This is a genomic window from Methylobacterium isbiliense (genome assembly GCF_022179325.1).
Taxonomy (GTDB): Bacteria; Pseudomonadota; Alphaproteobacteria; order Rhizobiales; family Beijerinckiaceae; genus Methylobacterium; species Methylobacterium isbiliense.
The window spans coordinates 1-52479 of the sequence record NZ_BPQQ01000065.1 but is presented as its reverse complement, the minus strand read 5'-3'; the positions used below and the strand labels follow the sequence as shown (position 1 = coordinate 52479).

Annotated in this window: 43 protein-coding genes; 14 read left to right on the top strand and 29 right to left on the bottom strand. The window is 71.4% G+C overall.

Annotated features, from left to right (window positions below; translation table 11 throughout):
• A partial coding sequence (locus MFF61_RS24755) for a hypothetical protein (RefSeq protein WP_238240271.1) occupies positions 1–251 on the top strand: 251 nt, incomplete at its 5' end.
• Between the two features lie 56 nt (positions 252–307).
• Here the strand turns inward: MFF61_RS24755 and MFF61_RS24750 are convergent.
• From MFF61_RS24750 to MFF61_RS24740, 3 genes are all read right to left on the bottom strand, one after another.
• Complete coding sequence (locus MFF61_RS24750) at positions 308–1942, bottom strand: ABC1 kinase family protein (RefSeq protein ID WP_238240270.1); 1635 nt, start codon at positions 1940–1942, stop codon at positions 308–310.
• A gap of 212 nt (positions 1943–2154) precedes the next feature.
• A complete protein-coding gene (locus MFF61_RS24745; protein WP_238240269.1) occupies positions 2155–2409 on the bottom strand; it encodes a hypothetical protein in 255 nt (84 codons plus the stop codon).
• Between the two features lie 244 nt (positions 2410–2653).
• Positions 2654–3862: a hypothetical protein gene (locus MFF61_RS24740; protein ID WP_238240268.1), complete on the bottom strand. Its 1209-nt coding sequence runs from the start codon at positions 3860–3862 to the stop codon at positions 2654–2656.
• Between the two features lie 419 nt (positions 3863–4281).
• Here MFF61_RS24740 and MFF61_RS24735 point away from each other — a divergent pair, with 419 nt between their 5' ends.
• Positions 4282–6333 (top strand): transglycosylase domain-containing protein, encoded by a 2052-nt coding sequence (locus tag MFF61_RS24735; protein WP_238240267.1) that lies wholly within the window; start codon positions 4282–4284, stop codon positions 6331–6333.
• 27 nt (positions 6334–6360) lie between these two features.
• Here MFF61_RS24735 and rnhA read toward each other — a convergent pair whose 3' ends face one another.
• The 4 genes from rnhA to MFF61_RS24715 form a co-directional block, all read right to left on the bottom strand.
• Positions 6361–7026: a ribonuclease HI gene (gene rnhA / locus MFF61_RS24730; protein WP_238240265.1), complete on the bottom strand. Its 666-nt coding sequence runs from the start codon at positions 7024–7026 to the stop codon at positions 6361–6363.
• Positions 7027–7243: 217 nt separating this feature from the next.
• Positions 7244–8023 carry an SDR family NAD(P)-dependent oxidoreductase gene (locus tag MFF61_RS24725; protein WP_238240264.1) on the bottom strand — a complete coding sequence of 260 codons (780 nt, stop codon included), beginning with the start codon at positions 8021–8023 and terminating at the stop codon, positions 7244–7246.
• Between the two features lie 32 nt (positions 8024–8055).
• A complete protein-coding gene (locus tag MFF61_RS24720; protein WP_238240263.1) occupies positions 8056–8493 on the bottom strand; it encodes a cupin domain-containing protein in 438 nt (145 codons plus the stop codon).
• Positions 8494–8575: 82 nt separating this feature from the next.
• The gene (locus MFF61_RS24715; protein WP_238240262.1) at positions 8576–9322 is read right to left on the bottom strand and encodes a GntR family transcriptional regulator; all 747 of its coding nucleotides are present in this window, start codon (positions 9320–9322) and stop codon (positions 8576–8578) included.
• A 99-nt stretch (positions 9323–9421) separates the two neighbouring features.
• On the opposite strand from MFF61_RS24715, the gene MFF61_RS24710 reads away from it, so the two are divergent.
• From MFF61_RS24710 to MFF61_RS24670, 9 genes are all read left to right on the top strand, one after another.
• Positions 9422–10501 (top strand): zinc-dependent alcohol dehydrogenase, encoded by a 1080-nt coding sequence (locus MFF61_RS24710; RefSeq protein ID WP_238240261.1) that lies wholly within the window; start codon positions 9422–9424, stop codon positions 10499–10501.
• On the top strand, positions 10498–12240 hold the full coding sequence (locus MFF61_RS24705; RefSeq protein ID WP_238240259.1) for an acetolactate synthase catalytic subunit: 1743 nt from the start codon (positions 10498–10500) through the stop codon (positions 12238–12240). Before MFF61_RS24710 ends, MFF61_RS24705 begins: the two co-directional genes overlap by 4 nt.
• 100 nt (positions 12241–12340) lie before the next feature.
• Complete coding sequence (locus tag MFF61_RS24700) at positions 12341–13546, top strand: ABC transporter substrate-binding protein (protein ID WP_238240257.1); 1206 nt, start codon at positions 12341–12343, stop codon at positions 13544–13546.
• A gap of 62 nt (positions 13547–13608) precedes the next feature.
• Positions 13609–14496 (top strand): branched-chain amino acid ABC transporter permease, encoded by an 888-nt coding sequence (locus MFF61_RS24695; protein WP_238240254.1) that lies wholly within the window; start codon positions 13609–13611, stop codon positions 14494–14496.
• 8 nt (positions 14497–14504) lie between these two features.
• Complete coding sequence (locus MFF61_RS24690; RefSeq protein WP_238240252.1) at positions 14505–16316, top strand: branched-chain amino acid ABC transporter ATP-binding protein/permease; 1812 nt, start codon at positions 14505–14507, stop codon at positions 16314–16316.
• Entirely contained in the window at positions 16303–17007 is a 705-nt protein-coding gene (locus MFF61_RS24685; protein WP_238240251.1) for an ABC transporter ATP-binding protein, read from the top strand. The genes MFF61_RS24690 and MFF61_RS24685 overlap by 14 nt, the downstream gene beginning before the upstream one ends.
• Before the next feature lie 2 nt (positions 17008–17009).
• Positions 17010–17816 carry a 3-oxoacyl-ACP reductase FabG gene (gene fabG / locus MFF61_RS24680; RefSeq protein ID WP_238240250.1) on the top strand — a complete coding sequence of 269 codons (807 nt, stop codon included), beginning with the start codon at positions 17010–17012 and terminating at the stop codon, positions 17814–17816.
• A 7-nt stretch (positions 17817–17823) separates the two neighbouring features.
• Positions 17824–18648 (top strand): shikimate dehydrogenase family protein, encoded by an 825-nt coding sequence (locus MFF61_RS24675; RefSeq protein ID WP_238240249.1) that lies wholly within the window; start codon positions 17824–17826, stop codon positions 18646–18648.
• Positions 18645–20237 carry a GMC family oxidoreductase gene (locus MFF61_RS24670; RefSeq protein ID WP_238240248.1) on the top strand — a complete coding sequence of 531 codons (1593 nt, stop codon included), beginning with the start codon at positions 18645–18647 and terminating at the stop codon, positions 20235–20237. Before MFF61_RS24675 ends, MFF61_RS24670 begins: the two co-directional genes overlap by 4 nt.
• 50 nt (positions 20238–20287) lie before the next feature.
• Here MFF61_RS24670 and MFF61_RS24665 read toward each other — a convergent pair whose 3' ends face one another.
• From MFF61_RS24665 to MFF61_RS24645, 5 genes are all read right to left on the bottom strand, one after another.
• Positions 20288–21787 carry an efflux transporter outer membrane subunit gene (locus tag MFF61_RS24665; protein WP_373324793.1) on the bottom strand — a complete coding sequence of 500 codons (1500 nt, stop codon included), beginning with the start codon at positions 21785–21787 and terminating at the stop codon, positions 20288–20290.
• Positions 21784–25065 (bottom strand): efflux RND transporter permease subunit, encoded by a 3282-nt coding sequence (locus MFF61_RS24660; RefSeq protein WP_238240245.1) that lies wholly within the window; start codon positions 25063–25065, stop codon positions 21784–21786. Before MFF61_RS24660 ends, MFF61_RS24665 begins: the two co-directional genes overlap by 4 nt.
• 49 nt (positions 25066–25114) lie before the next feature.
• Positions 25115–28234, bottom strand: a complete 3120-nt coding sequence (locus MFF61_RS24655; protein WP_238240244.1) for a multidrug efflux RND transporter permease subunit — start codon at positions 28232–28234, stop codon at positions 25115–25117.
• Positions 28235–28301: 67 nt separating this feature from the next.
• A complete protein-coding gene (locus tag MFF61_RS24650; protein WP_238240243.1) occupies positions 28302–29645 on the bottom strand; it encodes an MdtA/MuxA family multidrug efflux RND transporter periplasmic adaptor subunit in 1344 nt (447 codons plus the stop codon).
• Between the two features lie 272 nt (positions 29646–29917).
• Positions 29918–30073 (bottom strand): hypothetical protein, encoded by a 156-nt coding sequence (locus MFF61_RS24645; protein ID WP_238240242.1) that lies wholly within the window; start codon positions 30071–30073, stop codon positions 29918–29920.
• Positions 30074–30434: 361 nt separating this feature from the next.
• On the opposite strand from MFF61_RS24645, the gene MFF61_RS24640 reads away from it, so the two are divergent.
• The 3 genes from MFF61_RS24640 (at position 30435) to MFF61_RS24630 (ending at position 33336) form a co-directional block, all read left to right on the top strand.
• On the top strand, positions 30435–31589 hold the full coding sequence (locus MFF61_RS24640; protein WP_238240241.1) for an aminotransferase: 1155 nt from the start codon (positions 30435–30437) through the stop codon (positions 31587–31589).
• Between the two features lie 81 nt (positions 31590–31670).
• On the top strand, positions 31671–32129 hold the full coding sequence (locus MFF61_RS24635; protein ID WP_238240238.1) for a DUF4112 domain-containing protein: 459 nt from the start codon (positions 31671–31673) through the stop codon (positions 32127–32129).
• Between the two features lie 19 nt (positions 32130–32148).
• Complete coding sequence (locus MFF61_RS24630; RefSeq protein WP_238240236.1) at positions 32149–33336, top strand: ABC transporter permease; 1188 nt, start codon at positions 32149–32151, stop codon at positions 33334–33336.
• 52 nt (positions 33337–33388) lie between these two features.
• On the opposite strand, the gene MFF61_RS24625 is transcribed toward MFF61_RS24630, so the two are convergent.
• The 17 genes from MFF61_RS24625 to nuoF all read right to left on the bottom strand — a co-directional run.
• A complete protein-coding gene (locus MFF61_RS24625; protein WP_238240234.1) occupies positions 33389–34093 on the bottom strand; it encodes an ABC transporter ATP-binding protein in 705 nt (234 codons plus the stop codon).
• Positions 34094–34223: 130 nt separating this feature from the next.
• Positions 34224–35507 carry a lipoprotein-releasing ABC transporter permease subunit gene (locus MFF61_RS24620; protein WP_238240231.1) on the bottom strand — a complete coding sequence of 428 codons (1284 nt, stop codon included), beginning with the start codon at positions 35505–35507 and terminating at the stop codon, positions 34224–34226.
• A 34-nt stretch (positions 35508–35541) separates the two neighbouring features.
• Positions 35542–36876 (bottom strand): proline--tRNA ligase, encoded by a 1335-nt coding sequence (gene proS / locus MFF61_RS24615; RefSeq protein ID WP_238240228.1) that lies wholly within the window; start codon positions 36874–36876, stop codon positions 35542–35544.
• A gap of 533 nt (positions 36877–37409) precedes the next feature.
• On the bottom strand, positions 37410–37676 hold the full coding sequence (locus tag MFF61_RS24610; RefSeq protein ID WP_373324794.1) for a DUF1467 family protein: 267 nt from the start codon (positions 37674–37676) through the stop codon (positions 37410–37412).
• A 74-nt stretch (positions 37677–37750) separates the two neighbouring features.
• Entirely contained in the window at positions 37751–38155 is a 405-nt protein-coding gene (gene mce / locus MFF61_RS24605) for a methylmalonyl-CoA epimerase (RefSeq protein WP_238240226.1), read from the bottom strand.
• Positions 38156–38272: 117 nt separating this feature from the next.
• Positions 38273–39946 carry a ribonuclease J gene (locus MFF61_RS24600; RefSeq protein ID WP_238240225.1) on the bottom strand — a complete coding sequence of 558 codons (1674 nt, stop codon included), beginning with the start codon at positions 39944–39946 and terminating at the stop codon, positions 38273–38275.
• A gap of 171 nt (positions 39947–40117) precedes the next feature.
• Positions 40118–40912, bottom strand: a complete 795-nt coding sequence (locus tag MFF61_RS24595) for a biotin--[acetyl-CoA-carboxylase] ligase (protein ID WP_238240224.1) — start codon at positions 40910–40912, stop codon at positions 40118–40120.
• 8 nt (positions 40913–40920) lie between these two features.
• The gene (nuoN, locus tag MFF61_RS24590; RefSeq protein WP_238240223.1) at positions 40921–42369 is read right to left on the bottom strand and encodes an NADH-quinone oxidoreductase subunit NuoN; all 1449 of its coding nucleotides are present in this window, start codon (positions 42367–42369) and stop codon (positions 40921–40923) included.
• A 10-nt stretch (positions 42370–42379) separates the two neighbouring features.
• On the bottom strand, positions 42380–43900 hold the full coding sequence (locus tag MFF61_RS24585) for an NADH-quinone oxidoreductase subunit M (RefSeq protein ID WP_238240222.1): 1521 nt from the start codon (positions 43898–43900) through the stop codon (positions 42380–42382).
• A 40-nt stretch (positions 43901–43940) separates the two neighbouring features.
• Positions 43941–46064 (bottom strand): NADH-quinone oxidoreductase subunit L, encoded by a 2124-nt coding sequence (gene nuoL / locus MFF61_RS24580; RefSeq protein WP_238240220.1) that lies wholly within the window; start codon positions 46062–46064, stop codon positions 43941–43943.
• Positions 46065–46125: 61 nt separating this feature from the next.
• Entirely contained in the window at positions 46126–46431 is a 306-nt protein-coding gene (gene nuoK, locus MFF61_RS24575) for an NADH-quinone oxidoreductase subunit NuoK (RefSeq protein ID WP_238240218.1), read from the bottom strand.
• Positions 46432–46545: 114 nt separating this feature from the next.
• Positions 46546–47166: an NADH-quinone oxidoreductase subunit J gene (locus tag MFF61_RS24570; protein ID WP_238240217.1), complete on the bottom strand. Its 621-nt coding sequence runs from the start codon at positions 47164–47166 to the stop codon at positions 46546–46548.
• A 218-nt stretch (positions 47167–47384) separates the two neighbouring features.
• Positions 47385–47873: an NADH-quinone oxidoreductase subunit NuoI gene (gene nuoI / locus MFF61_RS24565; protein ID WP_238240216.1), complete on the bottom strand. Its 489-nt coding sequence runs from the start codon at positions 47871–47873 to the stop codon at positions 47385–47387.
• A 22-nt stretch (positions 47874–47895) separates the two neighbouring features.
• Positions 47896–48918: an NADH-quinone oxidoreductase subunit NuoH gene (gene nuoH / locus MFF61_RS24560; RefSeq protein WP_238240215.1), complete on the bottom strand. Its 1023-nt coding sequence runs from the start codon at positions 48916–48918 to the stop codon at positions 47896–47898.
• A 9-nt stretch (positions 48919–48927) separates the two neighbouring features.
• Positions 48928–51009: an NADH-quinone oxidoreductase subunit NuoG gene (gene nuoG, locus MFF61_RS24555; protein WP_238240214.1), complete on the bottom strand. Its 2082-nt coding sequence runs from the start codon at positions 51007–51009 to the stop codon at positions 48928–48930.
• Between the two features lie 10 nt (positions 51010–51019).
• Entirely contained in the window at positions 51020–51250 is a 231-nt protein-coding gene (locus tag MFF61_RS24550) for a tropomyosin (protein WP_238240213.1), read from the bottom strand.
• Positions 51251–51255: 5 nt separating this feature from the next.
• Positions 51256–52479, bottom strand: a 1224-nt coding sequence (nuoF, locus tag MFF61_RS24545) for an NADH-quinone oxidoreductase subunit NuoF (protein ID WP_238240210.1), incomplete at its 5' end; no start/stop codon positions are given.

Here is a 52479-nt window from a genome sequence, read left to right as displayed (position 1 = left end):
TGCCTGATCCTCTGGGCCGCCGTGCGGGGCAGGCGGCCCAGAGGATCAGGCACGCCATGCAGTCAGCCCGCATCGTCGAGGTCGACGAGACCTCCGCCGGCATCGTCGTCCCGGAGGACCGGGGCTACCGGTTCTTCGCCGCCCATCCGGACTTCTACCGCCTGGAGGGGCTCGTGTTCCGCAGCCCCCGCCACGCCACCCGCGCCGCCCGCGAACTGCGCGAGACGCGCAGCCGCCCCCGGCGGCACTGACGCCCACGTCGGACACGACACGCCGCGGCCCGGCTCCGGGCCGCGGCGGCCTTCGATCAGCGGTTGCGTGCCAGAAGCAGGATCCAGCCGATCCCGATGGTGAGAACCAGGATGCCGATCGTGGCGAAGGCCGGGGTGCCGTGCTCCATCAGCTTCGGGGCGAGCTGCGTCGCGAAGGCGGCCACCACCAGCCCCACCGCCACCCGCGCCGCTGCCCGCTCGATGCCGCGGGTCAGCTTGTCCATGCCCTTGAGTTCGATCTCGACCGTCACCCGCCCCTGCTTGAGGCGCACCAGCATCAGGTGGACCAGGGTCGGCAGCTCGGAGGCTGCTCCGTAGAGCCCGGCGGCCAGCCCCTCGAAGCGGGTCTTGACCTCCTTCATCGAGAAGCGGGTGCGCATCGTGCGGCGCACCGTGGGACCGGCCGCGGCGAAGAGGTCGAAGTTCGGATCGAGCTGGCGCATCACCCCGTCCGCCGTCACCAGCCCCTTGAACAGGATGGCGAGGTCGGTGGGCATGGCGAGGTCGTTCTCGCGCGCCATGGTCATGAAGTCGGTGAGCACGAGGCCGAGATTGAGCGTCGTGCCGTTGTGGCGCGTCACGAAGGCCTGCGAGGCGGCCTCCAGCCGCGTGAGGTCGGGATTGCTGCCGCCGGTCCAGTCGAGCAGCACGGCCATCAGCCCGTCCGCATCCTCCTTCAGCATCGCGCCGATCAGGATGAGGAGCTGCGCGCGCCGCCGCTGCGACAGCCGCCCGACGATGCCGAAATCCACGAAGGCGAGCCGGTTGCCCTGCATCGCCAGCAGGTTCCCGGGATGCGGGTCGGCGTGGAAGATGCCCTCGATCAGCGACATGTGCAGGAAGGCGTCGGTGCCGCGCTGGGCCAGCACCACGCGGTCGAGCCCCGCCTCCTCCAGCCGCTTGATGTCGGTGGGCGGCACGCCGTGGATGAATTCCTGCACGAGCACGCGCTCGGAGGTCCACTCCCAGTGGATCTTCGGGAAGACAATGTCGTCGCGGTCGGCAAACAGCCCCGCCAGCAGCTCGCAGTTGCGCGCCTCGTTGAGAAGGTCGAGTTCCTCCCGCAGGCCGTTGGCGATGAAGCGCATCTGCTCGTGCGGCCGGTAGCGCACCATCTCGGGCCACTCGCTCTCGACGATGCGGGCGGCGTGAGAGAGCAGGCGCAGGTCCGCCTCGATGATCTTTTGCACGCCCGGCCGGCGCACCTTGACGATCACCTCCTCCCCGCTCTCCAGTCGCGCCCGGTAGACCTGGGCGATCGACGCGGAGGCGAGCGGGTTGGTGTCGAACTCCGAGAAGATCTCGCTCGGCGGCGCCCCGAGATCGGCTTCGAGCTGCGGGCGGATCACATCCCACGGCACCGGAGCGACGCGGTCGTGCAGCTTGCCGAGTTCTTCCGTCCATTGCGGGGTCAGGAGGTCGGCGCGGCTCGCCATCACCTGCCCGATCTTGACGAAGGTCGGCCCCAGCGCCTCGATCGCCCGGCGCATGCGCTCGGGCTGCGACAGCCGGGTCACGTCCACGGCCGGCGTGCTGCGCCACGTCAGGCGCGGGATCGCCCGCAGGCCGAGGCGGTCGACGACCTGGTTCACGCCGAACCCGATCAGGATGCCGGCGATCTCCTGGAGGCGCTGGCGGTCGCGCGCGGCGACGAAGGCGGTTTTCAGCATGTGCTCGTCGGCTCAACCCGGCTGCCGTGACTGTCGAATCCCAGGGTCCGGCCGCGGATGCAAGGCCCCGAGCCGCGCAATACGGCGCAGCGCACCATCCGGCCGCGGCGCAGCCTGCTGGCCCCGTCGCCTACCGGCGCAACGCGGCTTTACTTGGGCGAGACAAGTCGCGCCAGGAAAATCGGGCCGCGGACGGGATGCGGACGCCGCGCTCAGAGCCTGCGCCGCATCGCCGGCAACGTCTCGTCCGGCGCCGCCGCGAGCCCGTACTCGACATCGAAGAAGCGGCGGACCGCCGGCACGTAGCGGGCGTTGAAGCGGGGATCGACATGGGGGAAGCCGGAGGCTTCGAGCGCGGGAAACAGCGCCTCCGCCTCGGCCGCCCGGGCCTTGCCGACGAGCGCCACCGCGATCTCGGCGTCGCTGGCGAATTCCGGCAGGGCCGCCAAGCCGCGCACTCCCTTCATGCCCCTCTCCCTCGCGGTTCCGTGCTGCGCCCATCCCGTCGCAAGCCGGGATGCCCCGGGGAGGCGGATCGCCGTGCCGCAGTTGAGGCTGCCCGACCGCGACAATCAAGACGCACGAAACCCCTCTCCCGAGGGGGAAAGGGGTGTCGAGGGTCCGTTCGCCACCGCCCTGCGAGCGGCGCGGACCGGGACCGTGAGCCTGCCGGCAAGGGGACCGTGGCCCCCCTGCCGGCCGAGGCGGGTCTTACTGGCGAGCGCCCGAGCCGCCCATGCCGCCCGAGGCGCCGCCCATGCCGCCCGACGAGCCACCCATGCCGCCGGCGCCGCCGCGGCCGGTGCTGCCGGTGGTCTCGGGCGAAGAGCCGCGGCCCTGGCCGGCGTTCTGGCCCATACCGCCCTGGCCCATGCCGCCCTGGTTGCCGCCGCGCTCGCGCAGGCCGCCCTGGGCCTGCTGACCGCGATCCTGGCCGCCCATGCGATCCTGCATGTTGCGGTCCTGGCTCATGCGGTCCTGGCCCATCCGCTGCTCGCCGCGGCCGCGCTCGGAGGTCCCGCGGGTCTCGTCCCGGCGGTCGCTGGTGCGGGTCTCGTCGCGGCGGTCGCGCACCGTGGCAGAGGTCCGCTCGCTGCTGCGGACGTCGACGCGGTCGCGCACGCGCTCGCCCCGCACGCCGACGCTGCCGGTGACGCTCGACCGCTCGGTCACGACGAGGCGGCGATATTCCGGCGAGCCGTAGAGGACGCGCTGGCCGCGCACCACGACGTAGCGGGCCGGACCGCTCTTCTCGCGGACGACCAGGCGGCGGTACTCGGGCGAGCCCACGCGCACGCGCCGGCCCTGGATCACCACGAACTCGGTGCCGCCGGCGCGCACGCCGCGCTTCTGGCGCTGCTCCACGACCACGAGGCGGCGGTACTCGGGCGAGCCGTACACGACGCGCTGGCCGGCGATGGTCACCATCCGGCGGCCACCCGTGCCGACGGAGATCCGGTCCTCGCGGCTGCTCGTGCGCACGCTGCGCTCGTCGCGCGTGCGGTCAAACCGCTCGGCCCGCTCGCCGCGTCCCTCGCGCATCTCGTCACGGCCCGCCCGCCGGGCGTCGCGATCCCGCTCGCCCATGCCGGCTTCGCGGCCGCCGCGGGCTTCATCGCGGCCCTCACGCGTCCCCATCTCCTGGCCGCGGCCGCGGCCCTCCCGGGCCTCCTGCTGCTCGCGGCCGCCCTGGCCTTCGCGCATGCCGCGCTCGCCGCGCGCGCTCTGCTCGCCCCGGGCTCCCATCTCGCCGCCGCGGCCCGCGGAGGCGCCGCCCATCTCGCCGCCGCGGCTCGCGGACGAACCGCCCGAGGCTCCCATCGACGCGCCGCCCGGCGATCCCGCCCCGCCGCCGCCGCTCTGCGCGAACACCGACGTGCTGATCAGCAACGCAGCCAGACCAACGCCCAAACGTCCCATGGATGTCCTCGTCATGATCGGGTCTCCAGTGTGAAGGTGGCATCGAAACGTCGAGGTTGAATAATCGTTCCAGGGTCTGCACGGCGCAGAGCGGCTTGTCTTTACAGTCAAGCTGGTCGTCTCGATTGTTGTGCATTGCACAGGCGGCCGCGTGCCCGAACCATGTGGAATCACCTCCGCGGGCGCCCGTGCCCCTTGGACACCCTCGCGGGCCATCCGGGGCGGAGACGGCGTTCGAACCGGAACCGTCGGGTCCGTGCGGCGTTTGTGCGGGCCGCAGAAGCGGGCGTCCGCGCGCGACCGCGGCCGGGGTCTTGAGACGGGGTGACGGGCGGATCATGGCGGCGGAGGGCAGGACGGCGGAAAAGCTCAGGACGAGGCCCGACGGTGCGATGCGCGCGGCTCACCCATCCGGACGGATGCCCCCCTCCGGGCGCGACTGGCTGAACCTCGGCTCGACGCCCGCGGCCGGTGGAGCGGCCGCCACGGGCCGGTTTGCCGCCAATCCCTGGGCCGACCGCCTGCGCCAGGGCGCGGGCCGGGCGCGATCCTCCCTCAGCACGCACTGGCAACCGGCCCTCGCGGCACGGATCGCGCCGCTCCGCTCGGCCGCCGAGCGAGTCGGCGGACGCATCGGGGCACATCCGGTGGCGCGGGAGGCCTCGGACCGATGGCAGCGCACCGCCGAGGCGGCGTCCCGCCTGCCCTGGGGCCGCCTCTCCCTCGCGGCGCTCCTGCTCACGACCGGCCTCGTCCTGGCGATCCTGGCGTGGTGCGCCGCGACGCTGCCCTCGCTCGCCGACAGGCCGCCCGCGGCCTCTCCGGTCACGATCCAGGCGCAGGACGGCGAGAGCCTGGCGCTGCGCGGCGATGTCCGGGGCCGCCCGCTCGCGCCGGGCGACATCGCCCCGGTGATGAAGCGGGCGGTGGTCGCCGCGCAGGACCCCTGGTTCGAGGATGTCCGGCCGCTCGACGCGGTCGGCATCGGCAGCGTGGCGCGGGGCGCGTTCCGGGAGACGGTCGGGGCGGGGCTGCGCGAGGGCAGCGCCCGCCTCACGCAGCTCCTCGTGCGCCAGAACCTGCTCTCGGGCGAGCGCGGCTTCGTGCCCGCCGTCCAGGAGGCGATGCTGGTGCTGTGGCTCGAAGCCCGCGCCTCCAAGGACGCGATCCTGACCCGCTTCCTCAACACCGCCTCGTTCGGGCCGGACCTCGTCGGGCTCGACGCCGCCGCACGCCGGCTTCTGGGCAAGGAGGCGCGCGATCTCTCGGCCGCCGAGGCCGCCCTGCTCGCCGGCCTCACCCTGCCGCCCCACGACCTGCGGGCCGACCGCGATCTCGACGCCGCCCGCGCCCGCGGCCGGCGGGTGCTCGACGGCATGGTGATGACCGGCGCCCTCACGCGCACGCAGGCCGACGAGGCGGGGCGGGCGCTGGCGAATCTCGCGCCGCCGGGTGCGACCCCGGTGACGCGCAGCGGCCTGCCCGACCTGACCGCGGCCGCCGCCCGCGACCGGCTCGGCGACGGATTCCGCGAGGCGACCCTGCGCACCTCCCTCGACCGCAGCCTCCAGGGCATGGCCGAGAAGGCGGTGGACCGCCGCCTCGACGCCAACGGCCGGCGCCGCAGCACCCGGGCCGCCCTGGTGGCGCTCGGCCCGGACGGCGCCGTCCTGGCGGCGGTGAGCACCGGGAGCCCGCTCGCCGCCGACGAGGCCGGCCGCGCGAGCGCCCAGGCCAGCCTGCGCCGCATCCTGCGCGACGGCCGGCCGGTCTTCGACCGCCTGCGCGCGCCGCCGCTCTCCCCGGCCGCCCTGCGGATGCGGGCCTACGGCCTGCTCGCCGCCTTGGCCCGCCCGCCCGAGGGCGACGGGCAGCCCGGCGCACGGGACGGCTTCTACGTCGCGGCGAGCGGCGACATGACGGTCGGGGTGTGGTTCACGGGCGAGGACGACCGCACGCCCGACGGCAGCGCGGGCGACGCCCCCGAGGCGATCTGGCAGGATTTCGCCGCCCAGGTCGCCAAGGCCCGCCCGGCGCCGCCGGAGCCGCCGGTCCGCGAGAACCCGCGCGAGGCCGCCCGCGACGCCGCCGCGCGCGAGGCGGCCGCCGGACCGCGCGGCCCGTGGCAGACGCCGGAGGGCAAGGCGGCGGCCCAGCCGCTCCTGCGCGGCACGGCCCGGGTGATCGACACCGGCCGCCTGCGCATCGACGGCCAGACCATCCGGCTGGTCGGGGTCGAGGGCCAGGGCGGCCGGGTGGCCCGCGAGTTCCGCCAGTACCTGCGCAAGCGCGAGGTCGAGTGCGATCCGACCGGCGAGACCGATGTCTACCGCTGCCGGGCGGGCGTGCAGGACCTCTCCGAGGTCGTGCTGTTCAACGGCGCCGCCAAGGCCGTGCCCAACGCCCCCCCGGACCTGCAGGCGGCGGAGGCGAGCGCCAAGGCGCGGCAGGCCGGGATCTGGCAGAACTGAGCGGCGGGCCTCCTCGGCCGGTGTCCCTCAGGCGGCCGGCGCCTTGCGCTGGCGGGCCTCGGCGCGGGCGCGGGCGAGGCCGTCCGGGCCGAGGTCGAGGGCGAGGCGCACCGCCTCCTCCACGTAGGCCTGCGGCGTGAGGCCGGCCAGCTTGGCGGCGCGGCTGAGCTGGAGCCCGAGGGCGCCGTCGATGGCGATGCCGGTGCGGGGCTTCTCGGGTGCCGGTGCGGACACCGGTGCAGGACGCGGGCTCGCGGGCGGCAGGCCCAGCGCCTGCCGTCGGCCCTCGGTGGCCAGCCGGTCGGCGCGCTCGTTGCCCTCCTCACCCGCATGGCCCCGCACCCAGACCCAGCGCACGTCGCGCGCCGCCGCCAGGGCGTCGAGCCGCTGCATCAGGTCGATGTTCTTCACCTCGCCGGTGGTGGTGCGCCAGCCCTTGGCCTTCCAGCCGCGCATCCACTCGGTGACGGACTTCACGACGTACTGGCTGTCGCAGCGCATCTCGATCGCCGCGCCCTCGGGAAAGTGCTCCAGCGCCCGGATCGCCGCCGTCAGCTCCATGCGGTTGTTGGTGCTGGCGCGCTCGCCGCCGCACAGCTCGATTGCTCCCTCGGGCGCCAGGATGACGACGCCCCAGCCCCCCGGGCCGGGATTGGGATCGCAGCCGCCGTCGGCGTAGACGATGGTTCGCATGGGGGAACTCCTCGTGAGGCGGATGGCGGCAGACCCTTGCCTGCCGCCATCCGGGCCGCTCCGCAACAGCGGGGCGCCACCCTCGCACCGAATCCTGAACGAAGCGCGGCGTCTCGGAGCCGCGCGGTCCCGAACAGGGGAGCTTCGCCCCGGCAGCGTCACCTCGTCCGTCCGCAGGCTGGAAGGAAGCGTACCAACACCGTTGCGGTGCCTGCGCTTACTCCGCCTCGCGGCGCAGGGTCGGCAGGCCGATGCCGGCGGCGTCGAAGCCGCCGTCCACCGCGAGGATCTGGCCCGAGATGTAGGACGCGCGCGGCCCGGCCAGGAAGACGATCGCCTGGGCGAGTTCCTCCTCCAGGCCGTAGCGGTTGAGCGGGATCGTGTCGTGGTAGTCAGCGCGGATCGCCGGGCTGTGCACCGCCTTGGCCATCGCCGTGTCGACGGGGCCGGGCGCCACCGCATTGACCCGGATGCCGAGGCCGGCGAGTTCCACCGCCTGCTGCTTGGTGAGGTGCGCGAGCGCCGCCTTGCTGGTGCCGTAGGCGACCCGCAGCGTCGAGGCGCGCAGGCCCGAGATCGACGTGATGTTGACGATGGCGCCCCCGCCGGTGCGCGCCATCACGGGGGCGGCGGCCCGGCTGCACAGGAACGGGCCGGTGAGGTTGACGGCGAGCACCCGCGCCCATTCGTCGGGCGTGGTGTCGAGGAGCGGCTTGAACACCGCGATGCCGGCATTGTTGACGAGGGCGTCGAGCCGCCCGAAGCGCTCGGCGGCCTCCGCCACCGCCGCCGAGACCCCGGCCTCGTCCGAGACGTCGCAGGGCAGCGCGAGCGTGCGGTCAGGCGCCTCCAGCGAGGCGACCGCGCGGTCGAGCCCCTCGCGGTCGATATCGAGGAGGGCGACGCGCCAGCCCTCCGCGAGCATCAGCGCGGCGGTGGCGAACCCGATGCCGCGGGCGGCTCCGGTCACGAGGGCGGTTCTGGCGTCCTGGGTCATTCGGCGTCCTCCGGGGTGTTGACCCGGAGCGCTTAGCGTCCCGGGGCGTTGCGCGCCATGAAGGTTTCGGGGGAGCCCTGGGCGGGGTCGACGAACACGATGTCGGTGGGCGCGCGGCGCGGCGTGTCGATGGCCAGGAAGACCAGCGGCTCGGCCAGGATGGTGGGCAGCGCGTGCACGGTGCCGCGTTCGAAGAACAGCAGGTGCCCCGGCCCGAACTCGGCCTCCGTGCCCGGGTCGCCGAGCCAGAAGGTGCCCCGGCCCGAGACCACGTACAGGTACTCGTCGCAGCCCCGGTGGAAATGCGGCGGCGTCGGCCGGTAGACCCGAAAGACCCGCGCGCTCGCGGCCTCCCGGTCGGTGAGGTAGGTGTCGACCAGGAGCGTGTCGGCGGTGGCCGGCAGCGCCAGCGCCTCCGCGATGATGTCGAACCGCCCGGTGGCGGGCGGGGCGGGATCGGTCTCGGCCATCGGTGTCTCCCGGCCGCGCGCGGCCAAGCCAAGGCGGCAAAGTGGATTGGACCGTGCCGGGATACAACGGTGCGGGCGGTGCTCAGGCCGTCTGCGCGGCGGACTGGACGTGGACGAGCAGGCCCTGGCCGCCCCGCTCGATGTCCTCGCGCACCGCGTCGCGCGCCTCCGCGGCATCGCGGCGGCGCAGGGCCTCGATCACCCGCACATGCGGGTGCGGCTCCCAGTCCGGCAGGCCGCCGTCGTAGAGGTGAGACAGGATCGGCCCGCAGCGCACCCACAGCATCTCCACGATGTCGTAGAGCACCGGCAGGCGGCCGAGCCGGCACAGGGCGAGGTGGAACTCGGTGTTGAGGTTCACCGCGCGCGCGAAGTCGCTGGTGCGGTGGCAGGCCGAGATGGCGTCGTGGATGCCCGCCAGCGCGTCGATCTCCTCCAGGGCCGCAATGGTGGCGGCCGTGGCGGCGGCGCGGCCTTCGAGGTCGATGCGGATCGCCCGGATCTCCAGCAGTTCGGCCAGCGTCAGCGACGGGACGACCACGCTGCCGCGGGCGTCGAGCGCCAGCGCCTTCTCGGAGACGAGGCGCAGCAGCGCCTCCCGCATCGGCGTGGCGCTGATCCCGAAGCGCGCCGACATCGGCCGCAACCGCAGCCGCTCCCTGGGCCGCAACTGCCCGCGCATCAGGGCGGCGCGCAGGTCCGCGTAGGCGCGCTCGCCCAGGTTCTCCCGCACGAGCGGCCGCACCCAGTCGGCCGGTCCGGCCTCCGGACGATCGGAGCCCCGGGCGGCGGGGTCTCGGCGGGTCGGTTGCGCGGAGCGGCTTGACATGCGGGCCGATCTCGGTGGATGAGTGTTATAACAAATTACAGCGGTCTGTCATAGCAGGCCCCGCCGCGACCGTCACCACCGTCGCACCCAGGGAGGACCATGATCGCGCTGCGCAAGACCGTTGCCGCGTTCGGGCTCGATCTCGCCGAGGTCGCGGCCCCCGGGGAGCCCGGACCGGGCCGCGTGACGATCGCCGTCGCGGCGGCCGGGATCTGCGGCAGCGACGTCCACGCCTACGAGTGGACCCCGGGCTATGCGTTCATGGCGCAGGCGCTGCCGGTGACGCTCGGGCACGAATTCGCCGGCACCGTGCGGGCGGTCGGCGCGGGCGTCGCCGATCTCGCGCCCGGGGACCGGGTGACGTGCTGGCCGACCATCACCTGCGGCGCCTGCGAGGACTGCCGGGCCGGCCGGCCGCAGGGGTGCGCGGCGCGCACCATCATCGGTCTGCACGCGGATGGCGGCTTCGCCGAAACCGTGACCGTCCCGGCCGCCAATTGCCGCCCGCTCCCCCCGGGCCTTCCCCTCGATGTCGCCGCGCTGACCGAACCCCTCGGGGTCGCCGTGAACGCGGTCGACGTGGCAGAGGTGCGGCCGGGCGACCGGGTGGTGGTGCTCGGGCCCGGCCCGATCGGGCTCGGCATCGCCTTCGTGGCGCAGGAGCGCGGCGCCCGGGTGCTGCTCGCCGGCCTCGACGACGAACTGCGCCTCGCGACGGCCCGCGCGATCGGGATCGCGCAAGCCGTCGATCTGCGCGGCGAGAGCCTGGAGGCGGCGGTGGCGCGGGTCTTCGGCGGCCCGGCCGACCGGGTGATCGAGGCCACGGGCGTGGCGCGCTCGGTCACGGACGGCCTCGCCGCCCTGCGCTCCGGCGGCATCCTGGTGGTGGCCGGCATCCATTCCGGCCCGCTCAGCCTCGACCTCACCGGGTTCGTGCGCAGCAAGAAGCAGATCCGCGCCGCGCACGACACCACCGCGCCCGCCCTCGACGAGGCGATCCGGCTCCTCGCCGCGCATGCGGAGACGCTCTCGCGCCTCATCACGCACCGGCGTCCGCTCTCGGACGGGGTCGCGGCCTTCGAACTCGCCCGCAGCCGCAGGGCCGTGAAGGTCCTGCTGGTGCCGGACCAACCCGACGCGGACGACCCTACCGTCTCCCGGACAAGGACACGCGCATGACCATCGCGGTGAGACCCGCCCCCGCCGCCGGGGGCAACATGACCGGCGCCGACGCGCTGGCGAGCGCCCTGCAGCGGCACGGCGTGCGGGAGGTGTTCGGCCAGAGCATCCCCTCGGCCCTGTTCCTCGCCGCCCCGTCCTACGGCATCCGGCAGGTCGGCTACCGCACGGAGAATGCCGGTGCCGCGATGGCCGACGCCTTCGCGCGCGTCTCGGGCCGGGTCGGGGTGGTGGCGGCGCAGAACGGCCCGGCCGCGACCCTGCTCGTCCCCGGCCTCGCCGAGGCGCTGAAGGCCTCGATCCCCGTGGTGGCGATCGTGCAGGACGTGAACCGCCGCTTCACGGACAAGAACGCCTTCCAGGAACTCGACCATCACGCGCTGTTCTCGGGCGTGGCGAAGTGGGTGCGCCGCATCGGTGATCCGGGCCGGATCGACGATTACGTCGACATGGCCTTCGCGGCGGCCTCCACCGGCCGGCCCGGCCCGGCGGTGCTGCTCGTGCCCCTCGACGTGCTCGATGAGCGGGCGGAGATCGACGCGGTGGCGCCGCGCCGCGCGGCGAGCCTCGGCACCTACCCGCTCGACCGCACGGTGGCCGATCCCGCCCGCATCGCCGAGGCCGCCGCGCTGATCGCGGGCGCCAAGCGCCCGGTGGTGATCGCCGGCGGCGGCGTGCACTCCTCGGGCGCCAGCGCCGAACTCGCCGCGCTCCAGGCCCTCGGGCTTCCGGTCGGCACCACCGTGATGGGCAAGGGCGCGGTGGACGAGACGCACCCGCTCTCCCTCGGCGTCGTCGGCTACTTCATGGCCCCGCGCAGCCGCTCGGCCCATGTGCGGGAGGTGGTCACGGGGGCCGATGTGGTGGTGCTCGTCGGCAACCGGGCGAACCAGAACGGCACGGACAGCTGGTCGCTCTACCCGCGCGACGCGGCTTACGTGCACATCGACGTGGACGGCGCCGAGATCGGGCGCAACTACGAGGCCCTGCGGCTTGCCGGCGACGCCAAGCTGACGCTCGCGGCCCTGACCGAGGCCCTGCGCGCCTCCGGTCTGCCGGGCTCCGCCGAGGGCCGCGGCGCCCTGGAGCGCCGGATCGCCGAGGCGCGCGCGCGCCACCGCGAGGACATGGCCCGCCTCGTGGACCTCGATGCGGTGCCGGTGCGCCCCGAGCGGATCCTGGCCGAGATCGACGCCGTGCTGACGCCCGAGACCATCGCGGTGGCGGATGCGAGCTACGCCTCGATCTGGATCGCCAACTTCCTCACCGCCCGCAAGGCCGGGCAGCGGTTCCTCACACCCCGCGGCATCGCGGGCCTCGGCTGGGGCCTGCCCTTCGCGCTCGGCGCGAAGGTGGCGCGCCCCGACGCGCCGGTGATCTGCCTCACCGGGGATGGCGGCTTCGGGCATGTCTGGTCGGAGCTGGAGACGGCCCGGCGCATGAAGCTGCCGGTGGTGGTGGTCGTCCTCAACAACCAGATCCTCGGCTACCAGAAGCACGCCGAACTCTCGCTGTTCGGCAACTTCACCGATGTCTGCGACTTCGAGGCCGTCGACCACGCCGCCATCGCCCGGGCCTGCGGCTGTGCGGGCGTGCGGGTCGAGCGGCCGGGGGATCTCGCCGAGGCGCTGCGCACGGCGCTCGCCGCGGACGGCACGACGGTGATCGACGTGATCACCGACCAGCGCGCCTACCCGCCGATCACCAGCTTCGAGGGCAAGGACGCGCTGCAATACTGAGGCACGGTATCCCCGCGCCTGCTGGCGGGCGGGTGCGCAAGACGGGACCGGATGTGTTCGTGACGGGCGGCCACAGCCCGCAGGATCGGAGGGAGCAACCATGAGGAAGTCTGTCGTCGCGGCGTCGGTCGCCGCCGTCGTGCTGGGGCTCGCCGCCGGCGCGGCGCGGGCCGACGTGAAGTTCGGCGCGCTCTACCCGTTCAGCGGGCAGCTCGCGCTGCTCGGCGAGGAGAGCGCCCGGGGCCTGGAACTCGCCGTCGAGGAGATCAACGCCGCGGGCGGGGTGCAGGGCGAGAAGGTCGTGCTGGTGCGCGGCGACGCCGTGGACAACAACCAGGCGATCGGCGAGGCGCGCCGGCTGATCTCGCTCGAGCGGGTGGTCGCGCTGTTCGGCACCTATTCCTCGGCCCGCTCGATCGCGGCGAGCCAGGTCGCCGAACTCGCGGGCGTGCCGTACTTCGAACTCGGCGCCGTGGCCGACGAGGTCACGGGCCGCGGCCTCAAGTTCCTCTACCGCACCAACCCGACCGCCGAGGACATGGCCAAGCTCGCGGTCGAGATGATCGTCAACAAGGTCGCGGGCGGCCTCGGCAAGAAGCCCGAGGAGCTGAAGATCGGGATCATCCACGAGGATTCGAACTACGGCACCTCGGTCGCCGGCCACCAGAAGAAGTACGCGGCCGCCGCCAAGCTGAACGTCGTGACCTCGCAGGCCTATCCGGCCTCGACGGTCGACATGTCCTCGCTCGTCCTCGACCTGAAGCGGCGCGGCGTCGACATCGTGATGCAGACCTCCTACCAGAACGATTCCGTCCTGTTCCTGCAGCAGGCGAACGAGGCCGGCTTCAAGCCCGGCGCGATCATCGGCGGGGGCGGCGGCTACTCGATGCAGCCCACCGCCGACGCCGTCGGTCACGGCGTCATCGAGGGCGTGCTCGACACCGACTTCACCCAATTCCTCGTCAACACCAAGTACACGCCGGGCATCGAGGGCTTCGTGGAGGCCTACAAGAAGAAGTACAATGGCAATCCCCGCTCCGGCCATTCGCTCAACAACTATGTCGGGGCCAAGCTCATCCTGCAGGAATTGAACAAGACCAAGGGCTTCACGCCGGATACGATCACCAAGGCGATGAAGAACCTCGACGTCAAGGCGGGCACGACGGCGGTCGGCTACGGCTTCAAGTTCGGCACGAACAACCAGAACGAGCGGGCCGCGATGATGGGCATGCAGTGGCAGAACGGCAAGCTCGTCACGGTCTACCCGGACGAGGCGGCGGTCTCGCCGATGCAGTTCCGCAAGTAGCACAGCCTCATCGGCGGCGGGCGCGTCCCGCCGCCCGATTGCCCCCTGTCGCGGAGGCGCGCATGGACATCCTGCTGCAGGTACTCGCCAACGGGCTGATGCTCGGCGGGCTGTTCGCCATCGTGAGCGTCGGCCTCACGCTGATCTTCGGCATCGTCAAGGTCGTGAACTTCGCCCATGGCGAGTTCCTGATGCTCGGGATGTACGGGACCTACCTCGTCACGAGCGCGCTCGGGCTGCACCCCTTCGTGGCGGTGATCGCGGTGGTGCCGGTGCTGTTCATCCTCGGCGCCCTGACGCAGCGGCTGCTGATCCAGCCGCTGATGGCGTCCGGCGACGACCACATCCAGATCTTCGCCACGGTCGGCCTCTCGACGGCGCTCATCAACCTCGCGCTGCTGGTCTTCGGCGCCGACATCGCCAACACGCCCCCGCACGGCCTGCGCGCGCCCGTCGAGATCGGCCCGGTGCGGGTCCTCACCGGGCAGATCGTGATCTTCCTCGCGGCGATCGCGCTGGTGGTCGGGCTGCAGGCCTTCCTCGCCCGCACCCAGACCGGCCGGGCGATCCGGGCGGTGGCGCAGAACCGCGCCGCGGCGGAGCTGATGGGCATCGACGTGAAGCGCATCTACGCGCTCACCTTCGGCATCGGCGCGGCCTGCGTCGGCGTCGCCGCCGTGCTGGTGGCGCCGCTCTACCCGACCTCGCCGAACAGCGGCACCTACTTCGTGCTCACCGCCTTCGTGGTGGTGGTGCTGGGCGGGCTCGGCTCCATCGGCGGCGCCTTCGCGGGCTCGCTCCTGATCGGCCTCATCGACAGCGTGGCGGGGTTCTACGTCGGCTCGGACATGCGCGAGATCGCGGTGTTCGGCGTCTTCCTGCTGATCCTGATCCTGCGGCCGTCCGGCCTGTTCGGCTCGCGGCTCAAGCTCGCGCACGTGTCGCCATGAGGGATGTCATGAGCACCGCCTCCCCGACGACGACCGTCCCGCGCGCCGCCCCGGCCGGGGCGCCCGCCCTGCCGCGCTGGCAGGCCGCCGGGCTCGCCCTGGTGCTGGCGGCGCTGGTCGCGGTGCCGATCGCGGTGGACAACGCCTTCGTCTACCACGTCTTCATCACGATCTGCGTCTTTGCCGCGCTCTCGACGGCCTGGAACATCGTCGGCGGCTTCACCGGCCAGCTCTCCCTCGGCCACGGCATCTTCTACGGCATCGGCGCCTATGCGGGGGTGATCCTGGCGGGCCTCGGCATCACGCCCTGGCTCGGGATGTTCGCCGGGGCGGCGCTCGCCGTGATCGTCGCGGTGGCGATCAGCTATCCGTGCTTCCGGCTGCGCGGCCCGTTCTTCTCGCTCGCCACCATCGCCTTCCTGGAGGTGTTCCGCGTCCTCGCCCTGCATTTCCGCGAGGTGACGGGCGGGGCGACCGGGCTGATGATCCCGCTCAAGCTCGGCTGGGAATGGATGGTCTTCCGCGAGCGCCCGCCGCAGCTCGCCATCGCGTTCGGCCTGCTGCTCGCGACGCTGGCGGTGGCGTGGTTCGTGCGCTGGCGCCGGCTCGGCTACTATCTCGTGGCGACGCGCGAGCGCGAATCCGCCGCGCAGGCGGCGGGCGTCGACACGGTGCGGGTGCGCCTCGTCGCGGTCTCGGTCTCGGGCGGACTGACCGCCATCGTCGGCACCTTCCACGCCATGTACCTCACCTACATCGAGCCGGCGGCGATGTTCTCGCTGACGCTCTCGATCCAGATCGCGATGTTCGCGCTCATCGGCGGGATCGGCACGGTGTTCGGTCCGCTGCTCGGCGCGGTGCTCCTCGTGCCGATCACCGAACTCGCCCGCGGCTGGCTCGGTGCCAAGGCGCTGGGGCTGCACGGCCTCGTCTACGGCCTCGTCCTGATGCTCGTCGTGCTGTTCATGCCCAACGGCCTGATGGGGCTCGTCGCCCGGCTCGGGCGCCGCCCGGCTTCCCGCGGGGCGCAGGCGGCGCCGGCCGTTCCGGCGGCCGCGGCGGCGCGCCCGGCGGTCGGCGCCGAGATCCTGCGCGTCGAGGGTCTGCAGAAGCATTTCGGCGGCCTGCACGTCACCAACGACGTCGGCTTCACGCTGCGCGAGGGCGAGATCCTGGGCCTGATCGGGCCGAACGGGGCCGGCAAGACCACCGTCTTCAACATGATCTCGGGCTTCCTGCGGGCCGATTCCGGCCGCGTGAGCGTGCGGGCGCCGGACGGAACGTGGCACCAGCCGGTCAGCCCGGCCGATTTCGCCGGGCTCGGCGTCGGCCGCACCTTCCAGATCGTGCAGCCCTTCGCGGCGATGACGGTCGAGGAGAACATCATGGTGGGGGCCTTCCACCGGCACGCGGATGTGCGGGAGGCCCGCGCGGTGGCGCGCGAGACCGCCCACCGCATGGGCCTCGGCCCCTGGCTCGACGTCGAGGCGCGGGGCTTGACCATCGGCGGCTTCAAGCGGCTGGAGGTGGCGCGCGTGATGGCGATGCAGCCGCGCGTGCTGCTCCTCGACGAGGTGATGGCCGGCATCAACCAGACCGACGTGCGCCGCGCCATCGACCTGATGCTGTCGATCCGCGACAGCGGCGTCAGCATCATCGCCATCGAGCACGTGATGCAGGCGGTGATGTCGCTCTCCGACCGGGTGATCGTGCTCAATTCCGGGCGGATCATCGCGGAAGGGCGGCCGCAGGAGGTGGTGCGCGATCCGGTCGTCGTCGAGGCCTATCTCGGCAAGGAGTTCGTCCATGCTCAGGCTTGAGGGCGTCCACGCGGGCTACGGCGCCACCACCATCCTGCACGACGTCTCGCTCGACGTCGCAGCCGGCGAGGTGGTGACGATCATCGGGGCGAACGGCGCCGGCAAGACCACGACGCTGCGCACCATCGCGGGCCTCCTCACGCCGACCGCCGGCCGCATCACCTTCGAGGGGCAGGACGTCACGCGCCTGTCCGGCCACGAGATGGTGGAGCGGGGCGTCACCCTGATCCCGGAGGGCCGCCAGCTCTTTCCCGAGATGAGCGTGCGCGAGAACCTGCTGATGGGCGCCTACCGGCGCGCCGCGCGGGCGCGGCAGGCCGAGACGCTGGAGGAGGTGCTGGAGCTGTTTCCCCGGGTGCGCGAGCGCCTCGACCAGAACGCCGGCTCGCTCTCGGGCGGCGAGCAGCAGATGGTCGCGATCGCGCGGGGCATGATGGCCCGGCCCAAGCTCCTGATGTTCGACGAGCCCTCCCTCGGGCTCGCGCCGATCATCGTCTCGCAGGTGTTTGCGGTGGTGGACCGGATCGTGCGCAGCGGCGTCACCGTGCTGATCGTGGAGCAGAACGTCTTCCACACGCTGCAGGTCGCCGACCGCGGCTACGTGCTGGAGAACGGCGAGATCGTGCTGCGCGACGAGGCCAAGGCGCTCCTCGCCAACGACCATGTCCGGCGGGCCTATCTGGGGATCTGACGATGAGCGAACGCGACACGAACCCGGCGGCGATCGCCCGGCGGCCGAGCCATGCGGGCCGGCGGGTGCTGGTGACGGGGGCCGGCCGCGGCATCGGGCGGGCCATCGCGGAAGGCTTCGCGGCGCGCGGCGCCGCGGTCGGCGTGGCGGACGTGAACCGCGAGGACGTCGCCGAGACCGTGCGGGCGATCGAGGTGGCGGGCGGGCGGGCGCTGGCGCTCCTCCTCGACGTCGCCGACTATGCCGAGGTCGAGACCCGGCTCGCGGAGGCCGCGCTCGCGCTGGAGGGCCCCTTCGACACGGTGATCAACAACGCCGGCATCTCGCCCAAGCACGACGGCGTGGCCCACAAGGTCTGGGAGATGGACCCGGCCGAGTGGAGCCGGGTGATCGCCGTCAACCTCTCGGGCTGCTTCCACACCGTGCGGGCGCTGAGCCCCGCCATGCGGGAGGCGGGGCGCGGCTGGATCGTCAACCTGTCGTCGGTGGCCGGCAAGACCTACTCGCCGATCGTGGCCTGCCACTACGCGGCCTCCAAGGCCGCCCTGATCGGCCTCACCAAGCACCTCGCGGCGGAACTCGGGCCCTTCGGTATCCGGGTCAACGCCATCGCGCCCGGCCGCATCGAGACGCCGATGGTGCGGGGCGTGGGCGAGGCGGTGAACGCCGAGCAGGCCCGCCTCACGCCCATGCAGCGCCTCGGCCAGCCGGAAGAAGTCGCCGACCTCGCCCTCTATCTCACCTCCGCCGAGGCGAGCTTCGTCACGGGCCAGACCGTCGACGTCGCCGGCGGCCTCTACATGACCTGAGTCCCGCATGCGCGCGATCACCGGCACCACCCGGGTCTACGGCATCCTGGCCGACCCGATCTACCACGTGAAGACGCCCGAGGTGATGAACGCCCTGTTCGCGCGGGCCGGCGTCGACGGCGTGCTGGTGCCCTTCCACGTGGCGCCGGACGGCCTCGCGGCGGCGGTCGAGGGCCTGCGCCGGATGCACAACTTCGGCGGCTTCATCGCCACCGTGCCGCACAAGACCGCGATGCTCGACCTCTGTGACGAGGTCTCGCCCGACGCGCGCGGCGTCGGTGCCGTCAACTGCGTGCGCCGCGACCCGGACGGGCGGATGATCGGCACCATGCTCGACGGCCTCGGCTTCGTGGCGGCCCTGCGCGCCTCGGGCGAGGACCCGGCGGGCAAGCGCGTCTGCCTCGCGGGCGCGGGAGGGGCTGCGAGCGCCATCGCCTTCGCGCTGGCGGGCGCCGGTATCGCGCATCTCACGGTGGTCAACCGCACGCCCGCCCGCACCGACGGGCTGCTCGCGCGCCTCGCCGTCGCCTACCCGGGCCTCTCGCTCGCCACCGACCCGGGCGGGGGCACGCATGACATTCTCGTGAACGGCACCTCGCTCGGCATGCGCGCCGACGACCCCCTCCCCCTCGACCCGGCGCTCCTCGCCGCGCGTCCCTTCGTGGCCGAGGCGATCATGGAGCCCGAGATCACGCCGCTCCTCGCCGCGGCGGAGGCGGCGGGCTGCCGGGTGCAGCGCGGGCGGCCGATGCTGGACTGCCAGATCGTCCTGATGGCGCAGCACATGGGGGCGCTGCAACCGCAGGTGCTGAACGAGGGCGCCGCGCGGTGACCGAGACCTTCGACTACGTCATCGTCGGCGGCGGCACGGCGGGCTGCGTGCTCGCCGACCGGCTCAGCGCGGCGGGCAACCGCTCGGTGCTGATGCTGGAGGCGGGCGGACGCGCGCGCCACCCCTGGATCACGATACCGGCCGGGTTCAGCAAGCTCCTCACCAACCCGGCCTACAACTGGCGCTTCCGGACCGAGCCCGAGGAGGCGACCGGGGGCCGGGTGATCGCGGTGCCGCGGGGCAAGGGGCTCGGCGGCTCCACGCTCATCAACGGCATGATCTACGTCCGCGGGCAGCCGCAGGATTACGACCAATGGGCGCAGGCCGGCTGCACCGGCTGGGGTTTCGAGGACGTCCTCCCGTATTTCCGCCGGATCGAGGATTTTGCCGGACCGGCCGATCCGCTGCGCGCCCGCGGCGGTCCCCTGCCGATCGTCGAGGTGGCCGAGCGGCCCGCCCTCGCCGAGGCCTTCATCGCGGCGGCCGAGGCCGCCGGCTACCCGCGCAACCCCGACTACAACGGGCCGAGCCAGGACGGCTTCGGCTACTACCAGGTGAACCAGCGCGGCGGCCGGCGCGTGAGCGCGGCGGACGCCTATCTGGCGCCGGCCCTGCGCCGCCCGAACCTCGCGGTGCGCACGGACGCGCACGTGCTGCGCCTGACCTTCGAGGGCGACCGTGCGACCGGCGTGGTGGCCCGCATCGGCGGCGAGGAGCGGTCCTTTTCGGCCCGCGCGGAGGTGATCCTGGCGGCGGGCGCCGCCCAGACGCCGCAGCTCCTCGAACTCTCCGGCATCGGCGACCCGGCGATCCTGTCCTCGCTCGGGATCCCGGTGCGGCACGCGGCGCCCGGCGTCGGGGCGAACTACATCGACCATTACTGCACCCGCATGAACTGGCGGGTGAAGCAGCCGGTGACGCTCAACGAGGCGACCCGGGGCTATCGCCTCGCGCTCGCCGTGGCGCAGTACGCGGCGACGCGCCGGGGCATCCTGACGCTCGGCACCGGTCTCGCCCACGGCTTCGTGCGCACGCGGCCGGGCTTGGCGGGGCCGGACGTGCAGTACTTCTTCATGCACGCGAGCTACGCCAACGCGGCCGAGCGCAAGCTCGACACCGAGCCCGGCATGACGGTCGGCGTGACGCAGCTGCGGCCGCAATCCCGCGGCAGCATCCACGCCGCCTCGCCCGATCCCCTGACGCCGCCGGTGATCCGCCCGAACTTCCTCGCCACCGAGGAGGACCGGCGCGCGATGGTCGAGGGCATGAAGATCGCCCGGCACATCGTCGCGCAGGCGCCGATGGACCCCTTCCGGGCGCACGAGCTCAACCCCGGCCCGGATTGCCGCACCGACGCCGACTGGCTCGCCTTCGCCCGCCGCGACGGCCAGACGATCTACCACATCTGCGGCACCTGCCGGATGGGGCGGGACGAGCGTGCGGTCACCGATCCGGAGCTGCGGGTGCGCGGCCTGCGCGGCCTGCGGGTGGCCGACGCCTCGATCATGCCGGACATCGTCTCGGGCAACACCCAGGCGGCGGTGTTCATGATCGCCGAGAAGGCGGCGGATCTGATCAAGGCGGCGTGAGCGGACGGTGACGGGACATCCGTCCCGACCGCGGCCGGTCGCGCAGGAGGCTACTCGTCCGTGCGCAGGGCCTGCCCGGTATCGATCGGCAGGGTACGGAACTGCTTCAGCTCCTCCCCGCCCGGCAGCGAGCGCACGTCCCAGCCGCCGCCGATGGCGCGGATCAGCGAGACCGCGTTGGTGAAGCGGTTGAGCAGGATCTGCAGCGCCGAGACCTCGTTGTTGAGCGCGATCGCCTGGGCGGTGACCACCGTGGTGTAGTTCTGGGTGCCGGCCCGGTACTCGTTCAGCGCGATCTCGACCGCGCGGCGGGAGGATTGCACGGCGAGGTCCTGCGCCCCGGCCTGCCGGGCGAGGATGCGCTGGCCGGAGAGCCCGTTCTCCACCTCCTGGAAGGCGGTCAGCACCGTCTGGCGGTAGGTGGCGACGTTGGCGTCGTAGCCCGCCCGCGCCGCCTGGAGCACCGCCGCGCGGGCGCCGCCGTCGAACAGCGCCTGGTTGCCGTTCGCCGCCACCGACCAGAAGGTGTTGGCGGCCGAGAAGAAGTTGCGCGCCGGATCCCCCGTGATGCCGCCGTTCGCCGAGAGCGTGACCGTGGGGTAGAAGGCCGCCACCGCGACGCCGATCTGCTCGCTCTGCGCCTGCACGGCCCGCTCGGCCTGGGCGATGTCGGGGCGCCGCTCCAGCAGGTCCGAGGGCAGGCTCACCGGCACGGCGGGCGGGCGCGGGCTGAGGCCGGCGCGCGGCAGCGAGACCTCGGCGGGCGGGCGCCCGATCAGGGTGGCGATGGCGTGCTCCAGGGCGGCGCGCTGGAGCCCCACCGCGATGGCCTGGGCCTGCGTGGTCTGCAGCTGGGTCTGCGCCGTGATCACGTCAGAGCGGGCGGCGACGCCCGCCGCGTACTGGTTCTCCGTGATGGCGAGGGAGCGCTGGTAGGCCTGCACCGTTTGGTCGAGGAGGCGCTGCAGCGAATCCTGGTAGCGGAGCTGGAAGTAGGCGCTGGCGAGTTCGGCCTGGTTGGCGAGGCGCACCGCCGCGATCTCGGCCGCGCTCGCCTGCGCGGCGGCGACGTCGCTCTCGATGGTGCGGCGGATGCGGCCGAACAGGTCGAGTTCCCAGGTCGCCGAGCCCTGGAGCGTGAGGGTCGTGCGCTCGATCCCGAGGTTGCGCGAGCGGCTGATGCTCGGCGCGCCGATCACCGTCGGGAAGAGCTGGGCGCGGGATTCCTGCACCAGGGCCCGGGCCTGCCGGTAGGCCGCCACCGCCGCGCGCAGGTTCTGGTTGTCGACGTCCACGAGGCGGATCAGCCGGTCGAGGCCGGGATCGCGGAAGACGCGCCACCAGTCGCCGCGGTCGGCCTCGTCGCGGGGCCGCGCCGGGCGCCAGTGGCGCCCCGGCATCGCGGTGGCGGGCGCACCGCCCTCCTTGTAGGCGAGCGGCGTCTCGACCGAGGGCCGCGAATAGTCGGGGCCGACGAGGCAGCCGGCGAGCCACACAGGCACCAGCCCGGCCGCGCCGAGGCGGACCCACCGCACGCGGGCCTCCCTCATTCGCCGGCCGGCAGCGGCACGGCCCCGCCGGACCGGCGGCGGCTCACCCGCAGGCGCAGGCGGTCCAGCACGAGGTAGACGACGGGAGTGGTGTAGAGGGTCAGCACTTGGCTCACGGTGAGGCCGCCCACGATGGCGATGCCGAGCGGACGGCGCAGCTCCGATCCCTCGCCGCCGTCGAGAATCAGCGGCAGAGCCCCGAGCAGCGCCGCGAGCGTTGTCATCAGGATCGGGCGGAAGCGCAAGAGGCAGGCCTCGGTGATCGCCTCGCGGGGGGCGACGCCCCGGCTGCGCTGCGCGTCGAGCGCGAAGTCGATCATCATGATGGCGTTCTTCTTCACGATGCCGATGAGGAGGAAGATGCCGATCATCGCGATGACGCCGAACTCCTCGCCCGCCAGCATCAGGGCGAGCACGGCGCCGATGCCCGCCGAGGGCAGCGTCGACAGGATCGTGATCGGGTGGACGTAGCTCTCGTACAGGATGCCGAGCACCGCGTAGACCGCGAGCAGCGCGGCGAGGATCAGCAGCGGCTGGCGCGAGGACGAGGCCTGGAAGGTCTTGGCGAGGCCGCCGAACTCGCCGTGGATGGTGGCCGGCATGCGCAGGTCGCGCATGTGCCGCTCGATCGCGGCGGTGGCGTCGCCGAGCGTCCTGCCCGGCGGCAGGTTGAACGAGACGGTGGTGGCGACGAACAGGCCCTGGTGGCTCACCTGCACCGGGGCGGTGCCGGTTTCGAAGCGCGAGAAGGCGGAGAGCGGCACCATCGTCTCCTTGGCGCTGCTCACCGCCGCCGCCGAGGAGGCGCCGGCCCGGCCCGCGATGGCGTTGGTGGCGGCGTTGCGGGCCGAATCGGTGGCGACCGCGGTCGCGGCGGCGGCCGGATCGGTCTGGGCCGCCTGCGCACCCGCCACCGTGCCGGCGACCGCGTTGGTGGAGGCCGAGCCGCGCGCCCGCGCGCCGGAGGTCGAGACGTAGATCTGCTTGAGGGTCTCGGGGTTGCCGAGGTAGCGCGGGGCGATCTCCATCACCACGCGGTACTGGTTGAGCGCGTTGTAGATGGTCGAGACGGCGCGCTGGCCGAAGGCGTCGTAGAGGGTGTTGTCGATCAGATCCGGGGTCAGCCCGTACCGGTAGGCGGTGGGCCGGTCGATCACGAGGCGGCTCTCCAGCCCGCCCTGCTGCTGGTCGGAATTGACGTCCGCGAAGGTCGGATCCTTCTGCATCGCCTCCACGAGCTTCGGCGCCCAGGTGTAGAGGTCCTCGGCGGTGTCGCCCTGCAGCGTGTACTGGTACTGCGCGAAGCTCTGGCGCCCGCCGACGTTGAAGTCCTGGCGCGCGAACAGGTAGAGCCGCGCCCCCGGGATGCCGGCGAGCTTCGGGCGCAGGCGCGCCATCACGGCGGAGATCGGGTCGCGCTGGCCGAGCGGCTTGAGGCCGACGAAGACGTTCGCGGAGTTGGTGCCGCGCCCGCCCGTGAAGCCCACCACGCTCTCCACCGCCGGGTCGGCCCGGACGATCTCGGTCGCCTCCTTCAGCTTGGCGCTCATCGCCTGGAAGGAGATGCGCTGGTCGGCCTGGACGCCGCCGATCATCTGGCCGGTGTCCTGCTGCGGGAAGAAGCCCTTGGGCACGATGACGTAGAGGTAGACGTTGAGCCCGATGGTGGCGAACAGCACCAGCATCACCACGCCGCCGTGGCGCAGCGCCCAGGCGAGGCTGTGGCGGTAGCCGGCCAGGATCCCCTCGAAGCCGGCCTCCAGGCCGCGCGCCAGCAGGCCGGGCCGCCGCCCGTGCGGTTCGGGCGTGAGCAGCCGCGCGCACATCATCGGCGTGGTGGTGAGCGACAGCACGAGCGAGATCAGGATCGCCAGCGACAGCACCACGGCGAATTCCTGGAAGAAGCGCCCGACGATGCCGCCCATGAGCAGGATCGGCATGAACACCGCGACGAGCGACAGGCTCATCGACAGCACCGTGAAGCCGACCTCCCGGGCGCCGAGCAGCGCCGCCTCCAGCCGCGGGCGGCCCGCCTCGATGTGGCGCTGGATGTTCTCCAGCACGACGATGGCGTCGTCGACCACGAAGCCCGCCGCGATGATCAGGGCCATCAGCGAGATGTTGTCGAGGCTGTAGTCGCAGAGATACATCGCCGCGAAGGTGCCCACGAGCGAGATCGGCACCGCCACGGCCGGGATCAGCGTCGCGCGGGCCGAGCGCAGGAACACGAACACCACCAGGATCACGAGGCCGACCGAGATCAGCAGCGTGCGCTCGGCCTCCGCCAGCGAGGCCCGGATGGTGAGGCTGCGGTCGCCCGTGACCACGATGTCGATGTCGCCCGGCAGCGCGGCCTTGATCTGGGGCAGCGCCGCCTTGAGGCGGTCGACGGTCTCGACCACGTTGCCGCCCGGCTGCTTGTAGACGATGAGCAGCACGCCCGGCTGGCCGTTGACGAGGCCGAGGTTGCGCCGGTCCTCGACCCCGTCGACCACCCGGCCGACGTCGCGCAGGCGCACGGCGGCGCCGTTGCGGTAGGCCACCACGATGTCGCGGTAATCGGCCGCCACCCGGCCCTGGTCGTTGGCGTAGAGCTGGTAGCGCCGCGCGTCGGTCTCGATCGCCCCCTTGGGCGAGTTCGCGTTGGCGCCCGCGATGGCGGCGCGGATGCCCTCGAGCCCGATGCCGTAGTGGAACAGGGCGCCGGGTTCGAGTTCGACCCGCACCGCCGGCAGCGACGAACCGCTCGCCTCGACGTTGCCGATGCCTTCGAGTTGCGAGAGCTTCTGCTGCAGCACGGTGGCGGCGCTGTCGTAGAGGGCGCCGGGGCTGAGCGTCTTCGAGGTCAGGCCGATGATCAGGATCGGCGCGTCGGCCGGGTTGAACTTGCGGTAGGTCGGGTTCTGGCGCAGCGCCGTCGGCAGGTCGGCGCGCGCCGCGTTGATGGCCGCCTGCACGTCGCGGGCCGCGCCGTTGATGTCCCGGTTGAGGCCGAAGACCAGCACGATCCGGGTCTGCCCGGTGGAGCTCGTGGAGGTCATCTGGTCGACATCGGCGATCTGGCCGAGGCGCCGCTCCAGCGGGGCGGCCACCGTCGCGGCCATCGTCTCGGGGCTCGCGCCCGCCATCTGCGCCTGGACCAGGATGGTCGGGAAATCCACCTGCGGCAGCGGCGCCACCGGCAGCTGCACGAAGGCGAACAGGCCGGCCAGGAGCACGCCCAGCGTGAGCAGCGTGGTGGCGACCGGGCGCAGGATGAAGGGGGCGGAGAGGTTCACCCCGCCCTCCCGGCGCGCATCCGCGCCGCGTCCGCTCGGCCGGCACGCCTCACGGCACCGCCTCGCCGCGGGCGAGCCCGCCGCGCCGCCGGCCGCTCAGGCGGCGGGCGAGGCGGTCGAAGGCGAGATAGATCACCGGGGTCGTGTAGAGGGTCAGCACCTGGCTGACGATCAGGCCGCCCGCGATCGACACGCCGAGCGGCTGGCGCAGCTCCGAGCCGGTGCCGGTCCCGAAGATCATTGGCACCGCCGCGAACAGGGCCGCGAAGGTCGTCATCATGATCGGGCGGAAGCGCAGCAGGCAGGCCTGGTAGATCGCCTCGCGCGGGGTCATGCCCTCCTCGCGCTCCGCCTGGAGCGCGAAGTCGATCATCATGATGGCGTTCTTCTTCACAATGCCGATCAAGAGCACGATGCCGATGATGCCGATGATGTCGAGGTCGTGCCCGAACAGCATCAAGCCGGCGAGCGCCCCGATGCCGGCGGAGGGCAGCGTCGAGAGGATCGTGACCGGGTGGATGAAGCTCTCGTAGAGCACGCCGAGCACGATGTAGACCGTGACGATCGCGGCGAGCACGAGGAACAGGGTGTTGCGCAGCGAGGCCTCGAAGGCGAGCGCCGAGCCCTGGAAGACGAGCTGGAAGCTCTCGGGCAGGCCGATCTCGGCCTTGGCCGCCTGGATCGCCGCCACGGCGGGCCCGAGCGAGGCGCCCGGCGCGAGGTTGAACGAGATCGTGGTGGCGGGGAACTGGCCGAGATGGCTGATGAGCAGCGGCGCGCGCCGCTCGCTCACCTGGGCGATGGCCGAGAGCGGCACCTGCCCGTTCTGCGCCGTCGCGGAGGGCAGGTAGATCCGGTCCAGCGAGCGCAGCGAGCGGTGCAGGTCGGGATCGGCCTCCAGGATCACCCGGTACTGGTTCGACTGGGTGAAGATGGTCGAGATGATGCGCTGCCCGAAGGCGTCGTAGAGGGCGTTGTCGACGGAGGCGGGCGTGATGCCGTAGCGGCCCGCCGTCGCCCGGTCGATGGTGATGTAGGCCGCCAGCCCGTCCGCCTGCCGGTCGCTCGCCACGTCCGCGAGGTCCGGGATCCGGCGCAGGCGGTCGACGAAGCGCGGCACCCAGGCGTCGAAGGCGGCGGGATCCGGGTTCTCCAGGATGAACTGGTACTGCGTCGGGCTCACCGCCGTGTCGATGCTGAGGTCCTGCACCGGCTGCATGTAGAGGGTGATGCCCGACACCGATGCGGTGCGGGCCGAGAGGCGCCGGATGATCTCGCTCGCCGACTGCGCGCGCTCCTCGCGCGGGCGCAGGTTGATGAGGAAGCGCCCCGAATTGAGCGTCACGTTCTGCCCGTCGACGCCGATGAAGGAGGACAGGCTCACCACGTCCGGGTCCTTCAGGATCTCCTCGGCGAGGCGCTGCTGGCGCTCGGCCATCGCCGCGTAGGAGACGGTCTGGTCGGCCTGCGACACGCCCTGGATCACGCCCGTGTCCTGCACGGGGAAGAAGCCCTTCGGGATCACCCCATAGAGGTAGCCGGTGAGCACGAGGGTGCCGATCGCCACCAGCAGCGTAAGGGTCTGGGCGCGCAGCACCCCGCGCAGCGTCCAGGCGTAGAAGGCGATGCCGCCCTCCGTCAGGCGCCGGCCCGCGCGGGCGAGGCGGCCCTCCCGCCGGGCGCGGGCCGGCTCGTGGCGCAGGAGCCGCGCGCAGAGCATCGGCACCAGGGTCAGCGACACGATGCCGGAGATCACGATCGTCGCCGCGAGCGTGATGGCGAATTCGTGAAAGAGCCGCCCGACCACCTCGCCCATGAACAGGAGCGGGATCAGCACCGCCAGCAGCGAGACGGTGAGCGAGATGATGGTGAAGCCGATCTCCTGGCTGCCCTTGAGGGCGGCCTCGAGCGGTGATTCACCCTCCTCCACGTGGCGGGCGATGTTCTCGATCACCACGATGGCGTCGTCGACCACGAAGCCGGTGGCGATGGTCAGCGCCATCAGCGAGAGGTTGTCGAGGGAGAAGTCCCACAGGTCCATGATCGCCAGCGCCCCGACGAGGGAGAGCGGCACCGACAGGCTCGGGATCAGGGTCGCGGGCAGCGAGCGCAGGAAGACGAAGATCACCCCGACCACGAGCGCGATGGCGAGCAGCAGCTCGACCTGCACGTCGTGCACCGAGGCGCGGATGGTCACCGTGCGATCGGTGAGCGGGGTGACCTCGATGGCGGCGGGCAGCGTCGCCTGGAGCTGCGGCAGCAGCGCCTTGATGCGGTCGACCACCGCGATGACGTTGGCGCCCGGCTGGCGCTGGATGTTGAGGATGACCGCGGGCGTCGTGTCCATCCAGGCGCCGAGCTTGGTGTTCTCAGGCCCGTCGATCACGTCCGCCACCGCCGAGAGGCGCACGGGCGCGCCGTTGCGGTAGGCGATGATCGCGTCCCGGTAGGCGGAGGGGTCGCGGATCTGGTCGTTGGCGTTGATGGCGAAGGATTGCGTCGGCCCGTCGATGGTGCCCTTCGGGGTGTTGACGTTCAGGTTGGCGATGGTGGTGCGCAGGTCGTCGATGTTGAGGCCGTAGCCCGCCAGCGCGCTGGCGTTGAAGCGCACCCGCACGGCCGGGCGCTGCCCGCCCGCCATCGTGACGAGGCCGACGCCCGACACCTGGCTGATCTTCTGCGCGAGGCGGGTCTCGGCGAGGTCGCGCACCTGGGTCAGTGCCAGCGTCTTCGAGGTGAGCGCGAGCGTCAGGATCGGCGCGTCGGCCGGATTGACCTTGGCGTAGACCGGCGGGGCCGGCAGGTCGCTCGGCAGCAGGTTGCCGGCCGCGTTGATCGCCGCCTGCACCTCCTGCGTGGCGACGTCGAGGGAGAGGTCGAGGTTGAACTGGAGCGTGATGACCGAGGCGCCTGCCGAGGATTGCGAGGTCATCTGGTTGAGGTTGGCGAGCTGCCCGAACTGCCGCTCCAGCGGCGCCGTCACCGCCGAGGTCATCACCTCGGGGCTGGCGCCGGGATAGAAGGTCTGGACCTGGATCGTCGGGTAGTCGACGGCCGGCAGCGCCGAGAGCGGCAGGTTGAAGTAGGACAGGATGCCGGTGAGCAGGATCGCCAGCATCGTGAGCGTGGTGGCGACCGGCCGCAGGATGAACAGGCGCGACGGATTCATGCCGGCGGTCCTCCCTCCGCCGCACGCGCTGCGGGTCCGGACGGCAGATCGCGCCGCACGGCCAGCCTCACGGGGCTTGCTGCGGCCGGCGTCGGCGCGGTCGCTCGCCCTCGGGCGCCGGCTCGGCCTCGGCACGCGGGGCTTGCGGCGCCGCAGCGGCCGGCTCGGCCGGGGGCTTGCGCGGCTCGCCCTCGCCGGTCACCCGCACCTCGGCCCCGTCGCGCAGGCGGTCGGTGCCGTCGACCACCACCCGGTCGCCGACCGCGAGGCCGGCGGTCACCACCGTGCGGCTGCCGTCGGTCTCGCCGGTGGTAATCGGGCGGACGCTGACCTTGCCGTCCTCGCCGAGCAGGTAGACGAAGGTGCCGGGGGTGCCGCGCAGGACGGCCGCCGCCGGGACGATCGGCGCGTTCGTCACCGTGTCCACGAGCAGCTTGGCGTTGACGAACTGGTTGGGAAACAGCCGCTCGTCCTTGTTCGGAAACAGGGCGCGCAGCCGCACCGTGCCGGTCGTCACGTCGATCTGGTTGTCCACCGTGTCGAGGGTGCCGATGGCGATCTCGGCGGTGTCGCTGCGGTCGAAGATGCGCACCGGCAGCTTCGCGCCCGCTCGCAGGCGGTCCATCACCCGCGCCAGCACGTCCTCCGGCAGGGTGAACAGCACCGAGATCGGCTGAAGCTGCGTCACCACCACGATCCCGGTCGAGGCCGCGGTGACGTAGTTGCCCTGGTCGATCTGGCGCAGGCCGACCCGTCCCTCCACCGGGGAGGTGATGCGGCCGTACTGGATGTTGAGCCGCTGCTGGTCGATCTGCGCCTGATCGGAGGCGACGATGCCCTCGTACTGCTTGACCGTGGCGGCCTGGGTGTCGACGTTCTGCTTGGAGATCGAGTCCTGGCGGTTCAGGGTCTGGTAGCGGGCGAGGTCGAGCCGGGCGTTCTGCAGCAGCGCCTGGTCGCGCTGAAGCTGGCCCTGGTACTGGGCGAGCAGCGCCTCGTAGGGGCGCACGTCGATCTGGGCCAGGAAGTCGCCCTTCTTGACGAGCTGCCCCTCGCGAAAGCCGATCTCGGTGAGATAGCCGCTGATCTGCGAGCGCACCGTCACGGTGGCGAGCGGCGTCACGGTGCCGAGCCCGCTGAGCACCACCGGCATGTCGCCCGCGGTCACGCTGGCCACGCCGACCGCCTGCGGCCCCTCGCCCCCGCCCCGCCGGGCACCGCGGCGTCCGCCCTCGGGCTTGGCCGCCTGCTTGGCCTCGAACCGGAAGCCCTCCGGCAGGTAGGTGCGGTAGCCCCAGACGCCGGCCGCCGCGAGCGCGAGCAGCAGGACCAGCCAGACGAAGCGGGAGCGGCGGCGGCGCGGCCCCGTCTCGACGGCCTCATCGGTCCTGATCGGCGACAGTTCGTTCATCTCGTCAATCCGGCGCCGAGGCCCCGTCGTCCCCGCGCTCCTCAACCCCGCCCGTTGTCGTTCCGTTCGGGCGGCAGTTCATCCCGTCCCATCCGCCACGGCAATGCGACGCCAGTACGGCCCACATGTTGCCTCTTGATTGCTGAACGCACACCGGCGGGTCGCGGAAAACCGCGGACGGGACGCGATGCCGCAGCGTTAAACGGTGCCGTCCTGTCGGGCGGCGCGCCGCCGGCCCGCGGGGACAAAAGACACCCGCCCGGGGAGCCCGGTCAGGGCCGCCCCTCCCAGCGCTCGCCGAGCGCCCGGTAGAAGGCCAGCACGTCGCGGTAGCTCGCATCGACCGGCGTCACCGGCAGGGCGAGGCGCAGGCCGACGCCCAGGAGGCCGGTGAGCAATCCGAGAAACAGGCAGGCGCGCAGGGACATCGAAGGAGGGCGGCGGCAAGAGCGGCGGCGAGGGCCGCGGGAGGCGGGAGGCGGGAGGCGGGAGGCGGACGTCCCGTCCTGGTGCCGGAATCGCGACCCGGCAGCAAGCGCCCGCGGCCCAGCACCCGGACGCGGTACGGCCGGGCTGGCCTTGGGCGACCGATCCGGAACGAGGGGGCGGAGTTCCAGGTCGGTGCCCGCGGCCAGCCCGGCCGCATGACCAGGAAGCTATCCGACGAGTGATGATTGTCAACAATCGTCAGTTCACACGCTGCAGCCCATGTGCGGTTTCGCACCTGCCGCCCGCGTGCTAGCGAGAAGCCCCTTGTCCCGGGGTCACAGACGAGCCAACCGCGATTCCATGAACCCGATCTTCGCCGATCTGCCCACCACGGTGTTCGAGGTGATGTCCGCTCTCGCCCGGGAGACCGGGGCGGTGAATCTCGGCCAGGGCTTCCCGGACGATCCCGGACCGGAGGACGTGCGGGCGAAGGCGGCCGAGGCGGTGATCCACGGCTGGAACCAGTACCCGCCGATGATGGGGCTGCCGGAGCTGCGCCGCGCCGTCGCTGCCCATTACGCCCATTGGCAGGGCCTCGGGGTCGATCCGGATGCCGAGGTGATGGTGACCTCGGGCGCCACCGAGGCCCTGGCGGGCGCCCTGATGGCCCTGATCGAGCCCGGCGACGAGGTGGTGCTGTTCGCGCCGCTCTACGACGCCTACCTGCCGCTGGTGCGCCGGGCGGGCGGCGTGCCGCGCTTCGTGACGCTGACCCCGCCGCATTTCCGGCTCACCGAGGCGGCGCTGGCTCAGGCCTTCTCGGACCGCACCCGGGTGGTGCTGTTCAACAACCCGCTCAACCCGGCCGCCACTGTCTTTCCCGAGGAGGATCTGGCGCTGCTCGCCGCCTTCTGCCGCCGCTTCGACGCGGTGGCGCTCTGCGACGAGGTCTGGGAGCACGTGGTCTTCGACGGGCGCCGCCACCGGCCGCTGATGGCGCTGCCGGGCATGCGCGAGCGCACGATCAAGGTCGGCTCGGCCGGGAAGATCTTCTCGCTCACGGGCTGGAAGGTCGGCTTCGTGCTGGCGGCCCCGCCCCTGATGCGGGTGCTGGCCAAGGCCCACCAGTTCCTCACCTTCACGACGCCGCCGAATCTCCAGTCGGCGGTGGCCTACGGGCTTGCCAAGGACGACGCCTATTTCGAGGGGATGCGGGCCGGGTTCGCCCGGGCCCGCGACCGCTTCGCGGCCGGCCTGTCGGAGCTGGGCTTCACCGTGCTGCCCGCGGCCGGCACCTACTTCCTCAACGTCGACATCGCGCCGCTGGGCTTTGCGGACGACGTCGCCTTCTGCGACCGGCTGGTGCGCCGCCATGGGGTCGCGGCGATCCCGGTGAGCGCCTTCTACGCGCAGGATCCGGTGCGGCACGTGGTGCGGTTCTGCTTCGCCAAGCGCGACGAGACCCTCGACGCGGCGCTCGACCGCCTGAGCGGCGTCGCCCGGGCGGCGGCGTGATGCGCCCCCGCCTTGCGGGCCGGGGATGCCGGGGCCACATGCTGACGCATGAGCACTTCGCATCCGCTTCGGAGCCCCACGATGGACTTCACCCAGACGGCCGGCGGCCGCTTCGGCGAGGCCCCGCCCTTCCGGACCGCGCGCCCGGAGGCGAGCGACGCCGAGCAGACGCTCGCGCGCCTGGAACTGATGGCGCACATCCTCGACACCGCCTTCGTGATCCCGGGCATCAACCGCCGGATCGGCCTCGATGCGGTGATGGGCCTGCTGCCGGTGGTGGGCGACGCGGTCTCGACGGCGATCTCCTCCTACATCATCTGGGAAGCGCGCCGGCTCGGTGCGCCGCGCTGGCTGATCGGCCGGATGATCGCCAACACGGCGATCGACGGCGTGGTGGGCGTGGTGCCGCTCGTCGGCGACCTGTTCGACGCCGCCTTCAAGGCCAACCGCCGCAACGTCGAGCTGCTGCGCCGCCATCTGGAGCGCAGCGGCAAGCTGAAGCCCTCGGTGATCGACGTCACGGCGACGCGGGTCGGCTGACCGTGCGGGGGGCGGCGGCATGAACGAGCGTCCGCCGCCACCCGAGTACGACGCCATCCCGCTCACCTCGCCGGCCGCCGCGCCCGTGGCGGTGCCGCTGCCCGGCATCGGCACGCGGCGGCTGTCGCCGCTCAACCGCCGCCGGCTCGCCAACTTCCGGGCGAACCGGCGCGGCTACTGGTCGTTCCTGCTCTTCCTGGCGCTGTTCGTCGTCAGCCTGTTCGCCGAGTTCATCGCCAACGACCGGCCGATCCTCGTCTCCTACAAGGGCGAGATCCTGATGCCGGTCTTCGTGGACTACCCGGAGGAGAAGTTCGGCGGCTTCCTCGCACGCACGGATTACCGCGACCCGGTGATCCGCAAGGAACTCGCGGAGAACGGCTGGGCGCTGTGGCCGCCGGTCCGCTTCTCCTACGACACCCACAACCTCGACCTGCCGGTGCCGGCGCCTGCGCCGCCGACCTGGCTGCTCACCGACGCCCAGTGCCGGGCGAGCGCCGAGAAGGTGGGCGGCTCCACCTGCCGCGACATCGAGTGGAACTGGCTCGGCACCGACGACCAGGGCCGTGACGTGGTGGCCCGGCTGATCTACGGCTTCCGCCTCTCGGTGCTGTTCGGGCTCACGCTCGCCATCATCTCGTCGGTGATCGGCGTGCTGGCCGGCGCGGTGCAGGGCTATTTCGGCGGCTGGATCGACCTCGCCTTCCAGCGGGTGATCGAGATCTGGACCGCGATCCCGTCGCTCTACCTCCTGATCATCATCTCGTCGATCATCACGCCGAGCTTCTTCGTGCTGCTCGGGATCCTGCTGCTGTTCTCCTGGGTCTCGCTCGTCGGGGTGGTGCGGGCGGAGTTCCTGCGGGCGCGCAACTTCGAGTACGTGCGGGCCGCCCGCGCGCTCGGCCTGTCGAACGCCCGCATCATGTTCAAGCACTTGCTACCCAACGCGATGGTGGCGACGCTGACCTTTCTGCCGTTCGTGCTGAACGGCTCGATCACCACGCTGACCTCCCTCGACTTCCTCGGCTTCGGGCTGCCGCCGGGCTCGCCCTCCCTCGGCGAGCTGCTGGCGCAGGGCAAGGCGAACCTGCAGGCGCCGTGGCTCGGGCTGACCGGCTTCGCGGTGATCGCCGTGATGCTGAGCCTGCTGATCTTCGCCGGCGAGGCGGTGCGCGACGCATTCGATCCGCGCAAGACCTTCGCCTGAGCACCTGCGCCTGAACACCTTCGCCTGAACACCTGCGCCCGAGGGCGCCCCCTCACGCCACCTGCACCACGAGCCCGTCGCGGATCGTCACCCGCCGGTCCATCCGGGCGGCGAGGTCGAAATTGTGGGTGGCGATCAGCGCCGCCACCCCTGAGGCCCGCACCAGCGAGACCAGGATGGCGAAGACGTGCGCGGCGGTCTGGGGGTCGAGGTTGCCGGTCGGCTCGTCGGCGAGCAGCAGGCGCGGCCCGTTGGCGACCGCGCGCGCGATGGCGACGCGCTGCTGCTCGCCGCCCGACAGCTCGGCCGGACGATGCGACAGGCGGTCCTTGAGACCCAGGAAGGTCAGGAGTTCGGCCGCCCGCGAGCGCGCCTCGGCGGCGGCGAGGCCGCGGATCAGCTGGGGCAGCACCACGTTCTCCAGGGCGGAGAATTCGGGCAGCAGATGGTGGGCCTGGTAGACGAAGCCCATCTCCTCCCGGCGCATCCGCGTACGGGCGGCATCGTCCATGCGGGCGCTGGGCTGGCCGCCGACATAGACCTCGCCGCCGTCCGGCCGCTCCAGCAGACCCGCCACGTGCAGGAGCGTCGACTTGCCGGTGCCGGAGGGCGCAACGAGCGCCACGATCTCGCCGGGCCAGATCGCGAGGTCGGCCCCGCGCAGGATGTCGAGGCTGCCCTCCGCCTGGCGGTAGCGGCGCTCGACGCGGGAGAGAAAGAGGGCCGGGACCGGCTGCTGGGGCTGGGAGGCGTCCATGCCGGTGCTCACCCGTGCGGCGCGCGAGCGCGCGGCGGGAGGAGGGCGGAGGCGAGGGCGCAAAACGGCATCGGACGCAACACACCAGCGCGGGCGGAGGCCGCCGCGCGTTCGAAGGACAGGGACGGCCTCAGCCGTAGCGCAGGGCCTGCACCGGGTCGAGCCGGGCCGCGCGCCAGGACGGGTAGAGGGTGGCGAGGAGCGACAGGACCAGGGACATCAGCACCACCGCCGCCACCTCGCCCGGATTGATCTCCGAGGGGATCTCCGAGAGGAAGCGCACGGTGGGGTCCCACACGCCCGGCAGCAGCGTGCGCTGGATCAGCGTGATGTTGGCCGCGAACACGATGCCGAGCAGGCAGCCCACCAGGGTGCCGACGAAGCCGATCGACGCCCCCGTGATGAGGAAGACCCGCATGATCGTGCCCCGGGTGGCCCCCATGGTGCGCAGGATCGCGATGTCGCTCGCCTTGTCCTTCACCAGCATGATCAAGCTCGACACGATGTTGAGCGCCGCCACCAGCACGATCAGCGTCAGGATGATGAACATGACGTTGCGCTCCACCTCCAGGGCGGAGAAGAAGGTGCGGTTGCGCTGGCGCCAGTCGGTGAGCACCACCGGCCGCTCGGCGGCGAGTTCGAGGGCGCCGCGCGCCTCGCCCACCGCGTCGGCATCGTCGATGAAGATCTCGATCACCGAGACGTCGCCGTCGCGGTTGAAGAATCCCTGCGCCTCGGCGAGCGGCATGTAGACGAAGCTCGCGTCGAACTCCGACATGCCGATCTCGAACACCGCCGCCACCGCGTAGCTCTTGATGCGCGGGGCGGTGCCGAAGGGCGTGGTGGCGCCCTTCGGGGTCGCGAGCGTGATCGTGTCGCCGGCCTGCAGACCGAGCGATTCGGCGAGGCGCCGGCCGATCGCGACGCCTGCGCCCGCATCGAAGGTGTCGAGCGACCCGCCCCGGATATTGCCCGCCACCGCCGGGATCCGCCGCAGATCCTCCGCCCGCACCCCGCGCACCAGCACGCCGGATCCGCCGTACGGGGAGGAGGCGAAGGCCTGCCCCTCCACGAGGGGCAGGGCCAGGGTCACCCCGGCCACCTTGGAGAGCCGGTCGGTCAGGTCGGCGAAGTCGGTGAGCGGCTTGTCGATCGGCGCCACGAAGATGTGGCCGTTGATGCCGACGATCTTGGAGAGGAGTTCCTTGCGGAACCCGCTCATCACCGACAGCACGATGATCAGCGTGGCGACGCCGAGCATGATGCCGAGGAAGGAGAACAGGGCGATCGCCGAGACGAAGCCCTCCTTGCGGCGGGTGCGCAGGTAGCGGCCCGCGATCGTCCACTCGAAGGGCGCGAAGGGCGCGGTGCCGGTCCGCGGGCCGGCGAGGCGGTCGCGGAGCGCCTGGATCATCGCGGGTCGCTCGGGAGGCCGGACCGGACGCCGCTCACCCCGCCCTCCCCTGCCGCAGGCGCTCGACCAGGGCCTGCGGCGCCACGCTCTCGCGCGCGCCGGTGGCGCGCCGCTTCAGCTCGATCATGCCGTCGGCCAGGCCCTTCGGGCCGACGATCACCTGCCAGGGCAGGCCGATCAGGTCGGCGCTGGCGAACTTGGCGCCCGGGCGCTCGTCGCGGTCGTCGTACAGCACCGTGAGACCGGCGGCCTCCAGCTCGCCCTGGATCGACGCGCAGGCCGCGTCGGTCGCCGCATCGCCGGTCTTGAGGTTGAGGAGCGCGACGTCGAAAGGCGCGACCGCGTCGGGCCAAACGATGCCCGCCTCGTCGTGGCTCGCCTCGATGATCGCGGCGACGAGCCGGCTCGGCCCAATGCCGTAGGAGCCCATATGCACCGGCCGCTCCTGGCCGTCCGGCCCGGTGACGCGCGCGCCCATCGGCTCGGAGTACTTGGTGCCGAAGTAGAAGATGTGGCCGACCTCGATGCCGCGCGCGGCCATCCGCTCGGCCTCCGGCACCGCCGCGAAGGCGTCGGCGTCGTGCATCTCGGAGGTGGCGGCGTAGCGCGAGGTCCAGTGGTCGACAATGCCCTGGAGCCCCGCGACGTCGTCGAAGTCGGTGCCGGCCGCGGGCACCGGGAAGTCCAGATAGGCGCGGTCGCAGAAGACCTCGCTCTCGCCGGTCTGGGCCAGGATGATGAACTCGTGGCTGAGGTCGCCGCCGATCGGCCCGGTCTCGGCCCGCATCGGGATCGCCTTGAGGCCGAGCCGCGCGAAGGTGCGCAGATAGGCCACGAACATCTTGTTGTAGGCGTGCCGGGCGCCGGCTTGGTCGAGGTCGAAGGAATAGGCGTCCTTCATCAGGAACTCGCGCGAGCGCATGGTGCCGAAGCGCGGGCGCACCTCGTCGCGGAACTTCCATTGGATCTGGTAGAGGTTCTTCGGCAGGTCCTTGTAGGAGCGGATGGCGGCGCGGAAGATCTCCGTCACCATCTCCTCGTTGGTGGGCCCGAACAGCATCTCGCGTTCGTGCCGGTCGCGGATGCGCAGCATCTCCTTGCCGTAGGCCTCGTAGCGCCCCGACTCGCGCCAGAGTTCGGCCGACTGGATCGTCGGCATCAGGATCTCGACCGCGCCGCTGCGGTCCTGCTCGGCGCGGATCACCGCGCAGACCCGGTTGAGGACGGCTAAGCCGAGCGGCAGCCACGCGTAGATGCCGGCGGATTCCTGCCGGATCATGCCGGCGCGCAGCATCAGCCGGTGCGAGACGATCTCGGCCTCCTTGGGCGTCTCGCGCAGGATGGGCAGGAAGTATCGGCTGAGACGCATGCGGGACCTTGACGCCGGGGTGGAGCGCGCGGAGCGAGGCGGGCGCGGCGACTCGCCCGGGCACACAACACATTGCCCCGGCAAAAGACAAGCGCCAGGGCGCGCAACCGGACCCGGATGGCGGGCGCCACGGCGGCGCGCACCGGCGGGCCGGGAGGGTGGAACCGGGGGTCTGAAGGGCGTTTTTCGCTCAGCCATGCAAAAAATCGCATCAACCTGCTTCCAGGCAGGTGACAATGCGAATTCTTATTCCTATAAGCGGCATCGCGATGATGCGCAGGCGGCCTTCATGAGCTGCCGCGCAAGGTCCGAGTCTCGGGAGGAAGGTTCAGCCCAATCGCCCTTTGTGGCGCAAGACCAATCTGAAGGCTGACACAACATCCAGAAGCATTTTGAGCAAGGCTTCCGAGCCTTGCTTTTTTATTGGCTGCTTGGGCCAATGCCGAAGAAGTCTGTGGCGGCGACCGCAGCGGAAGCGCGAGTGCTGCCGCAGGAGGCGGACGCCGCAGCGCGGGGCCGCGTTGATGAGCCGACTACAGGCCCGCGAGCGGGAACGCCGCCACCGCCGCGACGAACACCACGTCCGAGACGAGGGTGGTCCAGAGCGCCTTGCGGCGCATCTGGGGGAGCGGCGGCGCGCCCGGATCCTGTCCCGGCACGAAGGGCTGCGTCCCATCGTCCCTGGCGCGGAACGGGAGGACCGCGAAGAGCAGCGTCCACCAGACCACGAAGTAGAGGGCTGCCGCCCCGAACCACGTGAGGCCGAACCCGCGCGTGGCCACGAGCAGGGCCGGCAGCATCGCGAGGACGCAGACCGCGAGCGTGCGCGGGATCGAGGCGGTGGCCGTGGCGATGAGGCGGTCCGGCACGGGTCTCAGGCCTGCTCCAGCTCGACCAGGGTGCCCAGGAAGTCCTTGGGATGCAGGAAGAGCACCGGCTTGCCGTGCGCGCCGATGCGCGGCTCGCCCGAGCCGAGGATGCGCGCGCCCTCGCCCTTGAGGTGGTCGCGGGCCGCCAGGATGTCGTCGACCTCGTAGCAGACGTGATGGATGCCTCCGCCCGGGTTGCGCTCCAGGAAGGCGGCGATCGGCGAGTCGGCGCCGAGCGGCTCCAGGAGTTCGATCTTGCTGTTGGGCAGCTCGACGAAGATCACCGTCACGCCGTGCTCGGGCTGGGGCAGCGGGGGCGAGAGGGTGGCGCCGAGCGTGTCGCGGTAGATCCGGGCCGCGGCCTCCAGATCCTTCACCGCGATGGCGACGTGATTCAACCGGCCGATCATGGGTCCCAGGCTCCTCGCTGTGATGCGCGCATCCGTTCTACACGATCGGCGCGCCGGGCCATCCGGCCGATGGTCTGATCCCGGCCGGCCCCTCCGGGCGAGGGGCCGGCGGCGGCCTCAGACTTCGACCACCAGCACGTGGCAGGCGGGCTTCTTGCCCCAGACCTCGTTGACGGCGGCGCGGATGGCGCGGTCGATGGCGTTCTCGACCGCCTCCGAGTCGCGCCGCTTCTGGCGCGAAAGGCCGTCGAAGGTGCGTTCGATCGCCTCCTCGACCACGTCGATGATGGCCTCGCCCTTGCGGCCGTAGGTCGGCAGGCCCATCAGGTCGATCGCGGGCTCGCCCTTCATCCCGCCCTGCTGGTCCACGGCGATCGCCACCGAGACGATGCCCGTGAAGGCGAGCTTGCGCCGCTCCGGGATCGCCCGGTCCTTCTCGCCGATCAGCACGAAGCCGTCCTTGTAGAGGCGCCCGTGCTGCACATGGTCCACGATCTCGGGAGTGCCGGGGGCGAGGCGGATCAGGGTGCCGTTGCGCGCCTTCACCACCTGCTCCACGCCCTGCTTGCGCGCGAAGGTGGCGTGCTCGGCCAAGTGCAGCGGCTCGCCGTGCACCGGCACCGCGATCCGCGGCTTGGTCCAGCGATACATCGCGGCGAGTTCGTCGCGGCGGGGATGGCCGGAGACGTGAACGAGTTCGGTGCGGTCGGTGATGACCTCGATGCCGGCCTCGATCAGGTCGTTGATGATCGCCCCGACCTCCCGCTCGTTGCCCGGGATCGCGCGCGAGGAGAAGATCACCCGGTCGCCCGGCGAGAGGGCGATCTCCGGGTGGTCGTTGCGGGAGATGCGGGCGAGCGCCGCGCGCGGCTCGCCCTGCGAGCCGGTGAGGAGCGCCACCACCTTGTCGCGCGGCAGGTAGCCGTAGGCCTGCGGCTCGCGGAAATCCGGCAGGCCGTCGAGGTAGCCGCATTCGCGCGCGACGTCGATCACCCGGTCCATGGCGCGGCCGACCGCCACCATCTCGCGCCCGCAGGCCTGCGCGGCATCCGCCACCGCGCGGATGCGGGCGACGTTCGACGCGAAGGTCGTCACCGCCACCCGGTGGGGCGCCGAGCGGATCAGTTCGGCGAGGTGCGCCGCCACGTCCGTCTCGCTCGGCGAACGGCCCTCGCGGGTGACGTTGGTCGAGTCGCAGATCAGCGCGAGCACGCCCTCCTCGCCGAGCCGCGCGAAGACCTCCTCGGAGGTGACGTTGCCGACGACCGGGCCGTCGTCGAGCTTCCAGTCGCCGGTGTGGAGCACGAGGCCGTGGGCGGTGCGGATGGCGAGCGCGTGCGATTCCGGGATCGAGTGGGCGACCGGCAGGTACTCGACCTCGAAGGGGCCGAAGCTCAGGCGCTCGTGCGCCCGCACCTCGCGCAGGTCGATCTTCGGTGCACCCGGCTCGGAGAGGCGCCGCGTCTCGATCAGGTTCTTGGTGAACTTGGTGGCGTAGACCGGCACTTTGAGCCGGGGCCACAGCTCGGCCAGCGCCCCGATATGGTCCTCGTGCCCGTGCGTGATCAGGATGCCGAGCAGGTTCTTGCGCTCGTTCTCGATGAAGGCCGGGTCCGGGTACATCAGGTCGACGCCCGGCATGTGCTCCTCGCTGGCGAAGCCCATGCCGCAATCGACCATGATCCATTTGCGGGCGCCCGGCGGGCCGAAGCCGTAGAGCGCCGCGTTCATTCCGATCTCGCCGACGCCGCCGAGCGGCAGGAAGACGAGCTCCTCTCCTTTCGTGGTCATGGACGCACAACACCTCATGGGCCGCCGTCGCGGCCCTTCTGGGGAAAACGGCCTGTTGCCGTCACGGTCACGGCGCCGTCAGGTCTGGTCGTGCGGCCGGCCCTCGGGGCCGCCGCCTGTCTCGTATGTCGCGCCGCCGTCGCCCGTCCGGGCGCCGCTCCGGCGCACCGGTCAGATCGCCCCCGCGGCCCGACCGACATGCACCGCGCCGGCCGACACGGTCCGGTGCGTGCCGTCGCCGAGGCGCAGCACGAGGCGCCCGCCGGCATCGATCGTCTCGAAGGTGCCGGTCAGGCGGGTGTCGCCCGCCTCCACCGTCACGGGGCCGCCGAGGCCCGCCGCCGCCGCGAGCCACGCCGCGCGGATCGCCGGAAAGCCCCGCCCCTCGTCCCATAGCCCCGCGGCGGCCATCCAGGTTCCGGTGAGGAGCCGGAACAGACCCGGTGCGTCCGCCGGGCGGCCCAGGGCGGCAAGCGCCGTCGCCGGGTAGGGCAGCCCCTCAGGAGCCGCCGCCACGTTGACGCCGAAGCCGATCACCACGGCCGCCCCGGCCGGCCCGGCCTCGTATTCGAGCAGGATCCCGGCGAGCTTGGCACCGCCCGCCAGCACGTCGTTCGGCCATTTGAGGCGGAACTCCGCCGCCGGATCCGGCGAGGGACCGCAGGCGCGGCGCAGCGCCTGCTCCAGGCTCACGCCCGCCACGAAGCCGAGGGTGGCGACGCGCTCTGGCGTCAGGCCGGCCGGCACGGGCCATGCGAGGCTGGCGGCGAGGTTCCCCGCCGGCGAGGTCCAGCTGCTGCCGCGCCGGCCCCGTCCGGCGGTCTGGCGGCGCGTCACGACCCAGAGGGGCGCGGGCAACCCGGCGCGGGCGCGCTCCATCGCCAGCGTGCTCGTGGAGCCGAGACTGTCGTGAACCTCCAGGCTGTACCCCGCGGCCTCGGCCGCGGGGTCGAGGGCATAGGCCATGCAGCGCGTCAGAACAGCGAGCGCGCGGCCGTACCGGCGATGGAGACCAGCGGCGCCGGGACGATGCCGAGCAGGATCACCACCACGCTCGACACCGCCAGCACGATGCGCAGGCCCGGCGCCAGCGGCTCGTAGGCGGGCTGCGCCTCGTCGAAGTACATCACCTTGACGATGCGCAGGTAGTAGTAGGAGCCGATCACGCTCGTCACCACGCCGATCACCGCGAGCGCGACGAGGCCGGCCTGGATCGCCGCCGCGAAGACGTAGAACTTCGCGAAGAACCCGGCGAGCGGCGGGATGCCGGCGAGCGAGAACATCATCGCGGCAAGGCAGAAGGCCAGCCACGGATGGGTGCGCGAGAGCCCCGACAGGTCGTCGATGGTGTCGAACATCCGGTTGCCGCGGCGCAGCCCGAGGATGACCGCGAAGGCGCCGAGCGTCATGGCGAGGTAGACCGCCATGTAGACGACGACCCCGCGCACGCCCTCCTGGGTGCCGGCCGCGAGCCCGATCAACGCGTAGCCGACATTCGCGATCGACGAATAGGCCATCAGGCGCTTGATGTTGCGCTGGCCGATCGCCGCGAAGGAGCCGAGCGCCATCGAGGCGATGGCGACGAAGACGATGATCTGGCGCCACTCGTCGATCACGCCCGGGAAGGCGCCCACGAACACCCGCACCGCCATGGCCATCGCGGCCATCTTGGGGGCCGAGGCGAAGAAGGCGGTGACCGGGGTCGGCGCGCCCTCGTAGACGTCCGGCGTCCACATGTGGAACGGCACCGCGGCGAGCTTGAAGGCGACGCCCGCGGCCACGAAGACGATGCCGAGCACCACGCCGAGGCCGACCTGGGTCTCGCGCAGGGCCGTGACGATGCCCGGGAAGGAGACGTGCCCGGTGAAGCCGTAGACCAGCGAGGCGCCGTAGAGCAGCATGCCGGACGACAGCGCGCCGAGCACGAAGTACTTCAGGCCGGCCTCCGTCGAGCGCACGTCGTCGCGGTGGAACGAGGCGATGACGTAGGCCGCGAGCGATTGCAGTTCGAGGCCGAGATAGAGGCCGATCAGGTCGTTGGCCGAGACCATGATCAGCATCCCGATCGACGAGAGCACGATCAGGATCGGGTACTCGAACCGGGCGATGCGCTCGCGCTCGAACAGGTCGCGGGCGAGCAGCAAGGCGGCGATGGAGCCGAGCAGCACCAGCGCCTTCATCACCCGGGCGAAGCCGTCGACGATGAAGGAGCCGTTGAGGGTCGTGATCTTGGCGCTGAGCGGCTGGCTCGCCACCGCGAACAGGGCGACGATCAGCACGATCAGCGCTCCCACGGTGACGCCCTCGGCGGAGCGCTCGCCCTTGAAGGCGCCGTAGAGGATCAGCACCAGCACGCCGACCGTGAGGATCAGTTCCGGCAGGGCTGGCCCGAGGGCGGGCATGACGATCTGGGCGGCGTTCATCGCGGGATCTCTAGTGCGCGACCGGCAGGGCCGCAGCGGCGGTCTGGGTCGTGGAGAGGGCGGCGCGAACCCCCTGCATCAACGCCTCCGTGGAGGGGGCGAAGACGTCGAGGATCGGGCTCGGGTGGATGCCGTAGTAGATCGTCAGCACCACGAGCGGGGCGAGGATGGCGATTTCCCGGCGGTCGAGATCGGTGATCCCCTGCAGCTCCGGCTTGTCGAGCTTGCCGTAGATCACCCGGGCGAACAGCCACAGGGCGTAGGCCGCCGACAGGATGATGCCGAACACCGAGAAGAACGACACCATCGGGTTGGCCTTGAAGGCCCCGAGCATGGCCAGGAACTCGCCGACGAAGCCCGACGTGCCGGGCAGGCCGACATTCGCCATGGTGAACACCATCATGGCCACCGCGTAGAGCGGCATCCGGTTCACGAGGCCGCCATAGGCCGCGATCTCGCGGGTGTGCATCCGGTCGTAGACGACGCCGACGCAGAGGAACAGCGCCCCCGACACGATGCCGTGCGAGATCATCAGGAACAGCGCGCCCTGGATGCCCTGCTCGGTCATGGTGAAGAGGCCCAGCGTCACGAAGCCCATATGGGCGACCGACGAGTAGGCAATCAGCTTCTTGATGTCGGTCTGCACCAGCGCGACGAGCGAGGTGTAGATGATCGCCACCACCGACAGCGCGTAGACGAGCGGCGCGAAGTCGTGCGATGCGTCCGGCAGCATCGGCAGCGAGATCCGGATGAAGCCGTAGCCGCCCATCTTCAGCAGGATGCCGGCCAGGATCACCGAGCCCGCGGTCGGCGCCTCGACGTGGGCGTCGGGGAGCCAGGTGTGGACCGGCCACATCGGCATCTTCACCGCGAAGGAGGCGAAGAAGGCCAGCCACAGCCAAGTCTGCATGTGCGCCGGAAAGCGCTTGGTGAGCAGCGTCGGGATGTCGGTGGTGCCGGCGTACCAGTACATCGCCATGATGGCGAGCAGCATCAGCACCGAGCCGAGCAGTGTGTAGAGGAAGAACTTGAACGAGGCGTAGATCCGCCGCTTGCCGCCCCAGATGCCGATGATCAGGAACATCGGGATCAGGCCGGCCTCGAAGAACAGGTAGAACAGCACGAGGTCGAGCGCGCAGAACACGCCGATCATCGTGGTCTCGAGGACCAGGAAGGCGACGAAGTATTCCTTCACCCGGTGCTCGATCGAGTGCCAGGAGGCCGCGATGCAGAACGGCATCAGGAAGGTGGTGAGCAGCAGGAGCGGCATCGAGAAGCCGTCCACGCCGAGCTTGAACCGGATCGTCTCGGTGAGCCACGCGTGGCTCTCCAGGAGCTGGAAGGCCGCGGTCGAGGAATCGTAGCGGCCCCAGGCCACGAGCGAGAGCAGGAAGGTCGCGACCGTCGCGGCGAGCGCCGCCCAGCGGGCGTTGCGCCGGACGGATTCCTCGTCGCCCTGCAGGGTGAGGATGAAGGCGGCGCCGACGAGCGGCAGGATGAGAAGGCCGGAGAGGATTCCGAGGCCGAACATCAGACGCGTCTCCGGTCAGTCGCTGCGGGGAGGAACGGCATCAGTGGCCGCCTCCGACGCCGGTCAGCAGGTACCAGCTCACGAGGGCCGCGACGCCGATCAGCATCACGAAGGCGTAGTGGTAGACGTAGCCGGTCTGGAGCCGGACGACGCCGCGGGTGACGTCGACAACCCGGGCGGCGATCCCGTTCGGCCCCATGCCGTCGATCACCCGCCCGTCGCCCACGGTCCAGAGGAACTTGCCGAAGCCCTTGGCCGGACGCACGAAGATGGCGTCGTAGATCTCGTCGAAGTACCACTTGTTGAGCAGGAAGCGGTAGAGCAGCGGCTGGCTCCCGGCGAGCTGGTTCGGCAGTTCCGGCCGGCGGATATACATCCAGTAGGCGAGCAGGAAGCCGAGCACGAGCATCACGAAGGGCGACAGCGCGACCCAGCCGGGCACGTTGTGGATGTCGTGCATGATGTGGTTGTCGGGGCCGTGCGCCAGCGCGCCCTTCCAGAACCCGTCCATGCCCTCGCCGATGAAGCGGTCCTTGAACACGAGGCCGGCGAACAGCGCGCCGAGCGCCAGCACGGCGAGCGGGATGGTCATCACCCGCGGGCTCTCGTGCGGCGTGTGGGCGTGGTGGTCGTCGTGGTGGGCGTGCGCCGCGTGATGCGCGGGCTCGACGTCGTGGCCCTTGTTGTCGTGCGCGACGCCCTCGTGGTGACCCCGCGCGCCGTCGGCCTCGGCGGCCATCGGATGGGCCGCGTGGACCGCGCCATGGTGGGCGGCGTCATGGTGCGCCGTCTCATGGCCGTGGTGGCCGCCCCAGCGGGCCGGCCCCTCGAAGGTGAGGAAGAACAGGCGCCAGGAGTAGAACGAGGTGAAGAAGGCCGCGATGACGGTGGCCAGGAAGGCCAGCACGTGGCCCGGCCGCGTCGACATGTAGGCCGCCTCGATGATCGCGTCCTTCGAGTAGTAGCCGGCCGTGAACGGGAAGCCGATCAGCGCCAGCGTCCCGATGGTCATCATCAGGCTGGTGAAGGGGATGTGACGGCGCAAGCCCCCCATGTTCCGCATGTCCTGCTCGTGGTGCATCGCGTGGATGACCGAGCCGGCCCCGAGGAACAGCAGCGCCTTGAAGAAGGCGTGGGTGAAGAGGTGGAAGACGCCCGCCGCGTAGGCGCCGACGCCGAGCGCCACGAACATGTAGCCGAGCTGCGAGCAGGTCGAGTAGGCGATGACGCGCTTGATGTCGTTCTGCACGAGACCGATGGTGGCGGCGAAGAACGCCGTGATGCCGCCGATCACCGTGACGACGGTGAGCGCCGCGGGAGCCGCCTCGAACAGCGGCGAGAGCCGCGCCACCATGAACACGCCCGCCGTCACCATGGTGGCCGCGTGGATCAGGGCCGAGACCGGGGTGGGTCCTTCCATGGCGTCGGGGAGCCAGGTGTGCAGGAGGAACTGCGCCGACTTGCCCATTGCGCCCATGAACAGCAGCAGGCAGGCCAGCGTCAGCGCGTGCCAGTCGGTGCCGAGGAAGTGGAACTGCGCGTCCTTCAGCTCGGCGACCCGCGGGAAGATGCCGTCGAAGGCCACCGAGCCGAACAGCACGAAGACCAGGAAGATGCCGAGCGAGAAGCCGAAATCGCCGACGCGGTTGACGATGAAGGCCTTCATGGCCGCGGCGTTGGCGGAGGGCTTCTCGTACCAGAAGCCGATCAGCAGGTAGGAGGCGAGGCCGACGCCCTCCCAGCCGAAGAACATCTGCACGAGGTTGTCGGCCGTCACCAGCATCAGCATGGCGAAGGTGAACAGCGACAGGTAGGCGAAGAAGCGCGGCCGGTGCGGGTCCTCCTCCATGTAGCCCATGGAGTAGAGGTGCACGAGGGACGACACGGTGGTGACGACGACGAGCATCACCACGGTGAGGGTGTCGGCCCGGAAGGCCCAGTCCACCACGAGGTCGCCGGCCGAGAACCAGTGCGCGACCTGTACGCGCGTCGCCCCGTGGCCCGCCCCGCCGGTGACCTCGAAGAAGGCGACCCAGGACAGCAGGGCGGCGAAGAACAGGATCGAGGTGGTGATCACCTCGCTCGCCTTCGCGCCGATGCGGCGGCCGAAGAGGCCCGCGATGAGCGAGCCGATGAGGGGCAGGAAGACGATCGCGTGGTACATGCTCGGGGTCCGGCCTCGGCGCGGCGGGTGGCGCGGGAAAGTCTCTCGGCGAAGGGCGCCCTCAGCCCTTCATCATGCTGACGTCCTCGACCGCGATGGAGCCGCGGTTGCGGAAGAACACCACCAGGATCGCGAGGCCGATCGCGGCTTCCGCCGCCGCCACCGTCAGCACGAACAAGGCGAAGACCTGCCCGACGATGTCGCCGAGATGGGTGGAGAACGCCACGAGGTTGATGTTCACGGCGAGCAGGATCAGCTCGACGCACATCAGGATCACGATGACGTTCTTGCGGTTGATGAAGATGCCGAGCACGCCGAGCGTGAACAGGATCGCGGCGACCGTCAGGTAGTGGCTCAAACCGATCATCTGCCTCTCGGCCGCGTCGCGGCCGCCTCACTCAGCGTGCATGCATCCCGGCGCGGGCCATCCCTCTCCCGGGGCAGGAGAGGGAGAGCCCGCCTCACATTCCTTCGCGTCCGCCTACACCTCGACGCCCTGGCGATTGGGCACCTTGCGCAGCTCGACCGCCATGTCCTGGGTGCGGGCGTTCTGCACCGCGATGTCCTGGCGCTTGACGCCCGGCCGGTCGCGCAGCGTCAGCACGATCGCGCCGATCATCGCGACGAGCAGGATCAGCCCGGCGACCTGGAAGAAGAAGAAGTAGTTCGTGTAGAGGACGAGCCCGAGCGCCCGCGTGTTCGTCATCTGCTCACCGCTCGGGGCCGTCGCCAGCGGCGCCTGCACGAGGCCGGGGTCGATCGCCCAGGAGCCGACCACGAGCAGCAGCTCGACCAGGAACACGGCGCCGATCAGGCCGCCCACCGGCAGGTATTCCTGGAACCCCTGGCGCAGCTCGGCGAAGTCGACGTCGAGCATCATCACCACGAACAGGAACAGCACCGCGACGGCGCCGACATAGACCACCACGAGGATCATCGCCAGGAACTCGGCGCCCATCAGCACGAACAGGCCGGCGGCGTTCACGAAGGCGAGGATCAGGAACAGCACCGAGCTGACGGGGTTGCGCGAGGCGATCACCATGAAGCCCGAGGCCACCGTGATCGCGGCGAAGAGGTAGAAGAAGGCGGCGGCTGCGGTCATGCGCTGAACTCACGCCGCCTCTCGGCGGCCTCCTGCCTGGTGCCGACATCCGGCCCCGGGTTCCCGGCGGCCCGTCTATAGAACCCGCCCCTGCGGTGCACAACGGGGTGCCGCTGCGCGGCCCGCGAATAGGGAGGAGCGAATCGCGCATGGAGGGGTTCAGGACGTCCTCGACGGCCCGGCTCCTGGAACGTCCCCTGCTCGCGATCCGCTGCCCCCTAGCGGTACGGCGCGTCCGCCGCGATGTTGCGGGCGATCTCGCGCTCCCACCGATCGCCGTTCGCGAGCAGCTTCTGCTTGTCGTAGAGCAGCTCCTCGCGGGTCTCGACCGAGAACTCGAAGTTCGGTCCCTCGACGATGGCGTCCACCGGGCAGGCCTCCTGGCACATGCCGCAATAGATGCACTTCACCATGTCGATGTCGTAGCGGGTGGTGCGGCGCGTGCCGTCGTTGCGGCGCGGGCCGGCCTCGATGGTGATGGCCTGGGCCGGGCAGATCGCCTCGCAGAGCTTGCAGGCGATGCAGCGCTCCTCCCCGTTGGGATAGCGGCGCAGCGCGTGCTCGCCGCGGAAGCGCGGCGAGCGGTGGCCCATCTCGAAGGGGTAGTTGATCGTCGCCTTGGGCTTGAACAGGTAGCGCATGGCGAGGGTGAACCCCGTCACGAACTCCTTGAGCAGCAGGCTGCGGGCGACCTGATCGAGCCTCATCGCTCAATCTCCGGTTGGTGTGTCAGGAGACCGGCGCGAGGCCGGTCAATTTCAGGACGAGGGCGACGACGAAGACCATGACGAGGGACAGGGGCAGGAAGACCTTCCATCCCAGACGCATGAGCTGGTCGTAGCGGTAGCGCGGCACCATCGCCTTGACCATGGCGATGAGGAAGAACAGGAAGCTCGCCTTGAGGGTGAACCAGATCACGCCCGGCACCCAGGTGAAGGGCGCGAACGGGATCGGCGAGAGCCAGCCGCCCATGAACAGGATCGTGCCGAGCGCGCACATGGTGATGATCGCCACGTACTCGCCGAGCATGAACAGCAGGTAGGGGGTCGACGAATACTCGACCATGTAGCCCGCCACGAGCTCGGATTCGGCCTCCGGCAGGTCGAAGGGCGGGCGGTTCGTCTCGGCGAGCGCCGAGACGAAGAACACCGCGAACATCGGGAAGAGCCAGAGCCAGTACCAGCCGAAGATCCCGAGCGCGGTGTCCTGCGCGCGGACGATCTGCGACAGGTTCAGGGAGCCCGCGCACATCAGCACGGTGATGATCACGAAGCCGAGCGAGACCTCGTAGGAAACCATCTGCGCGGCTGAGCGGAGCGCGCCCAGGAAGGCGTATTTCGAATTCGACGCCCAACCGCCCATGATCACGCCGTACACGCCGAGCGACGAGATCGCGAAGATGTAGGTGATGCCGACATTGATGTCGGCGATGGCCCAGCCGTCCGCCAGCGGGATCACCGCCCAGGCCGAGAGCGCCAGCACCGCGAACACGAAGGGCGCGAGCAGGAAGAAGGTCTTGTTGGCTCCCGCCGGGATCACCGGCTCCTTGATGACGAACTTCAAGAGGTCGGCGAAGGACTGGAACAGGCCCCACGGCCCGACGACGTTCGGGCCGCGCCGCAGCTGCACCGCCGCCCAGATCTTGCGGTCGGCGAGCAGCGCGTAGGCGATGAAGACGAGGAGCGCGACCAGCAGCACCACGCTCTTCAGCGCGATGAGGCCGACCGTCAGCAGGATGTCGGTGAGGCTCATGGGCTGGTCCTACTCCGCGGCCTGCAGCACGCGCTCGCGGGCGAGCTGCGAGCATTCCGCCAGCACGCGCGAGGCGCGGGCGATCGGGTTGGTGAGGTAGAAGTCGACCACCGGGCTGCGGAAGGGCTCGCGCGAGGGCTCGCCGCCCAGCCCCGCGAGCGCCGCCACGGCCGCGCCGGCCTCCGTCGCCGCCACCTGATCGATGCCGGCGACATGCGGATGATCGGCGTACAGCGCGCGCCGTAGCTGCGCCAGCGAATCGAAGGGCAGGCGCTGGCCCAGCGGCTCGGAGAGCGCGCGCAGGATCGCCCAGTCCTCGCGGGCGTCGCCCGGCGGGAAGCCCGCACGGTTGGCGAGCTGCACCCGCCCCTCCGTGTTCACGTAGGTGGCGGATTTTTCCGTGTAGGCGGCGCCCGGCAGGATCACGTCCGCCCGGTGCGCGCCCTTGTCGCCGTGGGTGCCCTGGTAGATCACGAACGCGCCGGGTGCGACCTCCACCTCGTCGGCGCCGAGGTTGTAGAGCACGTCGAGCGCGCCCGGCGCGACCATCGCCGCGACGTCGAGGCCGCCCTCCCCCGGCACGAAGCCGAGGTCGAGGGCGCCGACCCGCGAGGCCGCCGCGTGCAGCACGGCAAAGCCGGTCCAGCCGTCCTTCACCGCGCCGAGATCCTGCGCGTAGCGCGCCGCCGCCGCCAGGATCGCGGGACCGTCCGGCCGCGCCAGCGCGCCGGGGCCGACGATGACGAGCGGGTGCGAGGCGCCTTTCAGCACCTCGGCGAAGCTGTGCCGGCCCGCGGCGAGGTCCGCCAGGGTCTCGGGGCCGGCGCCCAGATAGGTGTGCGGGTAGGTGAGGTCGGCGGCCTCGCCGATCAGCCCGACCGGGAGCGGCGCCATCCGCCAGCGCTTGCGGATCCGCACGTTGAGGAGCGAGGCCTCGGTGCGCGGATTGGCGCCGACGAGAAGGATCGCGTCCGCCTGCTCGATGCCGGCGATGGTGGGGTTGAAGGTGTAGGCGGCCCGGCCCCAGGCCGGGTCGATCCGGGCGCCGTCCTGGCGGCCATCGAGGTTCTGCACGCCGAGCGCCGTCATCAGGCGCTTCAACGCGTAGATCTCCTCCACGCCCGCGAGGTCGCCGACGATGGCGCCGACGCGCTTCGGGTCGGCGCCCTTCAGCTTGGCCACGATCATCCCGAAGGCTTCCGCCCAGGAGGCCGGCCGCAGGCGGCCGTTCTCGCGCAGGTACGGCCGGTCGAGGCGCTGGAGCCGCAACCCGTCCACCACGTGGCGGGTCTTGTCGGAGATCCACTCCTCGTTGATGGCCTCGTTCACCCGGGGCTCGATCTGCATCACCTCGCGGCCGCGGGTGTCGACCCGGATGGCGCAGCCGACCGCATCCATCACGTCGACGGATTCGGTCTTCGACAGCTCCCAGGGCCGCACGTTGTAGGATTGCGGCTTGTGCACGAGGGCGCCCACCGGACAGAGGTCCGCGACGTTGCCCTGCAGTTCGGATTCCATCGCCTGTTCGAGGTAGGAGGTGATCTCCATGTCCTCGCCGCGGCCGATGGCCCCGAGATCCGGCACGCCCGCCACCTCGGCGAGGAAGCGCACGCAGCGGGTGCAGTGGATGCACCGGTTCATCGCCGTGCGCACCAGCGGGCCGATGTACTTGTCCTCGACCGCGCGCTTGTTCTCGCCGTAGCGGGTCGAATCGACTCCGTAGGCCATCGCCTGGTCCTGCAGGTCGCAATGGCCGCCCTGGTCGCAGATCGGGCAATCGAGCGGGTGGTTGATGAGGAGGAACTCCATCACCCCCTCGCGCGCCTTCTTGGTCAGCGCGGACTTGGTCGAGACCTGCGGCGGCTCGCCGTTCGGGCCGGGCCGGCAGTCGCGCACGCCCCAGGCGCAGGAGGCCACGGGCTTGGGCGCGCCCTTGAGCTCCACGAGGCACATGCGGCAATTGCCGGCGATCGACAGCCGCTCGTGGAAGCAGAAGCGCGGGATCTCCGCGCCCGCTGCCTCACAGGCCTGCAGCAGCGTGTAGTCCGGCGGGACATCGACCTCGGTGCCGTCGACGACGATCTTGGTCATGTGACTCTTCTCAGTGGGGCGCTTCGACGAGATCCAGGCGGCGCTCGATGCGTTCGAGGCGCCCCTCGATGCGATCGATGCGCCGGTTCACGCCGGCGATGGACAATTCGACCTTGGCGACGCGCTCCTCGAGGTCGGTCATACGCGACTTCAGTTCGCGCATCTCTTCGGAGAGCCGGTCGACCTTCTCGTCAATCCGACGCAGGAACACGAGGATGAGATTGTCCGGCTGATCGGCCATCGTCCCTACTCCGCCGCCATCGGCACGGGGTCGCTGTGCGGGTTGGCGCTGTAGCGGTCGATGCGCTTCTCGATCTCGGGACGGAAGTGGCGGATGAGGCCCTGGATCGGCCACGCGGCGGCGTCGCCGAGCGCGCAGATTGTGTGCCCCTCGATCTGCTTCGTCACGTCGAGCAGCATGTCGATCTCGCGCTTCTGCGCGCGCCCTTCCGCCATGCGCAGCATCACGCGCCACATCCAGCCCGTGCCCTCCCGGCAGGGCGTGCACTGGCCGCAGGACTCGTGCTTGTAGAAGTACGAGATGCGGGCGATGGCCGCGACGATGTCGGTGGACTTGTCGAGCACCATCACGGCCGCGGTGCCCAGGCCCGATTGCAGCCCGCGCAGGGTGTCGAAGTCCATCGGCGCGTCGATGATCTGCTCGGCGGGCACCAGCGGCACCGAGGAGCCGCCCGGGATGACGCAGAGCAGGTTGTCCCAGCCGCCGCGGATGCCGCCGCAATGGCGGTCGATCAGTTCGCGGAACGGGATGCCGAGCGCCTCCTCGACGTTGCAGGGCCGGTTCACGTGGCCGGAGACGCAGAACAGCTTGGTGCCGGTGTTGTTCGGGCGGCCGATGCCGGCGAACCACGCCGCGCCCCGGCGCAGGATGGTGCCCGCCACCGCGATCGACTCGACGTTGTTCACCGTCGTCGGGCAGCCGTAGAGGCCCATATTGGCCGGGAAGGGCGGCTTCAGCCGCGGCATCCCCTTCTTGCCCTCCAGGCTCTCCAGCAGCGCGGTCTCCTCGCCGCAGATGTAGGCGCCCGCGCCGTGATGGACGTAGAGGTCGAAGGGATAGCCGTGGACGTTGTCCTGGCCGATCAGGCGCGCGTCGTAGGCCTCGTCCACGGCGCGCTGGAGCGCGTGCTTCTCGGCCACGTACTCGCCGCGGATGTAGATGTAGGCGGCATGCGCGCCCATCGCGAAGGAGGCGAGCAGGCAGCCCTCGATCAGGAGATGCGGGTCGTGCCGCATAATCTCCCGGTCCTTGCAGGTGCCGGGCTCGGACTCGTCGGCGTTGACCACGAGGTAGTGCGGCCGCCCATCCGACTTCTTGGGCATGAACGACCATTTGAGGCCGGTGGAGAAGCCGGCCCCGCCGCGGCCGCGCAGGCCGGACTTCTTCATCTCCTCGATGATCCAGTCGCGGCCCTGCTCCAGCAGGAACTTGGTGCCGTCCCAGGCGCC

What these genes read in the sequence shown, in the direction of transcription:
- MFF61_RS24620 (WP_238240231.1), bottom strand. Translation starts at nt 35,507, where the DNA reads ATGATCCAGGCGCTCCGCGACCGCCTCGCCGGCCCGCGGACCGGCACC.
- MFF61_RS24625 (WP_238240234.1), bottom strand. Translation starts at nt 34,093, where the DNA reads ATGGACGCCTCCCAGCCCCAGCAGCCGGTCCCGGCCCTCTTTCTCTCC.
- fabG (WP_238240250.1), top strand. Translation starts at nt 17,010, where the DNA reads ATGAGCGAACGCGACACGAACCCGGCGGCGATCGCCCGGCGGCCGAGC.
- MFF61_RS24665 (WP_373324793.1), bottom strand. Translation starts at nt 21,787, where the DNA reads ATGAGGGAGGCCCGCGTGCGGTGGGTCCGCCTCGGCGCGGCCGGGCTG.
- MFF61_RS24690 (WP_238240252.1), top strand. Translation starts at nt 14,505, where the DNA reads ATGAGCACCGCCTCCCCGACGACGACCGTCCCGCGCGCCGCCCCGGCC.
- mce (WP_238240226.1), bottom strand. Translation starts at nt 38,155, where the DNA reads ATGATCGGCCGGTTGAATCACGTCGCCATCGCGGTGAAGGATCTGGAG.
- nuoH (WP_238240215.1), bottom strand. Translation starts at nt 48,918, where the DNA reads ATGAGCCTCACCGACATCCTGCTGACGGTCGGCCTCATCGCGCTGAAG.
- MFF61_RS24735 (WP_238240267.1), top strand. Translation starts at nt 4,282, where the DNA reads ATGCCCCCCTCCGGGCGCGACTGGCTGAACCTCGGCTCGACGCCCGCG.
- MFF61_RS24600 (WP_238240225.1), bottom strand. Translation starts at nt 39,946, where the DNA reads ATGACCACGAAAGGAGAGGAGCTCGTCTTCCTGCCGCTCGGCGGCGTC.
- MFF61_RS24640 (WP_238240241.1), top strand. Translation starts at nt 30,435, where the DNA reads ATGAACCCGATCTTCGCCGATCTGCCCACCACGGTGTTCGAGGTGATG.
- MFF61_RS24610 (WP_373324794.1), bottom strand. Translation starts at nt 37,676, where the DNA reads ATGCTGCCGGCCCTGCTCGTGGCCACGCGCGGGTTCGGCCTCACGTGG.
- MFF61_RS24725 (WP_238240264.1), bottom strand. Translation starts at nt 8,023, where the DNA reads ATGACCCAGGACGCCAGAACCGCCCTCGTGACCGGAGCCGCCCGCGGC.
- nuoG (WP_238240214.1), bottom strand. Translation starts at nt 51,009, where the DNA reads ATGACCAAGATCGTCGTCGACGGCACCGAGGTCGATGTCCCGCCGGAC.
- MFF61_RS24655 (WP_238240244.1), bottom strand. Translation starts at nt 28,234, where the DNA reads ATGAATCCGTCGCGCCTGTTCATCCTGCGGCCGGTCGCCACCACGCTC.
- MFF61_RS24630 (WP_238240236.1), top strand. Translation starts at nt 32,149, where the DNA reads ATGAACGAGCGTCCGCCGCCACCCGAGTACGACGCCATCCCGCTCACC.
- MFF61_RS24720 (WP_238240263.1), bottom strand. Translation starts at nt 8,493, where the DNA reads ATGGCCGAGACCGATCCCGCCCCGCCCGCCACCGGGCGGTTCGACATC.
- MFF61_RS24675 (WP_238240249.1), top strand. Translation starts at nt 17,824, where the DNA reads ATGCGCGCGATCACCGGCACCACCCGGGTCTACGGCATCCTGGCCGAC.
- MFF61_RS24650 (WP_238240243.1), bottom strand. Translation starts at nt 29,645, where the DNA reads ATGAACGAACTGTCGCCGATCAGGACCGATGAGGCCGTCGAGACGGGG.
- MFF61_RS24645 (WP_238240242.1), bottom strand. Translation starts at nt 30,073, where the DNA reads ATGTCCCTGCGCGCCTGCCTGTTTCTCGGATTGCTCACCGGCCTCCTG.
- proS (WP_238240228.1), bottom strand. Translation starts at nt 36,876, where the DNA reads ATGCGTCTCAGCCGATACTTCCTGCCCATCCTGCGCGAGACGCCCAAG.
- MFF61_RS24740 (WP_238240268.1), bottom strand. Translation starts at nt 3,862, where the DNA reads ATGGGACGTTTGGGCGTTGGTCTGGCTGCGTTGCTGATCAGCACGTCG.
- nuoL (WP_238240220.1), bottom strand. Translation starts at nt 46,064, where the DNA reads ATGTACCACGCGATCGTCTTCCTGCCCCTCATCGGCTCGCTCATCGCG.
- nuoI (WP_238240216.1), bottom strand. Translation starts at nt 47,873, where the DNA reads ATGAGGCTCGATCAGGTCGCCCGCAGCCTGCTGCTCAAGGAGTTCGTG.
- MFF61_RS24700 (WP_238240257.1), top strand. Translation starts at nt 12,341, where the DNA reads ATGAGGAAGTCTGTCGTCGCGGCGTCGGTCGCCGCCGTCGTGCTGGGG.
- MFF61_RS24595 (WP_238240224.1), bottom strand. Translation starts at nt 40,912, where the DNA reads ATGGCCTATGCCCTCGACCCCGCGGCCGAGGCCGCGGGGTACAGCCTG.
- MFF61_RS24750 (WP_238240270.1), bottom strand. Translation starts at nt 1,942, where the DNA reads ATGCTGAAAACCGCCTTCGTCGCCGCGCGCGACCGCCAGCGCCTCCAG.
- nuoN (WP_238240223.1), bottom strand. Translation starts at nt 42,369, where the DNA reads ATGAACGCCGCCCAGATCGTCATGCCCGCCCTCGGGCCAGCCCTGCCG.
- MFF61_RS24745 (WP_238240269.1), bottom strand. Translation starts at nt 2,409, where the DNA reads ATGAAGGGAGTGCGCGGCTTGGCGGCCCTGCCGGAATTCGCCAGCGAC.
- MFF61_RS24585 (WP_238240222.1), bottom strand. Translation starts at nt 43,900, where the DNA reads ATGTTCGGCCTCGGAATCCTCTCCGGCCTTCTCATCCTGCCGCTCGTC.
- MFF61_RS24710 (WP_238240261.1), top strand. Translation starts at nt 9,422, where the DNA reads ATGATCGCGCTGCGCAAGACCGTTGCCGCGTTCGGGCTCGATCTCGCC.
- MFF61_RS24685 (WP_238240251.1), top strand. Translation starts at nt 16,303, where the DNA reads ATGCTCAGGCTTGAGGGCGTCCACGCGGGCTACGGCGCCACCACCATC.
- MFF61_RS24550 (WP_238240213.1), bottom strand. Translation starts at nt 51,250, where the DNA reads ATGGCCGATCAGCCGGACAATCTCATCCTCGTGTTCCTGCGTCGGATT.
- rnhA (WP_238240265.1), bottom strand. Translation starts at nt 7,026, where the DNA reads ATGCGAACCATCGTCTACGCCGACGGCGGCTGCGATCCCAATCCCGGC.
- MFF61_RS24635 (WP_238240238.1), top strand. Translation starts at nt 31,671, where the DNA reads ATGGACTTCACCCAGACGGCCGGCGGCCGCTTCGGCGAGGCCCCGCCC.
- MFF61_RS24705 (WP_238240259.1), top strand. Translation starts at nt 10,498, where the DNA reads ATGACCATCGCGGTGAGACCCGCCCCCGCCGCCGGGGGCAACATGACC.
- MFF61_RS24570 (WP_238240217.1), bottom strand. Translation starts at nt 47,166, where the DNA reads ATGACCGCAGCCGCCGCCTTCTTCTACCTCTTCGCCGCGATCACGGTG.
- nuoK (WP_238240218.1), bottom strand. Translation starts at nt 46,431, where the DNA reads ATGATCGGTTTGAGCCACTACCTGACGGTCGCCGCGATCCTGTTCACG.
- MFF61_RS24715 (WP_238240262.1), bottom strand. Translation starts at nt 9,322, where the DNA reads ATGTCAAGCCGCTCCGCGCAACCGACCCGCCGAGACCCCGCCGCCCGG.
- MFF61_RS24695 (WP_238240254.1), top strand. Translation starts at nt 13,609, where the DNA reads ATGGACATCCTGCTGCAGGTACTCGCCAACGGGCTGATGCTCGGCGGG.